Origin of the sequence: Micromonospora humi, from assembly GCF_900090105.1 — a bacterium.
GTDB classification, from domain to species: Bacteria; Actinomycetota; Actinomycetes; order Mycobacteriales; family Micromonosporaceae; genus Micromonospora; species Micromonospora humi.
Genome location: NZ_FMDM01000004.1, coordinates 396,748 through 449,862, shown reverse-complemented (window position 1 = coordinate 449,862; position 53,115 = coordinate 396,748). Strand labels below are relative to the sequence as shown.

Below are 53,115 nucleotides of genomic sequence, written 5' to 3'. Positions count from 1 at the left end.
TGTCGGTGGTACCGCTTGCCAGCCGCAGGCCGGGACTTCTCCACCGTCAACAGCCCCCGGCACGACCACCCGGACACCCTGGGCTCGATCAACAGCCCGGCTGGCGCCTACCAAGCGGTGGGCCGGATCGAGGAGGCGATCAGCCTGTTCGAGCGGGTGCTGCGATGATGCAATGTAGCCGCGTTCGGGACGAAGAGGTCTAGGGCTGTACAGCCATCCGTACAGCCAAGACCGGCGACGGAGCCAGCCCAGGGCCGACGGTAGGCGACAAGACGAGCAGGTCAGCAGCAGTCAGCGACACCGGCCGACAGATGGCTAATCTTTGCAGGGCAGGGGTTAGACGTCGAGAGAAGCAGGTTTGTACGCGAAGTCCTTAGTCGGCTGTCCTGTCGATCTCCTGCGCTACTGCGGTGGCCTCGTCCGTCAGGCGCCGGCGCTCGTCGGGATCGAGGTGCTCTTCCCACTCCTTGAAGCGGTGGAATTGGTCAAGGAACATGGGTCCGTAGGCGTCGGTGACGGCGATCTGACGCAGGTCGGTGTGGCCGGCGAGGACGTCGCGGGCCATTTCCTGGAGGTCGGTGCCGGCCGCTCCGTCGCGGAGCCGTTCGAGGCTGGCGTGGAGGATCTTGGCGAGGCCGTTCTCGCCTTCGGCCAGGTCGAGGAGTTGACGCTCGGGCTCGGTTTCTGGGTCGGTCATGGTGCCACGGGGCTCACGTAGGGCTGCTCGGGTAGCTGGATTTTCGTGAGGTCGCCGCCCTGGTCGGCGAGGGCCTTGAGGAAGCTGAAGAAGCCGAGGATGAGCGTGCCGCCGGCCTGGATCTTGGTGGCCGCGTCGTTGACCTTCTTGACGAGTTCCATGGCTTGCCAGGCGGCGACGCCGTAGCCGACGACTGCTCCGGCGCCGGTTTCGAGCAGGGCCGTCCCGGCCGCGGTGCTGACGCCGATGATGATGGCCTTGTCGATGATCATCTTGATGAGGCCGCCGACCATGTCCGCGAGCAGCCAGATGGCGCGGGCGGCCTCGTGGTACTTCTCCTGGACCTGGGCCAGGACGATGTTCTGCTGGGAGGTGGCCGCGGCGAGCTTGCGGAAGTAGACGAACGCGGCGTCAGCGGCGTGGCCGTCCCACTGGGCGTCGAGCTGGGTCGTGGCCTCGATGAGGTTGCCGCCGAGGGCTTGCAGGCTCTGCCCGAGGTTGCCGTAGGCGTCGCCGGCTTTGTAGAAGCTCTCCCAGTCGCCGACGAACGCTGCGGTGATGGTGCCGATGACGTCGTAGCCGGCGACCTCTTTGATGATCTCGTTGATCCAGTGCGAGATGGAGATGGCGTCGAGGATGCCGATCGGGTTGGCGAAGCCCTTGGACAGGGAGGGGTCCGGGTCGCCGGGTTCCACCAGCAGATCGGTTGGCTCGATCACGGGAAGTACCTCGTGGGCGGCTTCTCGCCGGCCATGGTGTCCTCGCCGCGGTCGACGGAGGGGTAGGTGGCGTCGAGGCGCCCGGCCGATCGGGCGTCGGTGTGCCGGTAGTGGGTCGCGGTGCGGTGCAGGGCGTCGCGTGACTGCTCCAACAACTCGACCAGGTGCCCGAGGCGCTTGTTCATCTCGTCGACGAGCCGCTGATGCGCCGGCCAGGCCTCGTTGAGCAGCCCTTGCCCGTACCAGGGCATGTCGGTGTGCCTGGCGATGTACGCCTTCGCCGCCCGCGCGTCGGTGCTGGCATCGCTGATCCGGCTGGCCGCGCGTTCAAGGGCGCCGGGCTCGACCGAGAAACTCACGACACCGCATCCCCGATCACCCCGGTCACGACCAGCAGCACGGCAGCCGCGAGCAGACCAAAGCCCATGACCCGACCGCGCTTCCTCGCCTCCGCGTTGCTGCCTGCCCGGTAGACACCCAGACCCGCAACCGCAGCCACCCCGAGAGGCAGCGCGGTCGACAGGAAACGGAAGAACGGCCACCCGTCGAAAGGCACGTCACCGTCACGGGTGGCCGCGCCGTAGACGAGGAAGCCCAGAGCCACGACGCAGAAGAAGAACAACACCATCGACAGCAGCGCCACACCTCGCCGGAAGTCGCGCCACTGATCCGGCTTATCCGGCGCACCCGTCACCGGCTCTGTCTGCCCGGTTCCACTCACGGCTGCACCATCCCACAGCGCAACCACCCTCCGCGACCCCGCGCACACGCAAACGATCAAGTGCCAGGGAGTGAGCTGTGCTGTCCCGCGCAAGGCGAGTCTCCGCGCTCGCGGCCCACCCTCCGGCCGTCCTCGGGCAGCCGCAGCGCCAGCGGAGTATGAGCATTGTCTTGGCGGACCCTGAACGGGTCCAGGCGCAGGTCAAGCGGTGGCCTGCCGGTGGTGTCGGAGTTGCGGCACCCGCGGAAGGATGCGGGGCTGACGTGCACAGAGCTTGTAAGCGAGGTATCGCATCGTGCAGCGCAGCTGCGGCGTGGTGCTGCCGCCGCTGATCTAGTTTCCGTATGCGTCGTACCTGTCACTATGACCGCGCGATCGGTCGATGGGGTAGCGCCGGGCGTTGAGGTCCGTCTTGTCGGGCAGGGCTGTCGCCAGGTCGACCTGGAGCACGTCTGCCAGGCGAAGGAGGTAGGCGAGGACATCGGCAAGCTCGTGGCGTACGGCCTCGGCCTGGGTTGCGTTCTTGGGGTCGTGGCGTCTGGAGGACGCCCGGCTACCGGACTCAGTCACACCGACGAGACGGTCACGGCCGTGCACCGCGACCGTCTCGGCCGTCGATAATGATCGACATGTCTCTCCGATACGACGATGTGCTCGGTCCGCTACGCGAGGCGTACGACGCGCGCGCGTCCTGGCGTGACGCGCTCACCAAGGAGCCCTGGAAGCTGGCGGAACGGCAGGCGTTCCGTAACCGGCTGGCACCGGGCGCGCGACTGCTGGAGATCGGCGCCGGCACCGGGCAGGACGGCGTCTACTTCCAGCAGGAGGGCTTCGCCGTCGTTGCGACCGACCTCTCACCCGCGATGGTCGAGCACTGCCGGGCCAAGGGCATCGAGGCCCATGTCATGGACTTCTTGCACCTGGATTTCCCGGCCGACTCGTTCGACGCGGTGTTCGCGATGAACTGCCTCCTGCACGTACCCAACCACGACCTGCCGGCGGTGCTGGCGGCGATCCGGACGGTCCTGCGCCCCGGCGGGCTGTTCTTCGTGGGCGTGTACGGCGGCAACGAGAGCGCCGAAGGCCCCAAGAGCGACGACGAGCACGGGCCGCCGCGCTTCTTCTCCTGGCGGACCGACGAGCAACTGCTCGGCTTCGCCACCGCATGGTTCGACGTCGTGGACTTCCACTCCATCGGTGTTGGTCGCGGCCACCGGTTCCAGTCACTGACGCTGCGCCGCCCGGGCCTCCTCGGGTCTCGTGCAGAGGATGCGCAATGATCTCGCTCGACACTGCAGGTGGCTAGCTCATGTGCGCAGGTCACGCAGGAAGTAACCAGCCTGTCTGAGTCGCCTCCCTCAACCGTGTGTCGCAGGTTCGAATCCTGCCCGGGGGCACCTCGTGCAGTCGCCGCTCGGCAGCGCCGGCGCGTCAGGCCGGGGCGACCAGGTCGCCGTCGTCGTCGCGTACGGTGATCGCTTCGACCGGGCACGACTCCGCGGCGTCGATCACCGTCTCGGTCGGTTCGACGGTCGCCGCGATCGGAGTGGCCGCCCCGGACTCCAACCGGAAATGGGCGGGCGCCATGCCGACACAGCCGCCCGATCCGATGCAGCGCCCCGCGTCGACAGCGATCCGCCAGCCGGCGCTCACCAGGCCACCGGCATCCGGGCCAGGCCTCGAACGATCATGCCGCTCTTCCAGGTGAGTTCCGGCTCGGGCACGGCGATCCGCAGCTCGGGCAGCCGGGCGACCAGCGCGCCGATCCCGACCTGGAGTTCCATCCGGGCGAGCTGGGCCCCCACGCAGTGATGCACGCCGTGCCCGAAACCGATGTGCGGATTGGCCTCGCGCCCGAGGTCGAGCCGGTCGGGCTCGGCGAAGACGGTCTCGTCCCGGTTCGCCGACGAGAGCGAACCGATCACCGGTTCCCCGGCCCGCACCAGCACGCCGCCGACCTCGACGTCCTCGGTGGCGTACCTCGCGAAGGAGGACGCCACCCCGAGCGGGACGTAGCGCATCAGCTCCTCGACCGCGGTGGGCACCCGGGCCGGCTCGGCCCGCAGCCAGGCCAGCTGTTCCGGATGGGTGAGCAGGACGTACGCGAAGTTCGGCAGTTGGGTGACGGTGGTCTCGTGGCCGGCGGCGAGCAGCCCGGCGGCGAGCTGCACGATCTCCTGCTCGGTGAACCGGTCCTGGTTCTCGTCGCGCGCCCGCACCATCGCGCAGATCAGGTCGTCGGTGGGTTCCCGGCGTCGCTGCTGGACCAGCTCGGCGATGTACGCGTACAGGTTGTCGAGGTACTCCTGGATCTGCTCCGGCGGCAGTGAGGTGGTGGAGACGATCGCCTCCGACCAGACGTGGAACAGGTGCCGGTCGGCGAAGGGCACCCCGAGCAGCTCGCAGATCACCTGGATCGGCAGCGGGGTGGCGAAGTGTTCGACCAGGTCGGCCGGAGGACCGGCCGTCACCATGGCGTCGATGAGCCCGTCGGCGATCTGCCGGGTCCGGGGCCGGAGCTGCTCGACGCGCCGGGCGGTGAACGCCTTGGCGACCAGCCGCCGCAGCCGGGTGTGCTCCGGCGGATCCATGGAGAGGATGCCGCCCTCGATCTGTCTCGGTGTGAGCCGCGGTTCGTCCCGGCCGACGCTGGCAGCCCGGCTGAACCTCGGGTCACCGAGGACGGTCCGTACGTCGCCGTGCCGGGTGGCGAGCCACGCCTCCTCGCCGAACGGCAGCCGGACCCGGCTGAGCGGCTCGACGCGCCGCAGTTCGGCGTAGCGGGGGTCGAGGTTGAGCCGGTCGGGCGGGCTGAACGGGTACGGCCGTGCGGTGACCCTGGCGACGTCCGGCATTGGTCGACCCCCAAGAAGCAGACCGGATCACCCATGGTGATCACCCATCGTGACGCATCGATTGCCGATCGTAGCGGAGACCGTGGATCGGTGCCAGTGCCCGGGACGCTGTCGCCGCCGGGGACCGCTCAGGCAGCCTTCGAGACGATCTCCACGAGGTTGCCGTCCGGGTCGCGGAGCAGCGCGGTGCGGTTGCCGTTGCCGGAGTCGTGCGGGGCCTGGACGGCCGGCACGCCGGTGGCGGTCAGCCGCGCGAAGGCCGCGTCGACGTCGTGCGTCCAGACCACCAGCGCCATGGCGGGGCGTCCCGGCTCGGCCGACACGCCGTGCGCCCGGCGGGCCGCCTCGACCGTGCCGAGCCCGACGGTGAACCCGCCGAGCCGGAGCTCGACGTGCTCCGGTGTGCCCTCGGTGGGGGTCCGGAACGTCTCGGTGAAGCCGAGCAGGTCACGGTAGAAGCGGATGCCCGCCTCGATGTCGGTGGTGTAGAGATTGACGAGCGCTGAGTCGAACATGCGTACAGGCTAGGCGTTCGAGATGCCCGACGACCGCCTCGATCGGCGCGGAGGCGTCGATCTCGGCGGTGGCGGTGGCCCGCAGCAGTGGCTCGACCTCGGCCAGGTTCCGCAGGATCTCGGCCCGCTCCTCGGCGCGCTTGCCGTACGGGTTGTCGGCGCGGGCGGCGACGCGCGCCAGCAGCACCTCGGCCGGCGCGCTGAGCAGCACCACCTGGTCGAAGTCGGGATGGAACCGGCCCTGGTTGCTCTTGCAACCCGCCACGAAGAGGTGCCCGCCGCGGTGCCCTTCCAGCAGCGCGGCTACCGCGTCTTCCCGCCACACCCAGTCGCTGGAGCCGTCGGGGAGCGTCACCCACCGGCTCCACCGCTCGGTGTCGGTGTCGACGGCGTGGTGGCCGCGCGCCGCCAGGGCCCGCAGCGCGGTCGACTTGCCGGTCCCGGACATGCCGGTCACCAGGACCTTCGCCATCCGGGAAGCCTAGGCCAGTCGGTAGACCGACACGTGGGAGCGGGACTCCTCGGTGAACTCGGCGCCGGCGAAGTCGGCGTGCCGGCTCTCCAGGGTGAAGCCGGCCAGCTCGCCCATCAGGTCCAGCTCGGACGGCCAGATGTAGCGGTGCGGGGTGCGGAAGACCCGCGCCTCGCGGCCGTCGCCGAAGCGGAAGTGGTGCGACACGACCCGCTGGCGCAGCACGTCGTAGGTGTCCAGGCCGATGTAGCCGGGCTCGGTGTGCCACACGGTCGCCGCCTGGCCCGGGGGCAGCTTGCGCAGCTCCGGCACCCACAGCTCGATCACGAACCGCCCGCCCGGGCCGAGGTGACGTGCCGCGTTGCGGAAGCAGGCCACCTGCTCGGCCTGGTCGAGCAGGTTGGCGATGGTGTTGTAGACGAGGTAGACCAGGCTGAACTCGCCGGGCACGGTGGCGCCGGCCATGTCGCCGACGACCACCGGGATCGTGGCCGCGTCGGCCTTCGTCCGCAGCCGCGCCACCATCGGTACGGAGAGTTCGATGCCGCTGACCCGCACCCCGCGTTCGGTGAGGGGCACGGCCACCCGGCCGGTGCCGACGGCGAACTCCAGGGCGGCCCCGTCGCCGGCGAGCGCGGCGAGCCGGTCGACGGTGGGGTCGAGCACCTCCGGCGCGAACATCCCGCTACCGGGCGTGTCGTAGCGGCGGGCGGCCTCGTCGTCCCAGATCTCGTCCTGGCGCATCCGCCCACCATCGGTGCCGAGGCGGCGGGTGTCGACCGCTTTTCCGGGCCGCCGTCCGCGTTCGGCTTGTTACCCTCCGTCAATGGACCGAGGTTCCGGGCACTCAGAGAGGTGCCAGGCCACACCGGTACCCTGCTAGTCCCGGCCCGTCCGCGACGACACATGAGGTATGCGTGAACGATCTTCGAGTGGTGGCGTTCGACCTGGACGACACCCTGGCGATTTCCAAGTCCCGGATCGATCGTCGGATGGCGGAGCTGCTCGGCCACCTGCTCACCGAGGTGGACGTGCTGATCATCTCCGGTGGCCGGTTCGAGCAGTTCCAGTCGCAGGTGCTGGCCCACCTCGACCTCAGCGAGGAGCAGCGCGACCGGCTGCATCTGATGCCGACCTGCGGCACCCGCTACTACCGCTGGTCCGACGGGGACTGGCGGCTGGTCTACGCGGAGGATCTGAGCGAGGCGGACAAGGCCCGCGTCATCACCGCGCTGACCGAGTCGGCGCAGGCGCTCGGTCTGTGGGAGTCGAAGACCTGGGGCGACATCGTCGAGGACCGGGGCAGCCAGATCACGTTCTCCGCGCTGGGGCAGTCGGCTCCGCCGGCCGAGAAGTACGGCTGGGACCCGGACGGGAGCAAGAAGAAGAGGCTGCGTGACGCGGTCGCCGCGAAGCTGCCCGACCTGGAGGTTCGGGGTGGCGGTTCGACCTCGATCGACGTGACGCGCAAGGGCGTGGACAAGGCGTACGGCATGCGGAAGCTGCTGGAGCACCTCGACCTGAAGATCGACAACGTGCTCTTCGTGGGGGACCGGCTCGACGTGGGCGGCAACGACTACCCGGTGAAGGCCATGGGCATCCGCAGCGTCGCGGTGACCCGCTGGGAGGAGACCGCCGACTACGTCGAGACCCTGGTCGACGACCTGGTGAAGCAGCGCGCCGAGCGCGCCTGACCACCGGGCGGGGCGGTCAGGCGCGGCTCGTCAGAGCGCGGCGCGGATCGCCTCCGCGAGCGTGGTCGGGGCGCGGCCGAGCAGCCCGGCGAGGTCGTCGCCGACCGCCAGCTCACCCCGGGCGAGACCGCTGTCGCTGTCGGCCAGCACGGCGGCGTATCCCTCGGGCAGGCCGGCGGCGACGAGCACCTCGGCGAAGCGGTCGGCCGGCAGGTCGGTGTAGCCGATCGGCTCGCCGGTCTGCCGGGCGACCTCGGCGGCCAGTTCGGTGAGCGTGAACGGCGCGCCGCCCAGCTCGTACACCTGGTTGGTGTGGCCGTCGCCGGTGAGCACCACGGCGGCGGCCTCGGCGTAGTCCGCGCGGGTGGCGGCGCTGACCCGCCCGTCGCCGGCCGCGCCGGTCACCCCCTGCTTCCGGTACGCGTCGAGCTGGCCGGTGTAGTTCTCCAGGTACCAGCTGTTGCGCAGGAACACGTAAGGCAGGCCGGCGTCGCGGACGTACCCCTCGGTGTCCCGGTGTTCGGCGGCGAGCCGCATGCCGGCGGTGTCGGCGTGGGCGATGCTGGTGTAGACCACCAGCCCGACGCCGGCCTCCTTGGCGGCGGTGACCACGTTGGCGTGCTGCGGTCGACGGCGGCCGACCTCGCTGCCGGAGACGAACATGAGCCTGTCGACCCCGGCGAGGGCGGCCCGGAGCGAGTCGGGGTCGTCGTAGTCGGCCGACCGGGTGACGACCCCCCGGCCGGCGAGTTCGGCGAGCCGGTCGGTGTCGCGGCCGATCGCCACGATCTCTCCGGCCGGCACGCCGCGGTCGAGCAGCGCGGTGACGATCAGGCGGCCGAGCTGGCCGGTGGCCCCGGTGACGGCGATGGACATGCGCGCTCCCAGTGGTTGAGCAGTCAACTGTCTCCTGAGGCAACCAGGGTGGTGCCGGGTTGCTTCCCGGTTCCGGAACCCGAAAGTCTGGTGGGATCGACGGTGATGAGGTAGGAACGGCGAGAGAGCGCTCTCCGTCCCATCACCGAACAGGCAGGCAGATGCGATCACCCGACCCCTCCCGCCGCCGTTTCCTCACGCTCACCGCCTCGGCGGCCTCGCTCACCGCCCTCGGCCTCCCGGCCGGCGCCGCCGCCGCGTCCCCGGCCGCGCGCCCCGCCCGACCCACTCACGAGCCCGATTTCGGCCCGAACGTCTTCGTCTACGACCCGAGCACGCCGGTCGCGGAGATCCAGTCCACGCTGGACCGGATCTTCACCGCCCAGGAGCACAACGAGATGGGCCTCGACCGGTACGCCGTGCTGTTCAAGCCCGGCCGCTACGAGGTGGACGCCCGGCTCGGCTACTACACCACCGTCGCCGGCCTCGGCGCGCACCCGGACGACGTGGAGATCCACGGCGCGGTCCGGGTGGTCGGCCAGCCCGACCCGAACTCGCCGGCCGGCATCTCCGCGCTGACCAACTTCTGGCGCTCGGCCGAGAACCTCGCCGTCACCCCCACCGACTGGTCGAACCAGTGGGCCGTCTCCCAGGCGTCGCCGATGCGCCGGGTGCACGTCAAGGGCGTCCTCTGGCTGGAGCCCGGCAACGGCGGCTACTCCAGCGGCGGTTTCATCGCCGACTCCAAGGTGGACGGCATCACCATCAACGGCTCCCAGCAGCAGTGGCTCACCCGGGACAGCGAACTCGGCGGCGACTGGACCAACGGGGTGTGGAACCAGGTCTTCTCCGGCGTGATCGGCGCACCCGCGCAGGGCTTCCCCGACCCGCCGTACACCACGCTGCCGACCAGCCCGGTGGTTCGGGAGAAGCCGTACCTCTTCGTCGACGCCGCGGGCCGCTGGCGGGTCGCGGTGCCCCGACTGCGCCGCGACACCGCGGGCACCACCTGGGCCGCCGGCGGCGCACCCACGCCCTCGCTGCCGCTGACCGACTTCTTCGTCGCCCGCCCCACCGACTCGGCGAAGCGGATCAACGCCGAACTCGCCCGGGGCCGGCACCTGCTGCTCACCCCCGGCGTCTACCGCCTCGACCGGGCGCTGCGGGTCCGCCGGCCGAACACCGTGGTGCTCGGCCTCGGCATGCCCAGCCTCGCGCCGGTCACCGGCGACGCGGCGCTGCGGATCGAGGACGTCGACGGGGTACGGATCGCCGGCGTGCTCGTCGACGCCGGACCGGTCGAGTCCGAGGTGCTGGTCGAGGTCGGCGCGCGGCACTGCCACCGGCCGCACGCCGGCAACCCGATCTCCCTCCAGGACGTCTTCTTCCGCATCGGCGGCCCGTACGCCGGACGCGCCGTCACCAGCCTGGTGATCAACAGCCGGCACACGCTGATCGACAACATCTGGGCCTGGCGGGGCGACCACGGCAACCCGGGCACCATCGGCTGGACCGTCAACACCGCCGCCACCGGCGTGGTGGTCAACGGCGACGACGTGACCGCGTACGGGCTCTTCGTCGAGCATTACCAGCGCTGGCAGACGATCTGGAACGGCGAGCGCGGCCGGACCGTGTTCTACCAGAGCGAGCTGCCCTACGACCCGCCCAGCCAGGCCGCCTGGCGCAGCCCGACCGGCGACGGCTGGGCCTCCTACAAGGTGGCCCCGCACGTCCGCACGCACGAGGCGTGGGGGCTGGGCGTCTACGCCTACTTCAACCAGGGCGTGGACATCCGCTGCGACCGGGCGATCGAGGCGCCGCGCCGGGCCGGGGTGCGGTTCCACGACGCGATCACCGTGTTCCTCGACGGCAGCGGCGGGATCGAGCGCACGATCAACGAGGTCGGCACCCCGGTCGTCGGCTCCTACGGCACCAGCCCGGTGGTCAGCTACCCCTGACCGGCGCGGGCGGCCCGGCCGGCGCCACGCCGGCCGGGCCGCACCCGCTCAGGCCGCGAGCTGGTCGACCCGGGAGAGCACCTGGTCGACCAGGCCGTACTCGCGGGCCTCCTCGGCGGTGAACCAGCGGTCCCGGTCCCAGTCGCGCTGGATCTCCTCCAGCGTGTGCCCGCTGTGCTCGGCGATCAGCTCCTGCATGGTGCGCTTCACGTGCAGCATGTTCTCGGCCTGGATGGTGATGTCGGCGGCGGTGCCGCCCATCCCGCCGGACGGCTGATGCATCATGATCCGCGCGTGTGGCAGCGCGAACCGCTTGCCCGCGGCGCCGGCGCAGAGCAGGAACTGGCCCATCGAGCCGGCCATGCCGAGCGCCAGCGTCGCCACGTCGTTGCGGACGTACCGCATGGTGTCGTAGACGGCCATGCCGGCGCTCACCGAGCCGCCCGGCGAGTTGATGTAGAGAAAGATGTCCCGCTCCGCGTCCTCGGCGGCGAGCAGCAGGATCTGCGCGCAGATCTGGTTGGCCGACTCGTCGGTGACCTCGGTGCCGAGGAAGATGATCCGCTCCTTGAGCAGCCGTTCGAAGACGCGGTCCCCGAAGACCGGCTGCCCCTCGTCCCGCATCCAGACGCTGCCCATGACCGCCCACCTCCGTAGCGCCGGTGGGCGGGGGACCGCCCGGCGAGCCGGCGGTCTCCAGCGTCCGCCGGGCACCGGCCCGCAGCCCAGGCTTTCTGCCCCGGGCAGATCCGCCCTCGGCAGAAGCCGGGTCGAGGCCGTTCCGGCCATGGCCGCGCCCGGCCCCGCGCAGCATCCGGGCGGTGCGGCCCGGTCGGGCCGGGGGTGTCACCGCGCCGTCCGGCGTCCGTCCGGCCCGACCCGGAGCGCTACGCCGCGACCGGGCGCCGTCGGGCCGCCCGGGCCCGTCGCCGGGCCAGCGCCGGTGAGGTACGCGGACGCGGTCGCGCGGCCGGCGTCGGGATCAGCCAGATCCGGGTGCCGGTGCCGAACAGCTCCGGCGCGCCGTGGCCGACCGGCGAGGGGAACGGGTCCGTCGGGCGCAGCGTGCCCCCGAACAGCGGCGTCGGCCCGACCGGACGGGTGGCCTGCGGTGGTGCCGAGGTGATCGGACGACTGAGATGCGGGGCGTTCCGGCCGGCCGGGCGGCGGGTGGCGTGCAACCGGGGCGGACCGACCCGGAGCTGTGGGCCGCTGCGGGCGGCGGGCACCCGGTCGAGCCGGGCCAGCGGAACCGAGGAGCCGACCGGCGTGGGCCGCTCCCGGCGCAGCTCGTCGCGCGCCTCCTCGAGCAGGTCGGCGAGGTGGATGCCGAGCGCCCGGCAGATCGCGGCCAGCACCTCGGAGGAGGCCTCCTTGCGGCCGCGCTCGACCTCGGAGAGATAGGGCAGGGAGACGCCGGCCGCCAGCGCCACCTCGCGCAACGTGCGGCCCTGACGCAGGCGGATCCGCCGCAGCACCCCACCGATCACCCGTCGCAGCAACGACATGCCGGCCTCCTCGCGGTCGCCGTTCGCCGACGCTACCCATCATGCCCCGTCCCGGCGGCGGGGACCGGCCCGGTCGGCCCCCGTGGTACCGACCGGGCCGGTGTCGGTCAACGCCAGACGACCGCTCGGCCGTGAAATCTCGGCGCGAGGTAGTTCGCCTGGCCGACGACCAGACCGGCGTCGTTGACGTTGATCGCGACGCTGTCGACCGCCCCGTCCGGCAGCGGCAGCAGTTGCGAGCCGGCCGTCGGCGTGGGCCAGATCATCGCCCGGCCGCCGGTGCCGTCGGTGCCGATCACGAGACCCGAGTCGTTCACCGCCTGAGCCGTCGGGGAGGCCGAGCCGGTGGCCAACCGGCGCATCGCCGAACCGTCCCAGAAGAAGGCGGCGAACTGACCCTCCGCGGTCCAGCTCGTGCCGACCACCTGACCGAGGTCGTTGATGCCGTTCGCGGTGCTGTTGGGCCCGCCGAGCGTGCCGAGCGACCGGAGGACCCCGTCGCGCCAGACGAACGCCTGCTGCACGAACGGGGGATCGGTCCAGTCCTTGAAGCCGTAGGTGCCGGCGACCGTGCCGGCCTCGTTGACCGCGACGGCGCTCGCCCCCGGCGGCGCGTCGATGGTGATCTCGGTGTTCCCGGTCCGGACGAACGCCCGCCGCCCGGAGAAACTGTCGGTGACGTGGTAGGTGCCCACCACCCGGTCCCCGGCCGTGTCGGACGCGACCGAGAAGATGCCACCGGTCAGCCCGAGATCCTGGATCTTCCCGTTCACCCAGGCCACGGCGTGGGCGCTGCCGTCCGCGGCCTGGGCGAAGCCGACGATGCGACCGCGCTCGTCGATCGCCTCGGCCTGACTGTTGAGGCCGCCGAGCGTGCCCAGGTCCTCGATCCGACCGTCCACCCAGCGCACCGCGTGCCAGTAGCCGCTGGCCAGCTCCGCCGCTCCGACCACCACCCCGGCCGAGTTGACGTCGTACGCGGTGCTGCCCGGGCCGTCCAGCCCCGGCAGCACGACGGCCGCCCGGTCGGCCGTCGGCATCGGTGCCGGCGTGGTGGGAGCCGGGGTGCCGGTCGGTGACGCGGTCGGCGTCGGGCGCACGGTGGGTGTCGGGGAGACGGTCGGCGTCGGGCGCACGGTGGGCGACGGGGACAGCGTCGGTCGCACCGTGGGTGTCGGCGAGGCGGTCGGGCGCGGGGAGACGGTCGGCGACGGGGCGACCGTGGGTTTCGGCCGAGTGGGCCGGGTCGTCTCCGGCGGGCGGTCCCCGGGCCGGCCCGCCACCGCGGGCGGTGCTCCCGACAGGGCCATCCCGAGGACCACGGCCAGCGTGGTCAGTGCCGCACGTGTACGCATCCGACTCCCCCTCGTCACGATCGGTGGGTTCTGAGTCTCGCCCGGCGGGGCGTCGACGGATGTGACGAGATCCTTACCGCTGGTGGCATGCGGGCCGGTCTCCGGCCCGGCCGGCCGGCTCGTGGCGTACCCGCTATCTTGAGGGCGTGCAGGCGACGGTGGCGGAGCGGGACCGACGGTGATCCATTTTCCCGCGCAACGGCGTGGGCCGTTGAGCGCGCTGAGTCTGCGCCTGCTCGCCGCCCTGGGCCTGGTTCTCGCCACCGTCTTCGTGGTGTGGCTCGACCGCGACGGCTACCGCGACACCAACGGGGACGGGCTCACCCTCCTCGACTGCTTCTACTACGTGGTGGTCTCGCTCTCCACCACCGGCTACGGCGACATCGCCCCGGCCAGCCCCTCGGCTCGCCTGGTCAACGTCCTGTTCGTCACCCCCGCCCGGGTGCTCTTCCTGATCATCCTGGTCGGCACCACCCTGGAAGTCCTGACCGAGCAGTACCGGACCGGCCGTCGCCTGTCGCGGTGGAGGAGAACCGTGAAGGACCACGTCATCATCTGCGGCTACGGCACCAAGGGCCGCAGCGCGGTCTCCGCGCTGCTGGAGAACGGCGCCGACAAGGCCAGGATCGTGGTGGTCGAGCGGAGCGCGGCGGCGCTGCGCCAGGCCACCTCGAACGGGCTGGTGACGATCGAGGGCTCGGCGACCCGCTCCTCCGTGCTGGAGGAGGCGCACGTCCGCACCGCCAAGGCGGTCATCATCGCGACCGACAGCGACGACGCGTCGGTGCTGGTGGCGTTGACCGTCCGGCAGCTCACCGCCGGCCAGGTCAGGATCATCGCGGCGGTCCGGGAGGCGGAGAACGCGCCGCTGCTCAAGCAGAGCGGGGCGCACCACGTGATCGTCTCGTCGGCGACCGCCGGCCGGCTGCTCGGCCTCTCCACCTCGGCCCCGCCGCTGATCGACGTGGTGGAGGACCTGCTCACCCCGGGGCAGGGCATGGCGCTGGCGATGCGCTCGGCCGAGCGCAGCGAGGTGGGTCGGTCGCCGCGTGAGCTGGACTCGCTGGTCATCGCGTTGGTCCGCCGGGGCAAGGTGATCACGTTGAGTGACCGGGCGGGCTCGGTGATCGAGACCGGTGACATGCTGGTCCACGTCCGCGACGACCGGCCGCAGGCGACCAGCGCGGTCTGACCCCGTGGTGACGCCCCGCTGAAGGGGCCCTCGGCCTGTCTCGCGGTCAGCAGGCGTCGGGGCTCTCCGCCACCGCCGCCTCGGCGCACGGCGTCGCGCAGCCCTGGCTGGCCCGCCGCAGCAGGTCGTAGAGCTGGTCCCGCTCGCCGGGCGCCAGCGCGCCGAGCACGTCGTCCTCGGCGTCGGCGAGCGCGCACTCCGCCTCGCCCAGCCGCTTCGTGCCCGCCGCGGTCAGGCTCACCACATGCCGGCGGCGGTCCTCGGGGGAGCGGCGCCGCTCGACCAGACCGGCCGCCTCCAGGTCGTTGAGCAGCCCGACCACGTTGGTGCCGTCGATCTGGAGCGTGCCGGCCAGCCCCTGCTGGCTGATGCCGTCCGAGTCGCGTAGCACGGTGAGCGCCACCAGGTGCCGGGGCCGGAGCCCGAGCGGCGTCAGCGCCGACTCCGAGCGCAGCAGCATCCGCCGGGCCAGGTGTTGGAGCAGTGGCCCGGAGCGGCGCTCCGACTCGGCGGGCCCGGCTGACATGTGACCCAGTCTACGCGGACCGCGGAACATCGCCCTGCTATAAATAGTTGGTGCTACACGAACTATCTATGGAGGGGTAAGAAATGGCGCACCTGTTGCACATCGACTCGAGCATCACCGGCGAGCGGTCGGTCAGCCGGCGGCTCACCGCCCGCGCGGTAGCGGCCTGGCGTGCCGCCCACCCGGATGGCACGGTCACCTACCGTGATCTCGGCCAGGACCCGCTGCCGCACCTCGACACCGCCGGCGGCCTCGCCCGGATGGTCCCGCCCGACCAGCACACCCCGGAGCAGAGCGCGTCCTGGCGGCTGACCGAGGAACTGGTCGCCGAGGTGGCGCAGGCCGACACCGTCGTGCTCGGGCTCCCGCTCTACAACTACGGGGCGCCGAGCAGTGTCAAGACCTGGGTGGACCACCTGATCGCGCCCGGCCTCGCGTTCGACCCGGCCACCGGGGCCGGGCTGCTCGGCGGTCGCGAGTTCGTGGTGCTGGGCAGCCGGGGCGGCGGCTACGGCGAGGGCACCCCGCGCGCCGGCTGGGACCACTCCGAGCCCTGGCTGCCGCACGGCCTGTCGCGCACCGGCCTGGAGCCGCGCTTCATCTCGGCCGAGCTGACCCTGGCCCCGGTCAACCCGGCGATGGCCGAGCTGATCCCGCTGCACGAGGCGAGCCTGGCGGCGGCCGAGCGGGCCATCGACGAGCTGTGGACCCCCGTGGCCGCCGGGGTCTGAGACGACAGCGGGCGGGCCGTTCCGACACGGAACGGCCCGCCCTGGCGTACGCGGATCAGGGGTCGGTCAGAGGATGGTCCAGGTGTCGCCGCCGCCGAGCAGCGCGGAGAGCTGCTGCTCCGGGGTCTGGTCGACGCCGGCCCGCGCCGCGGCGACCTGCTCCTGCACCACCGTGTCGTAGGCCGGGCGCTCCACCGCGCGGAACACCCCGAGGGGGGTGTTGCGCAGGTCGAGCCCGGGCAGCCGGGACAGCGCGAACGCGTACGCCGGATCGGCGACCGTCGCGTCGTGCACGACGATCTCCTCCGCCGGGGTGGCCGCGGTCTCGCGGACCTCGAGCCCGAAGCCGCCCGGCGGGTGGACGACGCAGAACTGCCCGTCCGAGCCGAACGTGATCGGCTGCCCGTGCTCCAGCCGGATCAGGAAGTCGTCCCGGGTGGCCGGCTCCTTCAACGGCTCGAACGCGCCGTCGTTGAAGATGTTGCAGTTCTGGTAGATCTCCACGAACGCGGAGCCCTTGTGCTCGGCGGCGGCCCGCAGCACCGACTGGAGGTGCTTGCGGTCCGAGTCGAGCGTCCGGGCCACGAACGTGGCCTCGGCGCCGAGCGCCAGCGACAGCGGGTTGAACGGGGCGTCCGCCGAGCCGGCCGGCGTCGACTTGGTGATCTTGCCGACCTCGGACGTGGGCGAGTACTGCCCCTTGGTCAGCCCGTAGATCCGGTTGTTGAAGAGCAGGATCTTCAGGTTGACGTTGCGGCGCAGCGCGTGGATCAGGTGGTTGCCGCCGATGGACAGCGCGTCGCCGTCACCGGTGACCACCCACACCGACAGGTCCGGCCGGGACACCGCCAGGCCGGTGGCGATCGCCGGCGCCCGGCCGTGGATCGAGTGCATGCCGTACGTGTTCATGTAGTACGGGAAGCGGGACGAACAGCCGATGCCCGAGATGAAGACGGTGTTCTCCCGGGCGATGTTCAGCTCCGGCATGAAGCCCTGCACGGCCGCCAGGATGGCGTAGTCGCCGCAGCCGGGGCACCAGCGCACCTCCTGGTCGGACTTGAAGTCCTTGGCGGTGAGCTTCAGGGCGACGGGCTCAGACATTCTTCAGGACCTCTTCCAGCATCGTCTCCAGCTCGGCGGCGGTGAACGGCAGGCCGCGGACCTGGTTGTAGCCGATCGCGTCGACCAGGTACCGCGCCCGGATCACGTGGGCGAGCTGGCCGAGGTTCATCTCGGGGATGACCACCCGGTCGTAGGAGCGCAGCACCTCGCCGAGGTTGGCCGGCATCGGGGCCAGGTGACGCAGGTGCGCCTGGGCCACCGGGAGCCCGCGCTGGCGCAGCCCTCGGCAGGCGGCGCCGATCGGCCCGTACGTGGAGCCCCAGCCGAGCACCAGCACCCGGGCGTCGCCGTCCGGGTCCTCGACCTCGATGTCCGGCACCGGGATCGTCTCGATCCGGGCCGCCCGGGTGCGGACCATGAAGTCGTGGTTCGTCGGGTCGTACGAGATGTCGCCGGTCTTGTCGGCCTTCTCCAGGCCGCCGATCCGGTGCTCCAGCCCGGGGGTGCCGGGCACCGCCCACGGGCGGGCCAGGGTCTGCGGGTCGCGCAGGTAGGGCAGGAAGGTGGTGCCGTCCTCGCCGTTGGGCCGGGTGGCGAACTCGACCCGCAGGTCGGGTAGGGACTCCACGTCCGGCAGCAGCCACGGCTCGGAGCCGTTCGCCACGTAGTTGTCGGACAGCAGGATGACCGGCGTGCGGTAGGTCAGCGCGATCCGGGCCGCCTCCAGCGCGGCGTGGAAGCAGTCCGACGGCGACTTCGGCGCGACGACCGCGACCGGTGCCTCACCGTGCCGGCCGTACAGGGCCATGTTCAGGTCGGCCTGCTCGGTCTTCGTGGGCATGCCGGTCGACGGCCCGGCCCGCTGCACGTCGACGATGACCAGCGGCAGCTCCAGCGCCACCGCCAGGGAGATCGTCTCGCTCTTCAGCGCCACGCCGGGGCCGCTGGTGGTGGTCACGCCGAGTGAGCCGCCGTACGACGCGCCGAGCGCCGCGCCCACCGCGGCGATCTCGTCCTCGGCCTGCATGGTGACCACGCCGAGCTTCTTGTGCTTGCTCAGCTCGTGCAGGATGTCCGATGCCGGGGTGATCGGGTACGCGCCGAGGAACACCGGCAGCCCGGAGCGGACGCCGGCGGCCACCAGGCCCAGCGACAGCGCCGCGTTGCCGGTGATGTTGCGGTAGGTGCCGGGCAGCATCTTGGCCGGCTTGACCTCGTAGCGTACCGAGAAGTCCTCGGTGGTCTCGCCGAAGTTCCAGCCGGCCCGGAACGCGGCCACGTTCGCCGCCACCAGCTCCGGCCGGGCCGCGAACTTGCGCTCCAGGAACCGCAGCGTCGACTCGTAGGGGCGGGAGTACATCCAGCTCAGCAGCCCGAGCGCGAACATGTTCTTGGCCCGCTCGGCATCCTTCTTGGACACCTCGTGCGCGGCCAGGGCACCGACCGTCATCGAGGTGAGCGCGACCGGGTGCACCGCGTAGCCGGCGAGCGAGTCGTCGTCCAGCGGGCTGCCGGCATAGCCCACCTTGGCCAGGTTGCGCCGGGTGAACTCGTCGGTGTTGACGATGATGTCCGCGCCGCGCGGCAGGTCGGCCAGGTTGGCCTTGAGCGCGGCCGGGTTCATCGCCACCAGCACGTTCGGGGCGTCGCCGGGCGTCAGGATGTCGTAGTCGGCGAAGTGCACCTGGAAGCTCGACACGCCCGGCAACGTGCCGGCGGGCGCCCGGATCTCGGCCGGGAAGTTGGGCAGCGTGGAGATGTCGTTGCCCAACTGCGCCGTCTCCGAGGTGAACCGGTCGCCGGTGAGCTGCATGCCGTCACCGGAGTCGCCGGCGAACCGGATGACCACCCGGTCCAGCTGACGGATCTGCTTGGTCACTCCCGCACCTCGCTTCGCTGAGCGCCGTCACCCCCGCCGGCACGGCCCGCTCCGTTTCTCACGTCAGAGCCTACGTCGGCCGGTTAGGGCCGCCTTGGTGGAGGTCCGACGGGTGAGACGCGATTCGGCCGGTGTATGCCCCGCTTTGCGGGGTTTAGTGCCGCACCCCGTAATCCAGGTCACCACATTTAGGGGGTGGTCAGCCGTCCGCCGTCGGCCCCGTCACGGTGATGTCGCTGCGGCGCCGCAGCGACCGGGTGGCCAACGCCAGCGCGAACACCACGAGCAGTCCCGACATGATGATCAAGGCGATCGCGATGCGCCGCGTCGACGAGTCGTCGTCGCCGGACCGGCCGGACGAGGCCAGCACGCCCTGCGACCCGGTGGGCGTGGGCGCCCCGGCCTCCGGGGTGGACTGCGCCGCCGCCGCGCGGATCCGGAAGCTCATCTGGACCTGTCGTTGGTGCCCGCTGCGCGGATCCAACCGCCCGATCACCGCGCCGGCGAGCGGGGCCATGCGCTGGGCCTCCGCCGACGCGGTCACCGGCAGCCGCAGGGTCGCGGTCCGGCCGGCCGGCAGCGTGCCGATCTCGCACCGGGTCCGGTCGGGAGCCGCCGGGGCGCACCCGTCGCCGCTCACCGTCACCCCGGCGGGCAGGAGAACCTCCACCCGGCCGGTCGCGTCGACCTCGCCGGTGTTGCCCAGCCGTACCGTGAGCGTGCTCGGCGCGCCGCTGATGTCGAAGAGGACCTCGTCGGCGCGCAGCGAGATACCGGGCACCGGCGGGCCGGGCGGGAAGAGCACCGCGAAGCCCTCGTCGTCGTACGCCGCGCCGTCGACCCCGGGCGCGACGGCGGTGACCTGGACCGACCCGCTCAGCGGCATGGTCCGCCAGGCGTCCCCGGCGACCCGGACCCGGATGGTGGCGCTGAACCGCGCGCCCGGCGCGGCGATCCACCCGCCGCAGCGGTGGTTGCCGCTGCCGGCGGCGACGCAGCCGGGCGTGCCGGCGTCGGCCAGGCCGGGCGGCAGCGTGTAGCCGAGGCTGACCTGCTCCTCCCGCGCGCCGGTGTTGGTCACCGTGACCCGCAGCGTGGTCACCGTGCTGTCGGCGTTCCAGTAGTCCGGCGTCAGCACCACGTCGTCCGTGCTGACCTGCACGCCCAACGGTCCGCCGGCCGGCTGGGTGCGCGGCGGCGGTGGGGGCTGCACGGGCGGCAGGATCGGCGGCGGCGCCGGCGCGGTGGTGGTCGGCGCGGTGGTGGTCGGCGCCGGGGGGACCGTGGTGGGTGGCGGCGGGGGCGCCGCGGTGGTGGTGGCCGGCGCCGGTGGGGTGGTGGGCGGCGGGGCCTCCTCCGTCGGCGGCGCGGTGGTCGGCGCCGGCGCGGTGGTCGTCGCGTCGCCGGTGGGCGTCGGCTCGGTCGGGTCGCCGCCGGGATCGCCGCCCGGGTCGCCGGGAGCGGCCGGCTCGGCCAGCCGCACCACCCCGGCCGGGGCGGCCGGGGCCGCCGTGGCCCAGCCCGGTGCCACCGCGACGACGGCTGCGGCCGCGGCGATCAGCGCGGGCGCGAACAGCGCGAGGGTACGGCGGAGCGCGACCCGCGGTGCGGGCCGGACGCGTGGGCGGGTCATCTGTCCTCCGGGGGACGTGGCAACGAGCTCTCATTATTCGGGGACCGTTGCCATCCGGCACTAGTCCCGCCAGGAAACGAATTCGTAACGTGTCCGAGACGTCTCGACGGGACCGGTACGCTCCGGTCGTGACCGGATATCTCGGCTCGTACGCCACGCTCGGTCTGCTGCTGCTCGCCGCCGTGCTCTTCTTTGTCACGGCGTTCTCGGCGAACCGGGTGTTACGTCCCGCCCGTCCGGCCGAGCCGTGGGGCAAGCGGTCCTCGTACGAGTGCGGGCTCGACCCGGTCGGCGGCGACTGGGCCCAGATGCAGATCCGCTACTACGTCTACGCCTACCTCTACGTCCTGTTCGCGGTGGAGGCGGTCTTCCTCTTCCCGTGGGCGCTGGTCTTCGACCGGCCCGGGTTCGGCACGACCACGGTGGTGGAGATGGGCGTCTTCGTGGCGATCGTCGCGCTGGGCATCCTCTACGCCTGGCGGCGTGGCGTCCTGCGCTGGACGTGAAGCCTAGGCGAGGCCCCGCCGGGTCGCCACCGGCGGTCGGTCACCCCGGATCGACGCCACCATGTCGAGCACGCGCCGGGTCTCGCGGACCTGGTGGGCGCGGAACACCCGGGCGCCGAGCCAGGCCGACACCGCGGTGGCGGCCAGCGTCCCCTCCAGCCGTTCCGGCACCGGCAGGTCCAGCGTCTCGCCGATGAAGTCCTTGTTCGACAGCGCCACCAGCAGCGGCCAGCCGGTGTCGGTCAGCTCGGCCAGCCGCCGGGTGATCTCCAGCGAGTGCCGGGTGTTCTTGCCGAAGTCGTGCGCCGGGTCGATCAGGATGCCGTCCCGCCGTACCCCCAGCCCGACCGCCCGTTCCGCCAGCCCGGTGACCGTGCCGAGCACGTCGTCCACCACGTCGTCGAAGGCCGCCCGGTGCGGCCGGGTCCGCGGCGCCAGCCCGCCGGCGTGCGAGCAGACCAGCCCGGCGCCGGCCGCCGCGGCGACCCGGGCCAGCGCCGGATCCGCCCCCGACCAGGTGTCGTTGAGCAGGTCCGCGCCGGCCGCGACCGCCTCCACCGCCACCTCGGCCCGCCAGGTGTCGATCGAGACGACCACGTCGGGAAAGGCGGACCGGACCGCGGCGATCGTGTCCACCGTCCGGCGGATCTCCTCGGCCACGTCCACCTCGTCGCCCGGACCGGCCTTCACCCCGCCGATGTCGACGATCTCCGCGCCCTCGGCGACCGCCCGCTCGACCGCGCGCAATGCGCTGTCCTGCGCGAACGTGGCGCCCCGATCGAAGAACGAGTCCGGCGTGCGGTTCACGATCGCCATCACCACCAGCTCGTCCGGGGCGAAGGTCCGCCCACCGAGCCGCAACGCCCCGCCCATGCCCGTCTCCTCGTCGCCGCGCCCCGCATCGGCCGGGCGCCATCACCGACCCGCTGCCGTGCCGGCCGGCCGCTCGGGCCGCACCGCGTCCGGCCCGCCGCCCGCGCGGGCCGCGCCGGACCTGCCGGGACGTCCTGGCCGGCGGCCGTACCGACGCTATCCCGTCGCCGACCGTCCCGCGCCTGCGCGCCTGCCGCCCGTGGGACGCTCCGAGATCTTGGTACGAAACGGACCCTCCGGGGGCGGATCGCAGTCTGGCGGAACTGTCTCGGCCGACGCCACGGGCGTGTCGCGCCGGAAAGGAGACATCGCTGTTGAGCGGTATACCTCTCGGTCATAATTATGACGCTGAGGTATACCGCATTTTCTCGCGTTCCTTCTGCCGCCGGACGCGGAGAGTGAGCGGGCGCCGTGGCAGGGCAATCGAGCTGCATCGATGTGGCCCGCGACGGCGAAGTGGAGGGGGTGCCGCCCGGCGCGGGGGCGCGTTGTTTCCGGACCGGAGGCCGTGGAGGGCTCGCCCGAACCCGGCCCGCATGCCACGATCTCTGCATGGGTCAGGTTCTGCTCCTCTTGGTCGTCGCGCTGACCGTCGCGGCAGTGGTGTTCGGAGTGACCGTGCTGGTTTCTGGGCGTGACCCGGGCCTGGTTCCGGCCGAGCCGGACGGGCGGTCCGTGCCCCTGCCGGGCGCCCGCCCGCTCGACGAGTCGGACGTGACCGGCGTCCGGTTCGACACCGCGCTGCGCGGCTACCGGATGGCCCAGGTCGACGCCGCGCTCCGGCGCGCCGCCTACGACATCGGCTACAAGTCCGAGCTGATCGGCGTCCTGGAGGCCGAGAACGCCGCGCTGCGGGAGGGGCGGACCGAGGAGGCCGACGCGCTGCGCCGGGCGCGCGAGGAGGCCGCCACGGCCATCCCCGAAGCCGACCAGTCGACCGCCGACCCGGTGACCATCGACCTGTCGGCGCCCGGGCCGTCGGCCGGCGCCCACCACACGGGTGCCGGGGCGGCCGACGAGCGCCCGGCCACCGTGTCCGGCACGGGCGCAGGGGCCGCCGAAGCCGGTGTGGCGGAAGCGCCGGCCGCCGCCGGGGTGGAGGACACCATCTTCCCGACGGGCGCGAGCGGCGCCGGCCCGGTGGGTGCGACCGGTTCCGCGACGGTCGAGGGTGAGCGGGAGCGCGGCCCGGTGGGTGCGACCGGTTCCGCGACGGTCGAGGGTGAGCGGGAGCGCGGTGCGGGGGACGGCAGCGGTTCCCCGGCCGTCGAGAGCGACCGGGAACGCGGGCCGGCGGTCCGCTCGGAGTCGGCGTGACCGGCGCGGAGGGTTCCGCGGGCTTCGCCGAGGCGGCCCAGCCCGGCGCCGCCGAGGTCACCGCCACGGTGATCGTCGAGGCGCCGGCCGAGCGGGTGTTCGCCGCGCTGACCGCGTGGGAACGGCAGTCCGACTGGATCCCGTTCACCACGGTCCGGGTGGTCGAGGGCGACGGCGGCGAGGGAAGCCTGATCGAGGCGGTCACCGCGCTCGGCCCGGCCGCGCTGCGCGACGAGATGCGCGTGGTCCGGGTCGACGCGCCGTACGAGGTCGGGGTGGTGCACTGCGGCCGGCTGCTGCGCGGTCCGGGCGTGCTGCGCTGCACCCCGATGGACCGCGACCGCACCCAGGTGGTCTGGCACGAGTGGTTCCACCTGCCCGGCGGGGCGGCCGGCCGGGTGGCCTGGCCGGTGCTCTGGCCCGGTTCCAAGTTCAGCCTCACCCAGGCGTTGAAGCGGTTCGCCCGGCTGGTCGAACAGGGCCGCCTGCCCTGAGCCGAGCGCCGGGCTGGGCCGAGCGCCGGGCCGGGCGGCGCGCCCGGCCTGTCGGTGCCCTGACCTACCGTGTACGACGTGACTGACCTGGTGACCGGCGCCGACGGGCTGCCCCGCTGCGCCTGGGGAGCGAGCACCCCCGACTACGCCGCCTACCACGACGAGGAGTGGGGCCGGCCGCTGCGCGGCGACGACGCGCTCTACGAGCGGCTGACCCTGGAGGCGTTCCAGTCCGGCCTGTCCTGGCTGACCATCCTGCGCAAGCGGCAGGCGTTCCGGCTCGCCTTCGACGGGTTCCGGATCGAGACGGTGGCCGGCTACGGCGAGGCCGAGGTGGCCCGGCTGCTGGCCGACGTGGGGATCGTGCGCAACCGGGCCAAGATCGAGGCGGCCGTCGCCAACGCCCGGGCCGCGCGGGAGTTGCCCGAGGGGCTCTCCGCGCTGCTCTGGTCGTTCGCACCCCCGCCCCGGCCGGCGCGTCCCCGCTCGTTCGCCGAGGTGCCGGCGCTCACCGGAGAATCGACCGCGATGGCCAAGGCGCTCAAGAAGCGGGGCTTCCGCTTCGTCGGCCCCACCACGGCGTACGCGCTGATGCAGGCCACCGGCATGGTGGACGACCACCTCGCCGACTGCCACGTGAACGGTGACCGGGCCGAGCGGTGACGCGGCGGCGTGATGGGATTGGGGCATGACCGACACCGAGCCCCGGACGAGCGGGGCGACCGACGGTGACACCACGCCGGGCGCCTGGACGGTGCTGCTGCCCGACGAGCGCTACCAGGCCGAGCGGCTGGTGCACCACGACGTGCTGGAGCTGACCGGGCTGCCGGCGGCGGCCCGCCCCCGCCCCGGTGACCGGGTGGCGGTGCTGATCGGGGAGCCGCTGCGGCTGGTGGCGCTCGGCCGGGTCGCCCGGGCCGGCACCGGGGGCCGGGAGGATCCGGACGACCCGCAGTCCGACGCGACGGCCGGGGCGCTCGTGGTGACGTACACCCGACGGGCGCTCGACGAGCCGGTGCCGGTCGACGGCCCGGCCCCCGACGGGCCGGTGGCCGCGCTCGACCCGGCCCGGTGGCGGGCGCTGGCCGACCGGCTCGGGCCGCCGCCGGCGCGCCGCACCTGGCTGGTCAGCCTCGACCTGCCGATCGAGGCGGCCTCGCGGGCCGAGGCGGTGCGGATCTTCTGGTCCTACGTGCAGGAGCTGGGCCCGCGCGAGCTGCCGGCGTTCGTCTCGCCCTCCGGCGACGAGCTGGCCATGCAGGCGTTCGTGCTCGGCGTCGAAGCCAACCAGGACCCGGAGGAGGACGACTGACCGCGCCCCTCAGCGGCCCTCGAAGGCCGGCTTCTGCTTGTTGACGAACGCGATGGTCGCCGCCTTGTGGTCGCTGGTGGCCCCGCAGATCGCCTGGGCCTGCGCCTCGGCGGCCAGCGCGTCGGCGAGCGTGCCGGCGTCGGCGATGGAGAGCTGGCGCTTGATCGCCCCGTAGGCGACGGTCGGGCCGGCGGCGAGCCGGGCGGCCAGCTCCTGCGCGGTCGGGAGCACCTGCTCGTCGTCGTCCACCAGCCGGGTGAGCAGGCCCAGTCGGCAGGCGTCCTCGGCGCCGACCGGCTCGGCGAGCATGAGCAGCTCGACCGCCTTGGCGTGGCCGACCAGGCGGGGCAGCGTCCAGGAGGCGCCGGTGTCGGCGGCGAGCCCCACGCCGGCGAACGCCATCAGGAACCGGGTCTTCGGGCCGCCGATGCGGAAGTCGGCCAGGAACGCCAGCGACGCGCCGGCGCCGGCGGCCATGCCGCGCACCGCGGCGACCACCGGCTTGGGCAGGTTGGCCAGCCGGGCGGCGATCGGGTTGTAGTGCGCCCGCACGGTGTCGAGCGGCTTGGCGTCGCCCGACTCCAGCGTCCGCACGTGCTCCCGCAGGTCCTGCCCGGCGCTGAACGCGCCGCCCGCGCCGGCCAGCACGACCGCCCGGCAGGAGCGGTCGGTCTCCAGCTCGGCCAGGACGTCCCGGAGCGCCTCCTTGAGCGCCACGTCGAGCGAGTTCATCGCCGTCGGACGGTTCAGCGTCAGGGTGACGACGGCGTCGGTGCGGTCGACGAGCAGCGGCTCGGTCACGTTTCTAACGACCCTTCTGTCGGGCGAGGCGGTTGCTGGCGTCGAGACACTGCTCGACGTACCGGTCGGCGGCCGGCCGGAGCCGGGCCGCGTGGCGGTCGAAGAACGCGGCCGCGCTGGTGCCCGGCCAGCGCTCGGGGAGCAGCGCCGGGGGCAGCTGCGGGTCCCGGAAGAGGAAGGTACGCCACGCGTGCACGAGCCGGAACCGGGCCGCGTACGCCTCCTCGTCGCTGCTGCGGACCGTGACGCCGGAGAGCAACGGCTTCTGCTCGGCGACGAAGCGTTCGTACGCCCGGCCGATCTCGGTCAGGTCCCAGGCCCGGCGGACCACGCCCATCGCGCCGGGGGTGCCGGCGGCGTGCGCGGCGGTGAACCGCTCGTAGGGCACGCCCGCCTCGGCGAGCAGCAGGTCGACGTCCTCACCCGGGCGGGTGGCCACCCAGGTGCAGTCGTCGAGGGTGCCGTAGCCGAGGAAGGTGAGGTTGGCGGCGAGCCGCTGCCGGTCCCGCCGGGCGGCGGGGGCCGCGAGGACGAGAAGATCGAACCGTCCGTCCCAACTGTGCCGACCGGTCCGGTAGATCCGGGAGGCCGCCTCGTCGAGTCGACGCCCCGCTTTCGGGGTGATCGAATATCCCGGTCCGGAGGCGAGCCGGAGGGGGTCCAGCCAGCCCTGGCGGACCATCCGGGAGACCGCGGTGCGTACCGCCGGTGGGGCGATCCCGAGTGGCGCCAGCAGCTTGACCAGCGCGGCGACCGGTGCGCGGCCACCCCTGGCGCGGAGGTGGTCGCCGTACAGGTCGAAGAGTGCCGACCGTGCCTGCATGACCGCACATTGTGACAGGCCTATCCAAGATAAGCTAGATGCTGTTACATCAATGCTGCTTCGGTTTGGGTCCGGCGGTGTTCATCAGGGAAAATCGTCAGTCGACGCCTCCGCGACGTTTGCGGGCGGCGATGGCGAAGTGGCTGTGGGGCAACCCACCGACCCTGGCGTAGGTCTGAGGGGAGACAACATGGCGGCGATGAAGCCGCGGACGGGCGACGGTCCGCTGGAGGTCACCAAGGAGGGTCGGGGCATCGTCATGCGGGTCCCGCTGGAGGGTGGTGGCCGGCTCGTCGTCGAGATGACTCCCGACGAGGCCACCGCGCTGGGTGACGCGCTGAAGGCGGCCGCCGGCTGATTCGAGGAGCGGCCCGCGTGGTTTTCCGCCGCGCGGGCGGTTCGTCCTACCCTGAGCCACCGGCCTGGCCGGTGGCTCAGGGCCTTCATCGGCCGGCAAGCGGCAATGTGTCCCGCTCAGAGCGTTTTCGGAGGTACGGTCCAGCGTGCTGGCCATTCGTCTGGTGAGCGGGTCCACCCGGCCCGACACCCTCGTCCTTCCCGTGCGTCCCGTGGGGCTGGACGCCCCGCCCGAGCTGGCGCCGACCGCGTACCGGCCGGGTGACGGCCTTCGGGCCGAGGCGGCGTCGTTGCTGCCTGCCGCCCGCCTCACCGGCGCCCCCGGCGAGGTACGCGAGCACCTGCGACCCGACGGCGAGCCGGCCCGCCTCTGGCTGCTCGGCGTCGGCGACGGCGACGAGTCGGCCTGGCGCTCCGCGGGTGCCGCGCTGGCCCGCGCCGCCGCCGGTGAGACGCAGATCACGATCGCGATTTCCGACGGGGTCGCGGCGCTGCGCGGCCTGGTCGAGGGGCTGCTGCTCGGCTCCTACCGTTTCCGCCTCACCGAGACCGGTCCCCGGCCTGCCCTGGCCCGGGTGGACGTGCTGGTGGCCGATCCGGAAGCGCTGGCCGGCACGCTGGCCGAAGCCCGGACCACCGCCGAGATGACCCGGCTGGCCCGCGACCTCACCAACACCCCGTCCTCGACCAAGCACCCGGAGTGGTTCGCCGACCAGGTCGCCGCGGCCGCGTCCGGCCGGACCGACCTGCACCTGCGCGTGCGTGGACCACGGGAGCTGGCGGCCGAGGGCTTCGGCGGGATCCTGGCCGTCGGGGGCGGCTCCGCCCGCGGGCCGCGCCTGGTCGAGCTGGACTGGCGGCCGGCCGGCGCCCGTACCCACGTGGTGCTGGTCGGCAAGGGCATCACGTTCGACACCGGCGGCATCTCGATCAAGCCGGTGCCGGCCATGAAGCTGATGCGCAAGGACATGGCCGGCGCCGCCGCCGTGGTCGCCGCGACGCTGGGCGCCGCCGCGCTGCGCCTGCCGGTCCGGGTCACCACGTTGGCCCCGCTGGCCGAGAACATGGTCAGCGGCTCCGCCTTCCGCCCCGGCGACGTCATCCGGCACTACGGCGGGCTGACCAGCGAGAGCACCAACTCCGACGCCGAGGGGCGGTTGGTGCTCGCCGACGCGATGGCGTACGCCGTCCGCGAGCTGACGCCCGACCTGCTGGTCGACCTGGCCACCCTGACCGGGGCGAACGCGGTGGCCCTGGGCAAGCGGCACGCGGCGCTCTACAGCGAGAACGACGACCTGGCGGCCGGCCTGCTGGCCGGGATCGGCGCGGCCGGCGAGCGGGCCTGGCGGATGCCGCTCGCCGACGACTACCTGGAATACCTCGCCAGCGACATCGCCGACCTGCACAGCTCCCCGGCCCGGGGCGCCGGCTCGGTGGTGGCCGCGCTCTTCCTCCGCGAGTTCACCGGCGAGCTGCGGGACCGCTGGGCGCACCTGGACATGTCCGCCCCCTCGTGGTCCGACGACGTGCACGGCGAGCTGGTCAAGGGCGCCACCGGATGGGGCGTACGCGGGTTGCTGCGCTGGCTGGCGACGCTGGGCTGACCGGCCCGGCTCAGCTCTTCACGGCGGCGAGCAGGCCGTGGCCGACCGGCAGCAGCGCGGGCACCCAGTGCTCCGACTCGCGGATCGCCTTGATCGTCTCGCGGACGGTGACCGTCTCCACGTCCCGCGCGGCCGGGTCGCCGATCCGGCCGGCGGCCAGCGCGCCGTTGAGCGCGAGCACCCCGCCGGGGCGCAGCAGCCGCAGCGCGGCGTCCACGTACGCCGCGAAGCCGGTCGCCGCCGCGTCCGCGAAGACCAGGTCGTAGACGCCGTCCGCGAGGCGTGGCAGCACGTCGAGGGCCCGGCCGGTGATGATCCGGGTACGCCCCGACGGGAAGCCCGCCTCCTGGAACAGCCGCCGGGCCAGGCGCTGGTATTCGACCTCCACGTCGATCGTGGTGAGCACGCCGTCGGGGCGCATGCCGCGCATCAGCCAGACGCCGCTGACCCCGGTGCCGGTGCCGATCTCGACCACCGCCCGGGCGTTGCCGGCGGCGGCGAGCAGCCGCAGCGCGGCGCCGGCGCCCGGCGTCACCGCCTCCACGCCCACCTCGTGGGCGAGCGCACGGGCCGTGCGCAGCACGATGTCCTCGGTGACGTACGACTCGGCGAACTGCAGCGCCTGGGCCGTCGAACTGCCGTGACCGGCGACCATGGCGATGGGACACCTCCGGGGCGGGTCTGGTGCGAAGGGTCGGTTGGCACTGTGAGCGTAGAGGCGACCCGGTAGCGGCGCAGCCGCGAGTCGCCCGCCGGACGATCACCGGCGGCAACCCCTGACTCCACCCGGGTCATCCGTGCAATCCTGGATGTGTCCCGCGCGCCACGGTCGTCCGGCTCCGCCGGCGCCCGGCGCGGGGCGTGCGGGACGAAAGTGGGAGGCACGGACGTGACCGACGGCTGGGACTGGCGCCGGCCCGGCGGAGCCGGGGCACCCGTGGGAGGGCCGGCCCCCGGGCAGCCGCCGCAGGGTGCCGGGGGTGCGACGACGTCGCCCTGGTGGACCGACGCGCTGGCCGACCCCTGGCGGGATCCGTACGCGCCCGCGGCCGTGGTGGTGCCGGCCGCCGCGCCGGACGGGTCCGCCGACCCGGAGCCGGTCACCGACCCGGACCTGCCGACCCGGCCGGGCCTGCGTCAGGTGGTGCTCGTCTCACTGATCACCGCGCTGCTGGCCGGCTCGCTCGGCAGCGCGCTGACCTACGCGGTCCTGCGCGGCGGGGACGTGCCGACGCTGGGCGCCCAGGCCGGTCAGGCTCCGGCGCTCGCCCAGCGCAAGCCCGAGTCGCTGGCCGGGGTGGCCGAGCGGGTGCTGCCCAGCGTGGTGACCATCCGGGTGGCGAGTCTCGGCGGCACCAGCGAGGGCTCCGGCTTCGTGGTGAGCGCCGAGGGGCACATCGTCACCAACGACCACGTGGTCGCGGACGGCCCGGGCAGGGCCACGGTCCTGTTCAACGACGGCAGCACCGCGGCCGGCACGGTGGTCGGGCAGGACCCGGAGTCGGACATCGCGGTCATCAAGGTGAGCCGCAGCGGGCTGACCCCGGTGCAGTTCGGCGACTCGGACGCGCTCGCGGTGGGTGACCCGGTGCTGGCCATGGGCTCACCGCTGTCGCTGACCAACACCGTCACCGCCGGCATCGTCAGCGCACTCGACCGCACCATGCAGGCGGGGGAGCCGGGCGGGCCGACCCGCTACTACGCGGCCATCCAGACCGACGCGGCGGTCAACCACGGCAACTCCGGCGGCCCGCTGGTGGACGGCGGCGGCCGGGTGGTCGGGGTGAACTCGACCATCAAGTCGCTGGTGGCCGACGGGCAGGAGGCGGGGAACATCGGCTTGGCCTTCGCCATCCCGATCAACCAGGCCAAGCGGGTCACCGAGGAGATCATCGGCACCGGCAAGGCCCGGCGTACGGTGATCGGCGCCTCGGTGGGCGGCACCGGCGCCACCGGCGGCGGGGTCCGCCTCAACGCGGTCGAGCCGGCCGGCCCGGCGGCGGCGGCCGGGATGCGCACGGGCGACGTGGTGCTCCGGCTGGACGGCCATCCGATGACCGACCCGACCGACCTGGTGGCGCTGGTGCGCAAGTACGCGCCGGGTTCGGTGGTGACGGTGGAGTACCGGCGCGGGTCGGCCCGGCAGAACACTTCGGTGACGCTCGCCGCGGACGCGAAGTGAGGTCCGGTCACCCCCTCCCCGATGGTCCCCGCACGTGCGTAGGCTTGCGCTGACACGGACGAGGAGGCCGGAGTGTTCGAGAACCTGAACTGGTGGGAGATCGGCGTCCTGCTGCTCCTGGCGTTGTTGATCTTCGGGGACCGGCTGCCCAACGTGATCAACGACGGCCTCCGGATGGTCCGCAACCTGCGGAACATGGCGCGGAACGCCACCGGGGACCTGAGCCGCGAGCTGGGCACGGACATCCAGCTGGAGGATCTGCACCCCAAGGCGTTCATTCGCAAGCACCTGCTCAGCGAGGACGACGAACAGGCGATCCGCAAGCCGCTGCAGAGCATGTACGACAACCTGCGCTCCGACGTCACCGGCGTGCACGACGAGCTGAAAGACGTGGCCAAGGCGGCCGACCTGCGTAACGGCGCCTCCCGGCCGGCGGTGGCCACCCCGATGGCCCCGACCACGCCGGCGCCCCGCCCCTCCTACGACGACGCGACCTGAGCCCGTCGGGGCCGGATGCGGACCGCCCCTCCCCGATGGGACCGGGAAGGGGCGGCGGGGGAGCGGTGGATCGCGTCTAGCGGCCCGCGGGCTTGAGGCCGAGCGGCTTGCCGAGCAGGGACTCACGGCGCACCGCGAGCCGGTCGGCGACCTCGAACATGGCCTTGGCGGCCGGGGCGTCCGGCTCGGAGAGCACGATGGGTCGGCCCGCGTCGCCGCCCTCGCGGACCCGGGTGTCCATCGGGATCTGCCCCAGCACCGGCACCTGAGCGCCGATGGTGCGGGTCAGCGACTCGGCGACCGCCGCGCCGCCGCCGGCGCCGAAGACCTCCATCCGGGTGCCGTCCGGCAGCTCCAGCCAGGACATGTTCTCGATCACGCCGACCACCCGCTGGTGGGTCTGCAGCGAGATGGCGCCGGCCCGCTCGGCCACCTCGGCGGCGGCGGCCTGCGGGGTGGTGACGACCAGGATCTCCGCGTTCGGCAGCAGTTGGGCCACCGAGATCGCGATGTCGCCGGTGCCCGGCGGCAGGTCGAGCAGGAGGACGTCCAGGTCACCCCAGTAGACGTCGGCGAGGAACTGCTGCAGCGCCCGGTGCAGCATCGGGCCGCGCCAGACGACGGCCGCGTTGCCCGGGGTGAACATGCCGATCGAGATGACCTTCACGCCGTGCGACTGCGGCGGCATGATCATGTCCTCGACGCGGGTCGGCGCGCCGTCGGCACCGAGCATGCGGGGCACCGAGTGGCCGTAGATGTCGGCATCCACCACGCCGACCGACAGGCCGCGCGCGGCCAGCGCGGCGGCCAGGTTGACCGTGACGCTGGACTTGCCGACGCCGCCCTTGCCGCTGGCGACCGCGTAGACGCGGGTCCGCGAGCCGGGCTGGGCGAACGGGATCACCGGCTCGGCGGTGCCGCCGCCGCGCAGCTTCGACTGCAGCTCCTGGCGCTGCTCCTGGCTCATCACGCCGAAGATGATCTCGACGCCGCTCACCCCGGGCACCGCGCCCACGGCTGCGGTGATGTCGGTCCGCAGCTTGTCCTTCAGCGGGCAGCCGGCCACGGTGAGCAGCAGCTCGACCCGGACCACGCCGTCGTCGTCCCGCTCGGCGGAGCGAACCATGCCGAGTTCGGTGATCGGCCGGCGGATCTCCGGGTCGTTGACGGTGGCCAGCGCGGCCTGGATCGCGTCGGAGACGGTGCTGACGGGTGCTGACATGCCCGCAATGTTACGTCGGGCTCTCCTGCCGGCCGTCGTGGGCGTAGTCACCGTCGAGCTCGTCGCGCGGCTCGTCGAGCGGGTCGCCGCCGGTGCGCGGCCGGGCCTTCTGTTCCCGCTGCCGCCGCTCCAGCCTGCGCCGCCGCTCGGCCGCCTCGTCCAGCTCCTCGGCCAGCCGGGCCAGCTCGGAACGGAGGAAGTCCCGCGTCGCCACGTCCCCCATCGCGATCCGCAGGGCGGCGATCTCCCGGGCCAGGTACTCCGTGTCCGCCTTCTGCATCGTCGCCCGCCGCCGGTCCTCGTCCAGCGAGACCCGGTCCCGGTCCGCCTGCCGGTTCTGCGCGAGCAGGATCAGCGGGGCCGCGTACGAGGCCTGGAGGGAGAGCACCAGGGTCAGGAACGTGAACGTGTACGGGTCGAAGCGCAGGTGCGCCGGGGCCAGCGTGTTCCACAGGAACCAGGCGGCGAGGATCAGCGTCATGTAGACGAGGAAGTTCGCCGTGCCCATGCCCCGGGCGATGCCCTCGGCCCAGCGGCCGAACGAGTCCGCGTCGATCCGGGGCAGGTGCAGGCCCCGGGGGGCGCGCGGCTGGTCCAGCCGTTCCCCGCGTCGCTGCTCAGTCATCGTCCCCGGTCCCGTCGTCGGTGGCGGACGGGGTCGGCGCCGCGTCCCGGTCCCGCCAGTCGCGCGGCAGGGAGTGGTCCAGCACGTCGTCCACGGTCACCGCGCCGACCAGCCGGTTGTTCCGGTCCACCACCGGCATGCCCACCATGTCGTAGGTGGCCATCCGGCGGGTGATCTCGGTCAGCGGGGTCGAGGTGCGGAGCGGGTCGATGTCGTTGACCACGATCCCGCCGAGCAGGTCGGCCGGGGGTTCGCGGAGCAACCGCTGGAAGTGCACCATACCCAGGTAGCGCCCGGTCGGCGTGGTCAACGGGGCACGGGCCACGAAGACCTGCGCGGCCACGGCGGGCGAGAGCTGCACCTCGCGGATCCGGGCCAGCGCCTCCGCCACGGTGGCGTCCGGCGGCAGGATCACCGGCTCCGAGGTCATCACGCTGCCGGCGGTGCCCGACGCGTAGCGCAGCAGTTGACGCACCGGATCGGCCTCGTCCGGCTCCATCAGGTCGAGCAGCACGTCCTGTTCCGGCGGCGGCAACTCGTTGAGCAGGTCGGCGGCGTCGTCCGGGTCCATCTCCTCGAGCACGTCGGCGGCGCGTTCCCGGTCCAGCGCGGCCAGGATCTCCACCTGGTCGCGTTCGGGCAGCTCGCTCAGCACGTCGGCCAGGCGCTCGTCGTCCAGCGCCGCGGCCACCTCGTTGCGCCTGGCGTCGGGCAGGTCCTGCAGGGCGTTGGCCAGGTCGGCGGGGCGCATGTCCTCCAGCACGGCGAGCAGGTTCGCCGTGCCCCGGTTGTCGCCCACGACGCCGAGGCCCCGGACCCGGTCCCACTCGACCTGGTGCAGGTGGCCGCGGCGGGTGAGCCGGCTGGTCTGCTCGCGCACGGCGACCCGGGTCAGCGCCCACTCGCCGCCGCGGCTGCACTCCATGGCCACGTCGACCACCGAGCCGGCCTGCCCGGTGTCGAGCTGGACCCGCCGGTCGAGCAGTTCCTGGAGCACCAGCAACTCGTTCGGGCGCTTCTCGAAGCGGCGCAGGTTGAGGGTGCCGCTGCCGAGCACCACGGCGTCCGGGTCGATCGAGGTGATCCGGTTGATGGAGAGGAAGATGCGCCGGCGCATCGGCATCTCGGCCACCAGTCCCACGATCTCCGGCGGACGCTGGGTCGGGCGCATCCGGGCGACCGCGTCCCGGACGCGGCCCACCTGGTCGCCGTTCGGGTCGAAGACGGCGACTCCGGCGAGTCGAGCGATGTAGACCCGGTTCGGCGTGCTCACGGGCACCAGCCTAAGGGCCTACTCTCTAACAACATGTCGACCTTGGCCTACGAGATCGTGGACGTCTTCACCGACCGCCCGTTCGCCGGCAACCCGCTGGCCGTGGTGTTCGGCGCGGAGGGTCTGGCCACCGAACAGATGCAGGCGCTCGCGCTGGAGTTCAACCTGTCCGAGACGGTCTTCGTGCTGGCACCCACGCAGGCCGGCGCGACCTACCGGGCACGGATCTTCACCCCGACCGACGAACTGCCGTTCGCCGGGCACCCGAGCGTGGGTGCGGCGGTGACCGCCGGCCGACGCGGCGTCTTCGATGTGGGCAGGGTCACCCAGGAGTGCGGCGCCGGCGTGCTGCCGATCGAGGTGACCGCGACCGGAGCGACGCTGACCGGGGGCACGCCGACGCTCGGCCCGGAACTCGATCCGGAGCCGCTGCTGGAGATCGCCGGCCTCACCGCGGCCGACCACGCCGGCCCACCGCCCCGGGTCGCCGGGTGCGGGTTGGAGTTCCCCTACCTCCCGGTCCGCCCCGACGCGGTGGCCCGGGCGCGGTTGAACACGGCGGCGGCGGAACGGTACGGCGTCGAGCACGTCAGCCTCTTCTCCTGGGACCCCGAGTCGCAAACCGCGCACGCCCGGGTCTTCGTGCCCGGGATCGGCGTACCCGAGGACCCGGCCACCGGCTCGGCCGCCCTGGGCCTGGGTGTCTGGCTGGTCGCCAGCGGCCTGCTGCCCGGTGAGGGCCGGACCCCCTACGCGGTGCGTCAGGGCATCGAGATCAACCGGCCCTCGTCGCTGTCCTGCACGGTGACCGCCTCGGGCGGCACGGCGGTCGGCGCGACCGTCTCCGGCCAGGTGATGCCGGTGGCGCGCGGCGAGATCGCCGTCCCACCCTTCATCGGCTGAGCCGCCCTCGCCGGTCGCTGTCCGATCCGCCCGCGGGCGCGGCGCCCCGCCCCCGCCCCGCGCCGGCCAGCGGTGGCCGTCCGATGGTCCCGCCGACTCGGCCCGTCGGACCCGAGCGGCATCCGGTCGTCCGGCGCTCCGGAGCGCGTCGGGATGCGGGAGGATGGTCGGGTGAGCGACAAGGTGGACGAGCGGGTGACTCCGCCGCTGGTGGACGAGGCGGTGAAGAAGGCGGCCGTGTGTTGGGTCGGCGTCGACGACGGCCCGGCGTACGCGTTGTGGTGCCTGCCGTTGGACGGCGCGCTGCTGGTGGTGACCGGTCCCGGCGAGCAGGCCGCGCCCGGGCTGGCCGACTGCGACGCGGCCGAGGTGACGTTGCGCGGCGACCACGGCGGCCGGATCGTGACCTGGCCGGCGCGGGTGACCCGGCTGCGGCCCGGCACCGACGAGTGGGACGCCGCCGCGCCGCTGGTCGCGGCGAAGCGGCTCAACGCCTCCGGTTCCGCCACCGACCTGGTCGCGCGCTGGGCGGCCGAGGGCTGCGCGGTCAACCGGCTCACCCCGGCGGGCACGGCGGTCACCGGCGCCGACCTGCCGGCCGGTGCGCTGACCGAGCAGCCCCGGCCGGCGTCGGCGGTCCGGGTCGTGCGTAAGCCGTTCCGCCTGCACCGGGTCCGCCGCCGCTGACACCCGAGGTCCGCCCGACCGCGCGGCGTCCGCCGTTCGCCCGGCGCCCGGTCAGCCGCCGGGGGGTGCGGCGTCGGCGGGCACGGCGGGCGGCGCGGCACGGCGTCCGGCCCGGGCGCCACCGAGCACGACCACGGCGACGCCGGCCAGCAGCAGCGCCAGCCCGGGCAGGGCGAGTGGCCGGGGCAGCTGCCCCAGCCAGGCCCAGCCGATCAGGGCCGCGCCGGGCGCCTCGAGCAGGATCAGCACGCTGATCGTGGTCGCGGAGACCCGGTGCAGGGCGTAGTTGAACATCGAGTGGCCGAGCAGTTGGGCACCCGCCACCAGGCCGAGGATCGCCAGCCACGTCCCGCCGTCCCAACCGTGCAGGCGCACCCCGCCGAGCAGGCAGACCACCAGCAGGATCACCGCGCAGACGCCGTAGCAGACGGTGGTGTAGGTGGTCGTGCTGATGCTGGCCCGGGCACGCTCGCCCAGGGCGGTGTAGACGGCCGCGAACATGCCGCCGGCCACGGCCAGCAGGTCACCGGCGAAGGCGCGGCCGGAGACGGCGAAGTCGGCGCCGGTGGCGAGCGCCGCGCCCAGCACCGCGACCGCGATGCCGGCCCAGGCCGCCGCCGGCAGCCGCCGCCCCTGCCAGCGGGCGATCAGCCCCTGCCACACCGGCTGCGTCGCGCCCAGCGCGGTCGCGGCCGCGACCGAGGTGAGCTTCGCGCTCGGCATCCAGGTGGCGAAGTGGGCGGCCAGCGCGACCCCGGAGAGTACGCAGAAGAGCCCCTCCCGGCGGCCCGGCCCGACGGTGAGCGCGCGGAGTTCGGCCCGCCGCCGGGTCACCGCGACCGGGCCGAGCACCGCCGCCGACAGCAGGTTGCGCCAGAACGCGACGGCCAGGGCCGGCGCGGCGGCGAACGCGATCAGCGGGGCGGAGGACGAGACGGCGGCGACGGCCAGCCCGAGCGCGCCCAGGGTCAGCGCGTCGGGCGGCGGGCGGTGGGGAGCGGTGGACACGGGGAGCAATCCTCACACGGCGACCGGCGACACGGAACGTCAGCGCTCCGTTACGATCATGCGCGACCCGGCGACCCTCCCCTCGACGTCCGGAGCATCTCCCCATGCCCAGGTTCCACGCGGTGCTGTTCGACTTCTTCGGCACGCTGACCCAGAGCGTCCGGCGCGGAGCCGCCCACGACGTCATCGCCGACCTGCTCGGCTGCTCCACCGAGGCTCTGGTCGAGGTGCTCGACGGCAGTTACTACGAGCGTGCCAGCGGGTTCTTCGGTGACGCCGAGTCGACCATGCGGTGGGTCTGCGCCCAGGTCGGCGTGCGCCCCTCCGACGCGGCGGTACGCGCCGCCGTCGCCTCCCGGCACCGGGCGGTCCGGGCCGACACCCGGCTGCGCGCGGAGGCGGTGCCGGTGCTGGCCGCGTTGCGCCGCCGGGGCGTACGCACCGGGCTGGTCAGCGACTGCACCCACGAACTCCCGGCGTTCCTGCCCCAGCTCGCGGTCGCGCCGCTGCTCGACACCGTCGTCTTCTCGGTGCGGCTCGGCCGCTGCAAGCCGGATCCGGCGCTCTACCTGGCCGCCTGCCACCGGCTCGGCCGTGCCCCGGCCGACTGCCTCTACGTGGGCGACGGCGGCAGCCAGGAACTCACCGGCGCGCAACGGGTGGGCCTGCGCCCGGTTCGGCTGGCCGCCCCCGACCTTGCCCGCCACATGGTGTTCAACGCCGACCACGACTGGGACGGGCCGGTGCTCGCCTCACTCACCGAGGTGCTCGACCTGCTCGACCCGGTCACCGTCGGCTGATGCCGGTCGGCCGAACTGTGGCCGAACCGGTCACCGGTCCCGCCGCCGTGCGCGAAAGTGCGGGGGGTGGAGCGAGACCGGGACGACGCGGCGGAGCAGGGCACCGTCGTCACGCCCTCGGCCGAGTTCCCGCCGCTCGGCGCCGAGGAGCGGGCCGCGCTCGGCCGCCTCGGCGCGCGCTGGCACGGCCCGCGTCGCGCCGACGACCTGCCGGTCGACCCGACGTTGGGCCGGCGCGACCACCACCCGCGGCCGACCCGGTTCGGCCGGCTCACCCCGATCGACCTGTTCACCGTGGCGCAGCCGGACGAACTGGTCGCCACCGGTCCGGCGCACCTGCCCGGGGACCGGTCCGGCCGGGTGCTCGGCCGGCTGCGCCGGACCCTGGTCGGCCCGCCGCTGGCCAGCAGCTCCGTGCTCTACGAGCGGATGCGCAAGCTGGTCGCGCTGCCGGTGCTCTCGTCGGACCTGCTCAGCTCCGTGGCGTACGGGCCGGAGGCGATGCTCGCCGTGCTGGTGCTGGCCGGCGGTACTGCGCTCGGGCTCGCCCTGCCGCTGGCCGCGCTGCTGGTGGTGCTGATGATCGCGGTGGGCCTGTCCTACCGGCAGACCATCCCGGCCTACCCGCACGGCGCCGGGTCGTACCTCGTCGCCGGGGACAACCTGGGGCGTACGCCGGGGCTGGCCGCCGCGGCCGGGCTGATGCTCGACTACGTGCTGACCGTGTCGGTCTCGGTGGCGGCCGGCGTGCACGCGGTCACCTCGGCGCTGCCCGGGCTCACCCGGTGGACAGTGCCGTTCGGGGTGCTGGTGATCGTCGTGCTGCTCGCCGGCAACCTGCGCGGCGTCCGCACCGCCGGCAACATCTTCGTGCTGCCCACGTACGCCTTCGTGGTGGTGGTCCTCGCGGTGCTGGCGGTCGGCTACGCGAAGGCCGCGGGGCGGGGTTTCACGCCGGTGCCGCCGCCGGCGGTGCCGGCCGCCGAAGGGCTCGGCCTGCTGCTGGTGCTGCGCGCGTTCTCCTCCGGCGCGGTGTCGATGACCGGCATCGAGGCGGTGTCCAACGCGGTGCCGGCGTTCCGCCCGACCGAGTGGCGCAACGCCCGCACCACGCTGGGCTGGATGGTCGCCATGCTGGTCACCCTCTTCGCCGGCCTGGTCGGGCTGATCCACCTCGACGGCCTGGCCCCCCGGGCGGACGAGACCGTGCTGTCCCAGCTCGGCCGGGTCACCTTCCCGACCGGCCCCTGGTACCCGATCCTCCAGGCCACCACCGCGCTGATCCTGCTGCTGGCGGCGAACACCGCGTTCAACGACTTTCCCCGGCTGCTGTTCTTCATGGCCCGTGACGGCCACGCGCCGCGCCGTTTCCTGCACATGGGTGACCGGCTGGCGTTCAGCAACGGCCTGGTCGCGCTGGCGCTCGCCGCCGGGGTGGTCTTCGTGGCCTTCGGCGGGCACACCGAGCGGCTGATCCCGCTCTACGCGGTCGGCGTCTTCCTCGCCTTCACGCTGTCGCAGACCGGGATGGTGGTGCACTGGCGGCGCCGGCGGGGGCGGGGCTGGCGTCGCCGGCTCGCGCTCAACGCGGTCGGCGCCACACTGTCCGGGCTGGTGCTGCTGACCGCCGCGGTCGCCAAGTTCACCGAGGGCGCCTGGGTGGTGGTGGTCGCGGTGCCGCTGCTGGTGCTGCTCTTCCGGCGGATCCACCGGCACTACTCCTCACTGCACCGGGCGCTCGCGCTGCACCCGCCGCCCCCGCACGCGCCGCCCGGCCCGGCCGGGTCCGCCGAGGGTGAGGAACTGCCCCAGCAGGTACGCCACCTGGTGGTGGTGCCGGTGGCCCGGCTGAACCGGGCGTCGCTGCGGGCCCTGGCGTACGCGGCGTCGCTGGGCCGGCCGACGCTGGCGGTGCACATCGCACCCGAGGAGGCCGAGGCGGACCGGTTCCGGGAGCAGTGGCGGGCCTGGGGCGACCATCTGCGGTTGGAGACGATCGTGTCGCCGTACCGGTCGGTGATCGGGCCGCTGGCGCACTATCTGGAGGCGCTGCACACCGCCCGCCCGGAGTTGACGCTCACCGTGATCGTGCCGGAGGTGGTGCTGCGCCGGCGCCGGCACCGGTTGCTGCACAGCCGCGCCGAGCAGCGGCTGCGGGCGGCGTTGCGGCCGCTGCCCGGCGTGGTGGTCACCAGCGTCCCGGTGCACGTGTCGCACTGAGACGCCTCAGACGTCGTGGACCTCCAGGACGCGGGTGGTCGGTGCGGCGTCGCCCAGTTCGGCGCGGAGGGCGGCACGGTCCGGGTCGATCAGGAACCCGTCGTAGCCGGCCCGCGCGGCGAACCGGATCACGTGCACCTCCGTCTCGCCGTCCCCGGTGCGCAGTCGTCGTTCCAGTCGCCCGCCGTGCCGGTCGAGCAGCGCCAGCACCGCGTCCTCGTACCGCCGGCCGGCCTCCGCGTCGGCGCTCAGGTCGACCAACGCGACCAGCAGCACCTCGTTCCCCGTCGTCATGGCGTCGAGTGTGGCACTGCGCCGGCGGGCGCGGTGACCGCCTCAGGCGTCCAGGCCGACGGCCTTCGCGCTGGCCGTCCAGAGTCGGGCGGCGAGCGCCGGATCGGCCGCCTTCGGGCGTGGCCGGTGCGGCTTGCGGTCGGCGTAGTAGCCGCCGTCGGTCAGCCGGGACGGGTCCTGGCAGGCCAGCCAGACCAGCGTCTCGGCGCCCTTCTCCGGGGTGCGGAACGGCAGCAGCCGCATGCCGAGCGCCACGATCCGGCTCTCGTTGCCGAACCGGGTGCTCACCACGCCGGGGTGGAACGCGTACGCCGGCACCTCCGGCCAGCGCCGGGCCGCCTCGGCGGCGAACAGGATGTTCGCCTGCTTGCTGGTGCCGTAGGCGCGGAACGGCCGGTAGTGGCGCAGCGCGGCGTTGAGGTCGTCCGGGTCGAGCACGCCGCTGCGGTGCGCGTCGGAGCCGGTGACCACCATCCGCCGGACCCGGTCGCGCAGCAGGTTGCTGAGCAGGAACGGGGCCAGGTGGTTGGCCTGCATGCTCAGCTCGAAGCCGTCGACAGTGGTGATCGGTTCCAGCACGATCGCGCCGGCGTTGTTGGCCAGCACGTCGATCCGGTCGTAGCCGGCGCGCAACCGCTCGGCGAGCCCGCGGACGTCGTCGAGCACGGCGAAGTCGGCGCGGAACAGCTCCGGCTGCTCGCCGCAGGACTCGCGTACCCGTTCCCCGGCGGCGCGCAGCCGGGCCGGGTCGCGACCGACCAGCACCACCTGGTCGCCGCGGCGCGCCAGCTCCACGGCGGCGGCCAGCCCGATGCCGGAGCTGGCGCCGGTGAGCACCACGATCCGACGCTCAGTGAGATCTTCCACAGGTCCATTCACCCCGGTCACGGCACGAGGTTACCGTGGCGTAGCCCCGTCCTTTGGGATCGTTAAGTTCTCGACATCCACCGCCGCGTCGGCGTGCTGCCGCCGGACGCGGGAAGGAGCGCATCCATGGCCGCTGTCGGTCGCCCCCGCCGGTCCTGCCTCGCGGTACCCGGCTCCAGCGTCAAGATGCTCGGCAAGGCCCAGGGCCTCCCCGCCGACCAGGTCTTCCTCGACCTGGAGGACGCGGTCGCCCCGCTCGCCAAGCCGGACGCGCGCAAGAACATCGTGGCCGCGCTGAACGAGGGGGACTGGACCGGCAAGACCCGGGTGGTCCGGGTGAACGACCTGACCACGCCGTGGACCTACCGGGACGTCATCGAGGTGGTCGAGGGCGCCGGGGCGAACCTGGACTGCATCATGCTGCCGAAGGCGCAGAACGCCGAGCAGGTGCACTGGCTGGACCTGCTGCTCACCCAGATCGAGCGGACGCTGGGCCTGGAGGTGGGCCGGATCGGCATCGAGGCGCAGATCGAGAACGCGGCCGGGCTGGTCAACGTGGACGCCATCGCGGCGGCCTCGCCCCGGGTGGAGACGATCATCTTCGGCCCGGCCGACTTCATGGCCTCGATCAACATGAAGTCGCTGGTGGTCGGCGCGCTGATCCCGGACTACCCGGGCGACCCCTACCACTACATCCTGATGCGGATCCTGATGGCCGCCCGGATGCACGACAAGCAGGCCATCGACGGCCCGTTCCTGCAGATCCGCGACGTGGACGCGTTCCGCGAGGTGGCGAAGCGCTCGGCGGCGCTGGGCTTCGACGGCAAGTGGGTGCTGCACCCCGGGCAGATCGACGCGGCCAACGAGGTCTACTCGCCGGCGCAGGCCGACTACGACCACGCCGAGTTGATCCTCGACGCCTACGACTACTACACCTCGGAGGCGGGCGGGAAGCTCGGCGCGGTGATGCTCGGCGACGAGATGATCGACGAGGCGTCCCGCAAGATGGCGCTGGTGATCGCGGCCAAGGGTCGGGCCGCCGGGATGGCGCGTACCTCCTCGTTCACCCCGCCGGCGGAGTGACCGCGCGCCGGGCCGCCCCTCGTCGGGGGCGGCCCGATCGCGTCAGTAGCTGCTGGACGAGCTGTCCGAGTTGATCGCGATCACGATCATCACGACGTAGAAGATGATCAGCGCGACCAGCAGGGCGGTCAGGATCCAGCCCACGATGATGGCCGCCTTCGCCATGCCCTCGCCCTGTTCGCCGGTCTCCCGGATCTGCTTGCGGGCCACGTGCCCCATGATCGCGCCGATCGGCGCGGTGATGCAGGAGGTGAAGCCGACCAGGGAGAGCACCAGCGCCACGATCGCCAGCGTGTTCGTCCGGCTGGCCGGCGCGTAACCGGGGTACGGGGGCGGGTAGGCGCCCGGCGGCGGGTAGCCGGCCGGCGCGGCGTAACCGGCCGGCGCCGCGTACGGGTCACCGGCGGGCGGCGGGTAGGGCGACTTCGCCCCGGCGTACGGGTCGACCGGCGCGTAGGGGTCGACCGGCGGGGCCGACTGCGGGTCCTGCCAACCACCGGGGGGTGGGGGATAGCTCATCTGATCATCTCCAGGTACGTGGTCGGGGTCAGGGTAGCCACCCGGGAACAACCCGGAGGACCCCCTTTCCGGGTGCCGCATTGCCCGGAAGGTCCACAGCGGGCAGGATCCTCGGCATGGCACTTGACGCGCGTGGGGGTCGGTCGCGACGGGACATGAGCCGGCCGGGGTCGGTGCGCCGCCCGCGCGCCGGCGAGCCGGCGGGCGCCGCCGACCAGGACCGGGCCGAGCCGCTCCCGGAGACCGTCACCATGCGGCTGGACGGCCGGGTCGCGCTGGTCACCGGTGCGGGCAGCGCGGGCGGCATCGGGTACGCGACCGCCCGCCGGCTGGCCGAGCTGGGCGCCCGGGTGGCGATCGTGTCGACCACCCGGCGGATCCACGACCGCGCCGGCGAGCTGGGGGTCACCGGCTTCGTCGCCGACCTCACCGACGAGTCCGAGGTGGGCGCGCTGGCCGACGCGGTGGCCGAGCAGCTCGGCGACGTCGAGGTGCTGGTCAACAACGCGGGCCTGGCCAGCCGGGCCAGCCCGGAGGTGCTGCGACCGGTGGCCCAGCTGACCTACGACGAGTGGCGCGGCGAGATCGACCGCAACCTGACCACCGCGTTCCTGTGCAGCCGCGCGTTCATCAACGGCATGTCCGAGCGCGGTTGGGGGCGGATCGTCAACCTCGCGGCCACCGCCGGCCCGGTCAACGCGTTGCCCACCGAGGCCGCCTACGCGGCGGCGAAGGCCGGCGTGGTGGGGCTGACCCGGGCACTGGCGATGGAGATGATCGCCGACGGGGTGACCGTGAACGCGGTGGCGCCGGGCATCATCCACACTGCGGCGTCCACCCTGGCCGAGATCAAGCAGGGGCACGGCACCCCGGTGGGGCGGCCCGGCACGCCGGACGAGGTGGCCGCGGCGATCGCGTTCCTCTGCTCGCCGGCCGCGTCGTACATCACCGGGCAGATGCTGGTGGTCGACGGCGGCAACAGCGTGCGGGAGGCACAGTTCCGCTGAGGCGTCAGTAGCCGTTGTTGTCCGCGTTGGCCCAGATGGCCAGGCCGATCCAGCCGCAGCAGGCCAGCAGTCCGAGCGCGGTGAACACGTAGCTGAGGATCAGCCCCCAGGTGGCGAGCTGGTCGCCCTCCTCACCGGTCTGCCGGATCTGCCGCTTGGCCAGGTGGCCGCAGACGATGCCGGCCGGGGCGAAGACGAACGCGAGGACCAGCGACAGGATGGCGAGCACGTTCGTGCCGCGCGGTCGTGGTTGCTCGCCGGGCGGCCCGTACTGGCCGTAGGGCGGCTGCGGGGCGTACGGCGGCTGCTGGCCCCACTGGGGGTGCTGCTGCCCGTACTGCGGTTGCCCGTAGGGCTGGCCGTGCGACGGCGGCTCGTACGGCGACGGTGGCTGCTCGTCGGTCACGCTCGCCCCCTCGATCGCAGGTCAACCGCCTTCTCTCTTGCGGACGCTACCCGCAGCGGTGAACCTTTTCACAGCGGTTGTGTGGACTGGTCACCTTGGCGCGGCCGGTCCCGGGGCCGATACTGACCGAGCGTTCAGTTACCCATGAGTAATGCGCCGAACCCCGGAGGCTGAGATGGCTCGACTCGCCCAGACGCCCGGCCTGACCGACGTGCAGCGGTCGATCCTGGAAACCGTTCGGGAGTTCGCCGACAAGGAGATCATCCCGCACGCCCAGCGGCTGGAGCACGCCGACGAGTACCCCGCCGACATCCTCGACGGGATGCGCGAGATGGGGCTGTTCGGCCTCACCATCGACGAGGAGTTCGGTGGCCTCGGCGAGTCGCTGCTGACCTACGCGTTGGTGGTCGAGGAGCTGTCCCGGGGCTGGATGTCGATCTCCGGCATCGTCAACACGCACTTCATCGTGGCGTACCTGATCTCCCAGCACGGCTCGGCGGACCAGAAGGCCCGGCTGCTGCCCCGGATGGCCACCGGTGAGGTGCGCGGCGCGTTCTCCATGTCGGAGCCCGAGTGCGGCTCGGACGTGTCGGCGATCAAGTCGAAGGCGGTCCGCGACGGCGACTCCTACGTCCTGAACGGGCAGAAGATGTGGCTGACCAACGGGGCGTACTCGTCGGTGGTGGCCACCCTGGTCAAGACCGACACCGGGGCCGACTCTGTCTACGGCAACATGAGCACGTTCCTGCTGGAGAAGGAGCCCGGCTTCGGCGAGACCGCGCCCGGGCTGACCATCCCCGGCAAGATCGACAAGATGGGTTACAAGGGCGTCGAGACCACCGAGATGGTGCTCGACGGCGTCACGGTCCCCGCCTCCGCGGTGCTCGGTGGCGAGGAGAAGGTGGGCCGCGGCTTCTACCAGATGATGGACGGCATCGAGGTGGGCCGGGTGAACGTGGCCGCCCGCGCCTGCGGCATCTCGATCCGCGCGTTCGAGCTGGCCGTCGCGTACGCCCAGCAGCGCAAGACGTTCGGCCAGCCGCTCGCCCGGCACCAGGCGATCGCGTTCAAGCTCGCCGAGATGGGCACGAAGATCGAGGCGGCGCACTCGTTGATGGTCAACGCGGCCCGGCTCAAGGATGCCGGCCAGCGCAACGACGTCGAGGCCGGCATGGCCAAGTTGCTCGCCTCGGAATACTGCGCCGAGGTGGTCCAGGAGGCGTTCCGCATCCACGGCGGTTACGGCTACTCCAAGGAGTACGAGATCGAGCGCCTGATGCGCGAGGCGCCGTTCCTGCTGATCGGCGAGGGCACCTCGGAGATCCAGAAGACCATCATCTCCCGCGGCCTCCTCAAGGAGTACAAGCTGTAAGGCGGGGCCCCTTCTTAACGTTTCCGGTAGAGAAGGGGCACCCTCTCACCGCTTCGGCTGAGTGGTGGGCAGGTGCCGGCGGGCGCGGTCGACGAGCGCGGCCGGGTCGTCGGCGTACATCCGGATCTCCCGGACCGGTGTGCTCGGCCCGCTCGGCAGGGGCACCGACAGCGGTTCCCGCAGCGTCACGTCGATCGCGGTCTGGCTGCCGACGCCGAGGTTCAGCACCTCCGGGTCGTCCTCGTCGTAGCGCGCGGCGCGGCTGGACGACAGGGACCGACGGCGGACCGCGACGTCGGCCACGGCGGCCCACGGGACGGTGACGTCGATCGAGACGCCGTTGCGCACCCGCAGGCCGGTGTCGTCGACGACGTGCGGGTGGATCCGGAGGCTGGCCAGCAGCCCGACCATCCACAGCACACCCCAGACGCCGACCCCGATCGCCGCGTGCCGGATCGTCGTCGAGTCGACGGTGCGCCGCAGGATCACGTCCAGGATCGGGATCTCGATCGTGGACAGGGCGAGGAAGGCCAGCAGGATCGGTTGCACGCCGCCGACATAGGCGAACGTGGCCGCGCCCGGCGCCACCGGGTAGGGGCGGCGCAGCGTCCACCGGGTGAGGCTGCGCCACATGCCCCATTCGTACGCCACGACTCGCCGCGCCAGCCGGATCGTCCGTCTCATCGCCGCACCTCCCTTTTGCAATACAGTCGCAATGTAAAGGGGGCAGGGTGCCCATGTCAATGCAGTCGTATTGTGAAAGCATGGAGTCATGCCGAGACGGGTCGACCACCGGGAGCGCCGGGCGCTGATCGCCGACGCGTTGATGCGGGTCGCCGCCGAGCAGGGGCTGGAAGCGGTCAGCCTGCGGCACGTGGCCGCCGCCGCCGAGGTCAGCGCCGGGATGGTGCAGCACTACTTCCGCACCCGGGACGAGATGATGACCTTCGCCCTCGCCGTGGTGAGCGAGCGCAACGAGGCCCGGGTCCGCCGGGCGGTCGAGGCGCTCGGCGCGACACCGGCACCCCGCGCGCTGCTCCGCGCCATGCTGGCCGCGCTGCTGCCGCTGGACGAGGAGCGGCGGGCGGACGGGCGGGTGGCTCTCGCCTTCCTGGCGTACACCGCTGTCCGGCCCGCCGTCGCCGCGGCGCTGCACGGCGAGACGACCGCGCTGCTCGCGTTCGTCGCCGGCCAGATCGCCGCCGGGTCACCGCTCGTCGCGGACGGCCGGGTGGACCCGGAGCGGGCCGCGGTCGGCCTGCTCGCCGTGATGGAAGGGCTCGGGGTGCACGTGCTCGGCGGGCACTATCCGCCGGAGACCGCGCTGGCCGCGCTCGACGCCCAACTCGACCTGCTCTTCGCCCCCGGCTAGGTGCCCGGCGTGGTCAGCCGCGCCGGGAGAGGCCGCCGGCGGCCCGCTCGACGATGAGGCACCGGTCCTCCACGTAGTCGACGCCCGCCTCCTCGGCGATCCGCCGCGCCTCGGCGGAGACGATCCCGAGCTGGAGCCAGACCGCCGGCGCGCCGATCGCCACCGCCTGCCGGACCACGTCGACCGCGTCCCGGGCCGGCCGGAACACGTCCACCAGATCGACCGGGTGCGGGATGTCGGCCAGCGTCGGGTACGCCTTCTCGCCGAACAACTCGTCCACGGTCGGGTTCACCGGGATGATCCGCCAGCCGTGCCGCTGCATCTCCAGCGGTACGCGGTGCGCGGCCTTGCCCGGGTCACGGGAGGCCCCGACCACGGCGATCACGGCGGAGTCGGCGAGCAACTGCTGGGCGGAACGCATCAACCGAGCCTAACGCGGCATCGCGGCGACGACGGGCGAGGAGCCTCCTCGACTCAGGACGGCCGCTCGCCGGTCAGCTCGCGCCGCAGCCGTGCGTGTTCGGCGGCGGTGCCGATGGCGGCCCGATGCTCGGGACGGGCGGCGTAGTGCCCGATCGCGGCCGCCAGCAGGGCCGGGGCGACCGTGAGGTCCCGAACGGGCAGGTCGACCGGGAACCGGCCCCGCCAGCGGGGCCGGACCAGTTCCGGCCGGGCGACGGCCAGCCGCGTCCGCGCGGCGCCCTCCGCCACCGCCCCGGTCGGCCCGAGCGCCGCCCACGGGACGACGACGGCAGGTGCGGTGCCGACGCCGATCTCCTCGGCGGTGAGCACCACCAGCGGGGCGCTGCGCCAGTGCGCGACCAGCAGCCACCCGAGAACCACCACCAGCAGCACCGTCAGCAGCGGTGGGCCGGCACCGTCGACGGCCACGTAGCCCAGCCAGCCCATCAGGACCGGCGCGAATGCGATCCTGGCCCGGGGCGGCGCGAAGAAGGCCCGACCGGCCTCGTCGACCCGGAGGTCACCGGTGGGCGGTCGGTGGGTGAACTCCCGGATCCCGAAGGCGATCATGACCAGCGGCGCCACCAGGCCCAGCAGGGACAGCGGCGTGTCGACCGAGCCGGCCCAGCGGGAGAACAGCCCGACGACCAGGCCCGCCGCCACCGCGACCAGCACGACGCGGCGCTGCCGGCGGAGCGCCGCACCGATGATCTCCCGCATGTGCCGCAGCCTACGAGAGCCTGGCGACCCTCGCTCTCCCTAGAGCAGGGAGAGCTGTTCGGCGGCCGGAGCGGCCGGCGGGGGATCGGACAGCCGGCGGTTGTCGCCGACCTCGCCCCGGTGCAGCCCGTGCCGGCGCGCCGCCATCCGGACCCGGGCGGTCACCTCCCGCTGGTAGACCTGCGGCGCGTACGCGCCGGACCGGTAGAGCCGCCGGTAGCGGGGCACCAGGTGGGGGAACTCGCGGGCCAGCCACCGGGCGTACCACTCCCGGGCACCGGGACGCAGGTGCAGCGCCAACGGGGTCACGTCGGCGGCCCCGGAGGCGGCGATCGCGGCCACCGTGGTGTCGATCGACTCCTCGTCGTCGCTGAGACCGGGCAGGATCGGGGCCATCAGCACCCCGACCGGGAAGCCGGCGTCGGCCAGCCGGCGGACCGCGTCCAGCCGGCGACGTGGGCTCGGCGTGCCCGGCTCGGCCAGCCGCCAGAGCGTCTCGTCCACGAAACCGACCGAATAGGACAGCCCGACCGCTGTCACCTCGGCGGCCTGCCTCAGCAGGGGCAGGTCGCGCAGCAGCAGGGTGCCCTTGGTCAGGATGGAGAACGGGTTGGCGAAGTCACGCAGCGCCTCGAGGATCGGCGGCATCAGCCGGTAACGCCCCTCGGCGCGCTGGTAGCAGTCCACGTTGGTGCCCATCGCGACGTGCGCGCCGCGCCACCGCGGGGCGGCCAGCTCACGCCGGACCAACTCACCGGCGTTGACCTTGACGATCACCTTGCGGTCGAAGTCCGCCCCGGCGTCGAGGTCGAGGTAGGTGTGGGTGTTGCGGGCGAAGCAGTTGTGGCTGACCACCCCGTTGGCGATGAAGTCGCCGGTGCCGGTGGTGATGTCCCACAGCGGCAGCTCCAGGCCCAGATCCTCCACGGCGGTCACCTGGAGCCGGGCCGCGCACTTGAGCGCGGCGCCCTCGATCGAGCGCTTCCGGGTGACGGCCGGGTCGGTCAGGTGGAAGAAGCGCAGCCGTGCCGGCAGGCCACCGGTCAGCCGGAACTGGCGGGGCGCGCTGCCGTTGCCGGCCTCGTCGAGCACCCACCGGAAGTCGAACCGGTCGAGGGCGGCGGCCGCCCGTCGCCGGCTGCCGTCGTCGGCGACACCGATCCGGAACACGCCCCGGCTGCAGTTGCCGCCGGCGTCGAACGAGCCGGCCAGGAAACCGAGCAGCCAGTCGTCGGTCGGCGCGTCCGGCGGGCGGACCAGCGCCGCGACGATCTCGGCGTCGGCCCGCCGCGCCACGCGGACCGCCGTGGACCGGCGCGTCACCCGGCCGGCGACCCGCTCGACGGCGACGCCGGTCTCGGCGAGAAACCGCTCGGCGCGCTCCACCGCCTCCGCCTCGGTGGTGGCCAGGCGGAAGCTTCGGCGCACGCCGGCGGCTGCCGCCTGGCCGTGCGCGGGCTGCCGGTGGTGGAGGACGTCGGGAGTTGCCATGCCGTCGTGCGCAGGCTGTTGCCGGCGGGGGTGCTCGGGCCACCGAACCAACGCGTGCAGGTAGCCCCGGTGGTAGTCGGCGGAGCGCTTCGGCGCGACGGCGAAGCGGCCGGTGCCGAGCAGGCGGTTGCGGGTGGTCAGGTAGGGGCGACGTGCGCCGCCCCGCATGCTCCCGGTGACGTGCTTCCAGCCGCGTTCGGTCAGGAAGCGGTGGTCACCGCTGGCCACCAGCGTGGTGCCGTCGGCCAGGATGACCCGGTGGGCCCGCTTCACCGTCGACCACTTGTCGAGCACGGTGGTGACGACGTAGTGGCGGTAGGCGCCGCGCCGCTGGGTGCCGTAGATCCGGTCGCCGGGCTCCAACTCGCTGATCGGCCGGGTGCGCCCGTCGGCCATCAGGATCGGCGTGTCGCCGGCCAGGCAGTAGGTGCACGCGTGGGAGCAACCGCGGTAGGGGTTGACGGTCCACTCGAACGGCACGCGCGACCGGCCCGGCACCCGGTTGATGATCGACTTGGCCTGCACCTCGTAGAAGGTCATGCCGGCGAAGTCGGGGGTGTCGAACGTGCGGGCGACCGCGCCGGGCAACGCCAGCGGCAGGGGTGGAGCCGCCGGCGTCGCCCGATCGGGAGTCCCCTCGTCCGGGGGAGCGGAGAGGTTGTCCCAGCGCATGGACCTCATTCGAACACGTGTACGAACGAAGTGCAAGTGACGCGCCGGACACCGCGCACCGCCGCGCCCCGCGTGGGTGCAGGATGGTGACATGGAGACGTCGACCTTCGTCTACGACGGCGACTGCGCCTTCTGCACCCGGTGCGCGCAGTTCATCGAGCGTCGTATCCCCACCGGCGCCCGGGTCGTCCCGTGGCAGTTCGCCGACCTGGCGGCGCTGGGTCTGACCGAGGCCGAGTGCGAGGAGGCGGTCCAGTGGGTGGGCGCCGACGGCTCCCGGGCCGCCGGGCCGGACGCGATCGCCCGGCTGCTCGGCGACAGCGGGCCGCTCTGGCGCGTCGCCGGGGGCGGCCTACGCCTCCCGCCGGTGCGTGCCGCGGCGTGGCCCGCGTACCGCTGGGTGGCCCGCAACCGGCACCGCCTGCCCGGCGGCACCGCGGCGTGCGCGCTGCCGCAGGAGGCCCGGGAACGGTTGTACGGTCCGTCGGGCCGCCCCGACCCCACCACCTGACCGACCCGCTGCCACCTTTGGGCGCTGGGCGTGGGCGGTTGCTCGGCACGGGACTCGACGGTGGTGGGCAGCGGTGGCGGATGGTCGGTGGTCCGCCGGCTGCCGGGCGGTGAGCGGTGGGCGTGTCGCGCCGGAAACAAGGCGTAGCTGTTGAGAGGCATACCGCGCTTCTGGTGTCTAGGCGGTCGCGTCAGCGCCGGCCACCTCGCCGGACGCAGCCGAACCGGGTGACGCGGCCGAACCGGGTGACGTCACGGCCCGGGGGTCGTCGGCAATGGAAGCGGACGGGCCGACCGGCTCGACGGCCAGCGTCGGCCCGGCAGACGCCGGCGGTGCGGTCGCGGCCGGGGCGGTGCGGCGACCGATCAGGCGGCGGGCCAGCATCACCGGGCGGACCTTCTCCAGCGGCAGGAACGCGGTCATCGCCACCAGGTGCGGCGCGAACGAGATGGTGATGGTCGCGATGGTCGCCAGGTGGAACGAGTAGAAGAAACCGACGACGGCCGTCCGCCACCGGGCCGGCACCACGAACACCAGCGGGCTGAGCAGCTCGAACGCCAGGATGCCGAACTGAGCCACGATCAGCAGGTGGGGCACCTGCGCGATCACGTCGGCGAGGTCGGTGCCGCGCCGGATGATCGCCCGGGCCAGCACCGAGCCGGTCGCCCAGTCGAGGCCGCCGAAGCGGAACTTGGCCCAGGCGGCGAGGAAGTAGGTGCAGATCACCGCGATCTGGGTGACCCGCAGCGCCCAGCCGCCCGCCTCGGTGCGGGTCGGATCGCCGTGCCGGGCCCGGCCTGCGGTCGGCAGCGCGGCCAGCGCCACCAGGAGGCCGAACCGGTCGTGGTCGACCTTGCCGTAGCTCATCGCCACGATCATCCACTCGAAGTAGAGCGCGAAGACCGTCCAGCCGAGCAGCCGCGGCGCCCGGCCGGTCGCGGCGAGCAGTGCGGCCACCAGCAGCACCCAGAAGACCACGCCGACCAGCGCCGGGTCGGGTGTGGGCAGCGGGAGCAACCGGCCGATGAGCAGCGGCTGGTAGAGGTCGCCGGGCACGTCGACGCGGGTGCGCACCCAGGGGGTGAAGACGACCAGGTCGGCGGCGACGAAGAGGTAGACGAGGGTGCGGAAGGCGGCCACCCGGCCGCGCGGCACCGCCTCGGTGAGCCAGCCGGTCATCCGCCGGCCTGCCAGCGTACGGCGGTGCGATCGGTCCACTCGCCGGTCGGGCGGCCGCCCTGGATGTCGTACCAGCGGACCACGATGCGCACCTCCACCAGCGCCGGGGCGGCGGGGTGGCGTTCCGCGTACGCCTCGGCGACGGTGCGCAGCAGGCCGGGCTCGGCGGCGTACCGGTCCTGCTGACCCTCGATCTCGGCGCGACGGATGCCGGTGGCGTCCTGGCCGAGGGGGACCACCGCGCCGGTGCGGTCGACGCCCTCCACCCGGGTGTCGGGTGCGGGCGCGTCCGGCGGGTCGGAGGTGGAGTACATCCGGAACGGACCGAACGGGAAGTCGTCGTCGGTGCCGTGCACGGTGCCGAGGAGGAGCAGGGCCAGCCCGAGCAGGGTGGCGGCCAGCCGGACGGCACGCCCGCGCGCGGTCAAGGTCTCCATCAGGTCGTGACGATACGCCGAGTGAACCGTCCGCAACTGTCCCTCGGTCGGCCATTTCTTCCTGTCCGTCCGCCGTCAACCAGGCACGCGGACGCCGCCGGCCGGGCCCCTGGTGGGGTCCGGCCGGCGGCGGGGACGTGCTCAGTGCTTGTGCTCGGCCAGCTTCTTGCGGACGTCGTCCATGTCCAGCTGCTCGACCTGCTCGATGAGGTTCTCCAGCGCCGACTCGGGCAGCGCGCCCGGCTGGGCGTACACGATGACGCCGTCACGGATCGCCATCACGGTCGGGATGGAGCTGATGTTGAACTTGGCCGCCAGTTCCTGCTGCGCCTCGGTGTCGACCTTGCCGAAGGCGATCTCCGGGTGCTTCTCCGAGGAGCGCTCGTAGACGGGGGCGAAGCGCTTGCACGGGCCGCACCAGTCGGCCCAGAAGTCGAGCAGGACGATCCCGTCGCGCCCGGTCACCTCGTCGAAGTTGGCCGTGGTCAGCTCAACCGTTGACATTGCTCTCTCCGATCACCGCGGATTGCCGTACGTCCGGTGGAACCAAGCTCGATCCAGGGGAATTCCCGTGACCTGCGCGGCGAAACACCGGGCCGGCCTGGGGTGATCCTCAGCACATCGAACTCTATCTGTCCCCGGCGGTCGTGCGGATCGCAAGTGCAGGACGCATTTGCGTGACGGGATGTGATGGGAGCGTTTCCAGGGAGATCACGCAGGGTTCGGGCTACGAATCGGTAACTTGCGGGCTGACGAGGGGGGATCCGGCCTGCGGAGATCGCTTACTGGGGGGTCCCCTATAACTCTCAGTAGTGTTACGAAAAG

Annotated in this window: 60 protein-coding genes; 24 read left to right on the top strand and 36 right to left on the bottom strand. The window is 73.1% G+C overall.

Translation table 11 applies throughout. The features are described 5' to 3' along the window. Positions 1–15 precede the first annotated feature (15 nt). On the top strand, positions 16–168 hold the full coding sequence (locus GA0070213_RS31475; protein ID WP_175441268.1) for a tetratricopeptide repeat protein: 153 nt from the start codon (positions 16–18) through the stop codon (positions 166–168). 205 nt (positions 169–373) lie between these two features. Here GA0070213_RS31475 and GA0070213_RS10480 read toward each other — a convergent pair whose 3' ends face one another. The 4 genes from GA0070213_RS10480 to GA0070213_RS10465 are packed head-to-tail and all read right to left on the bottom strand — an operon-like array spanning position 374 to position 2,137. Then, entirely contained in the window at positions 374–697 is a 324-nt protein-coding gene (locus tag GA0070213_RS10480) for a hypothetical protein (protein ID WP_091061383.1), read from the bottom strand. Further along, entirely contained in the window at positions 694–1,416 is a 723-nt protein-coding gene (locus GA0070213_RS10475) for a WXG100 family type VII secretion target (RefSeq protein ID WP_091061381.1), read from the bottom strand. The genes GA0070213_RS10480 and GA0070213_RS10475 overlap by 4 nt, the downstream gene beginning before the upstream one ends. Next, complete coding sequence (locus GA0070213_RS10470; protein ID WP_091061379.1) at positions 1,413–1,775, bottom strand: WXG100 family type VII secretion target; 363 nt, start codon at positions 1,773–1,775, stop codon at positions 1,413–1,415. The genes GA0070213_RS10475 and GA0070213_RS10470 overlap by 4 nt, the downstream gene beginning before the upstream one ends. Next, complete coding sequence (locus GA0070213_RS10465) at positions 1,772–2,137, bottom strand: hypothetical protein (protein ID WP_245716330.1); 366 nt, start codon at positions 2,135–2,137, stop codon at positions 1,772–1,774. The genes GA0070213_RS10470 and GA0070213_RS10465 overlap by 4 nt, the downstream gene beginning before the upstream one ends. Before the next feature lie 620 nt (positions 2,138–2,757). Here GA0070213_RS10465 and GA0070213_RS10455 point away from each other — a divergent pair. Beyond that, entirely contained in the window at positions 2,758–3,417 is a 660-nt protein-coding gene (locus GA0070213_RS10455; RefSeq protein ID WP_091061377.1) for a class I SAM-dependent methyltransferase, read from the top strand. A gap of 151 nt (positions 3,418–3,568) precedes the next feature. On the opposite strand, the gene GA0070213_RS10450 is transcribed toward GA0070213_RS10455, so the two are convergent. The 5 genes from GA0070213_RS10450 to GA0070213_RS10430 all read right to left on the bottom strand — a co-directional run bounded on the left by GA0070213_RS10450 (position 3,569) and on the right by GA0070213_RS10430 (position 6,723). After that, complete coding sequence (locus GA0070213_RS10450) at positions 3,569–3,790, bottom strand: ferredoxin (protein WP_091061375.1); 222 nt, start codon at positions 3,788–3,790, stop codon at positions 3,569–3,571. Next, the gene (locus tag GA0070213_RS10445) at positions 3,787–4,992 is read right to left on the bottom strand and encodes a cytochrome P450 (protein ID WP_091061373.1); all 1,206 of its coding nucleotides are present in this window, start codon (positions 4,990–4,992) and stop codon (positions 3,787–3,789) included. Before GA0070213_RS10445 ends, GA0070213_RS10450 begins: the two co-directional genes overlap by 4 nt. Before the next feature lie 128 nt (positions 4,993–5,120). Next, on the bottom strand, positions 5,121–5,507 hold the full coding sequence (locus GA0070213_RS10440; protein ID WP_091061371.1) for a VOC family protein: 387 nt from the start codon (positions 5,505–5,507) through the stop codon (positions 5,121–5,123). Further along, complete coding sequence (locus tag GA0070213_RS10435; RefSeq protein ID WP_091061369.1) at positions 5,440–5,979, bottom strand: AAA family ATPase; 540 nt, start codon at positions 5,977–5,979, stop codon at positions 5,440–5,442. The genes GA0070213_RS10440 and GA0070213_RS10435 overlap by 68 nt, the downstream gene beginning before the upstream one ends. Before the next feature lie 9 nt (positions 5,980–5,988). Further along, positions 5,989–6,723, bottom strand: coding sequence for a class I SAM-dependent methyltransferase (locus GA0070213_RS10430; protein WP_091061367.1), 735 nt, complete (start codon positions 6,721–6,723; stop codon positions 5,989–5,991). Positions 6,724–6,896: 173 nt separating this feature from the next. On the opposite strand from GA0070213_RS10430, the gene GA0070213_RS10425 reads away from it, so the two are divergent. Continuing rightward, the gene (locus tag GA0070213_RS10425; RefSeq protein WP_091061365.1) at positions 6,897–7,673 is read left to right on the top strand and encodes an HAD-IIB family hydrolase; all 777 of its coding nucleotides are present in this window, start codon (positions 6,897–6,899) and stop codon (positions 7,671–7,673) included. A 30-nt stretch (positions 7,674–7,703) separates the two neighbouring features. Here GA0070213_RS10425 and GA0070213_RS10420 read toward each other — a convergent pair whose 3' ends face one another. Beyond that, positions 7,704–8,549, bottom strand: a complete 846-nt coding sequence (locus GA0070213_RS10420) for an SDR family oxidoreductase (RefSeq protein WP_091061363.1) — start codon at positions 8,547–8,549, stop codon at positions 7,704–7,706. A 161-nt stretch (positions 8,550–8,710) separates the two neighbouring features. On the opposite strand from GA0070213_RS10420, the gene GA0070213_RS10415 reads away from it, so the two are divergent. Then, the gene (locus GA0070213_RS10415; RefSeq protein ID WP_091061361.1) at positions 8,711–10,507 is read left to right on the top strand and encodes an adenylyl cyclase; all 1,797 of its coding nucleotides are present in this window, start codon (positions 8,711–8,713) and stop codon (positions 10,505–10,507) included. 48 nt (positions 10,508–10,555) lie between these two features. Here GA0070213_RS10415 and GA0070213_RS10410 read toward each other — a convergent pair whose 3' ends face one another. The 3 genes from GA0070213_RS10410 to GA0070213_RS10400 form a co-directional block, all read right to left on the bottom strand. After that, on the bottom strand, positions 10,556–11,146 hold the full coding sequence (locus tag GA0070213_RS10410; RefSeq protein WP_091061359.1) for a ClpP family protease: 591 nt from the start codon (positions 11,144–11,146) through the stop codon (positions 10,556–10,558). A 248-nt stretch (positions 11,147–11,394) separates the two neighbouring features. Then, a complete protein-coding gene (locus tag GA0070213_RS10405; RefSeq protein WP_091061357.1) occupies positions 11,395–12,015 on the bottom strand; it encodes a helix-turn-helix domain-containing protein in 621 nt (206 codons plus the stop codon). 107 nt (positions 12,016–12,122) lie between these two features. Further along, positions 12,123–13,370 carry a hypothetical protein gene (locus GA0070213_RS10400; protein WP_139128652.1) on the bottom strand — a complete coding sequence of 416 codons (1,248 nt, stop codon included), beginning with the start codon at positions 13,368–13,370 and terminating at the stop codon, positions 12,123–12,125. Positions 13,371–13,548: 178 nt separating this feature from the next. On the opposite strand from GA0070213_RS10400, the gene GA0070213_RS10390 reads away from it, so the two are divergent. After that, positions 13,549–14,562, top strand: coding sequence for a potassium channel family protein (locus GA0070213_RS10390; RefSeq protein ID WP_091061352.1), 1,014 nt, complete (start codon positions 13,549–13,551; stop codon positions 14,560–14,562). 46 nt (positions 14,563–14,608) lie between these two features. On the opposite strand, the gene GA0070213_RS10385 is transcribed toward GA0070213_RS10390, so the two are convergent. Next, positions 14,609–15,088 carry a MarR family winged helix-turn-helix transcriptional regulator gene (locus tag GA0070213_RS10385; protein ID WP_175441282.1) on the bottom strand — a complete coding sequence of 160 codons (480 nt, stop codon included), beginning with the start codon at positions 15,086–15,088 and terminating at the stop codon, positions 14,609–14,611. 83 nt (positions 15,089–15,171) lie between these two features. Between GA0070213_RS10385 and GA0070213_RS10380 the strand changes: the two genes are divergently transcribed. Further along, positions 15,172–15,819: an FMN-dependent NADH-azoreductase gene (locus tag GA0070213_RS10380; protein ID WP_091061348.1), complete on the top strand. Its 648-nt coding sequence runs from the start codon at positions 15,172–15,174 to the stop codon at positions 15,817–15,819. Between the two features lie 66 nt (positions 15,820–15,885). Here GA0070213_RS10380 and GA0070213_RS10375 read toward each other — a convergent pair whose 3' ends face one another. The 3 genes from GA0070213_RS10375 to GA0070213_RS10365 all read right to left on the bottom strand — a co-directional run bounded on the left by GA0070213_RS10375 (position 15,886) and on the right by GA0070213_RS10365 (position 20,393). Beyond that, positions 15,886–16,920, bottom strand: coding sequence for a 2-oxoacid:ferredoxin oxidoreductase subunit beta (locus tag GA0070213_RS10375; protein ID WP_091061346.1), 1,035 nt, complete (start codon positions 16,918–16,920; stop codon positions 15,886–15,888). Beyond that, positions 16,913–18,760: a 2-oxoacid:acceptor oxidoreductase subunit alpha gene (locus GA0070213_RS10370; protein ID WP_091061345.1), complete on the bottom strand. Its 1,848-nt coding sequence runs from the start codon at positions 18,758–18,760 to the stop codon at positions 16,913–16,915. The genes GA0070213_RS10375 and GA0070213_RS10370 overlap by 8 nt, the downstream gene beginning before the upstream one ends. Positions 18,761–18,959: 199 nt before the next feature. After that, on the bottom strand, positions 18,960–20,393 hold the full coding sequence (locus tag GA0070213_RS10365; RefSeq protein ID WP_091061343.1) for a hypothetical protein: 1,434 nt from the start codon (positions 20,391–20,393) through the stop codon (positions 18,960–18,962). 128 nt (positions 20,394–20,521) lie between these two features. On the opposite strand from GA0070213_RS10365, the gene GA0070213_RS10360 reads away from it, so the two are divergent. Continuing rightward, positions 20,522–20,899 carry an NADH-quinone oxidoreductase subunit A gene (locus GA0070213_RS10360; RefSeq protein ID WP_091061341.1) on the top strand — a complete coding sequence of 126 codons (378 nt, stop codon included), beginning with the start codon at positions 20,522–20,524 and terminating at the stop codon, positions 20,897–20,899. A gap of 3 nt (positions 20,900–20,902) precedes the next feature. Here GA0070213_RS10360 and folP read toward each other — a convergent pair whose 3' ends face one another. Then, a complete protein-coding gene (folP, locus tag GA0070213_RS10355; protein WP_091061340.1) occupies positions 20,903–21,772 on the bottom strand; it encodes a dihydropteroate synthase in 870 nt (289 codons plus the stop codon). 552 nt (positions 21,773–22,324) lie between these two features. On the opposite strand from folP, the gene GA0070213_RS10350 reads away from it, so the two are divergent. From GA0070213_RS10350 to GA0070213_RS10335, 4 genes are all read left to right on the top strand, one after another. Then, entirely contained in the window at positions 22,325–23,089 is a 765-nt protein-coding gene (locus GA0070213_RS10350; protein ID WP_091061337.1) for a DivIVA domain-containing protein, read from the top strand. Beyond that, the gene (locus tag GA0070213_RS10345; protein WP_091061336.1) at positions 23,086–23,583 is read left to right on the top strand and encodes an SRPBCC family protein; all 498 of its coding nucleotides are present in this window, start codon (positions 23,086–23,088) and stop codon (positions 23,581–23,583) included. Before GA0070213_RS10350 ends, GA0070213_RS10345 begins: the two co-directional genes overlap by 4 nt. Before the next feature lie 78 nt (positions 23,584–23,661). Beyond that, on the top strand, positions 23,662–24,246 hold the full coding sequence (locus GA0070213_RS10340; RefSeq protein ID WP_091061524.1) for a DNA-3-methyladenine glycosylase I: 585 nt from the start codon (positions 23,662–23,664) through the stop codon (positions 24,244–24,246). Positions 24,247–24,271: 25 nt separating this feature from the next. Further along, a complete protein-coding gene (locus tag GA0070213_RS10335; protein WP_091061334.1) occupies positions 24,272–24,895 on the top strand; it encodes a hypothetical protein in 624 nt (207 codons plus the stop codon). Positions 24,896–24,904: 9 nt separating this feature from the next. On the opposite strand, the gene GA0070213_RS10330 is transcribed toward GA0070213_RS10335, so the two are convergent. Then, positions 24,905–25,696 (bottom strand): enoyl-CoA hydratase-related protein, encoded by a 792-nt coding sequence (locus GA0070213_RS10330; RefSeq protein ID WP_091061332.1) that lies wholly within the window; start codon positions 25,694–25,696, stop codon positions 24,905–24,907. Positions 25,697–25,700: 4 nt separating this feature from the next. Then, a complete protein-coding gene (locus GA0070213_RS10325) occupies positions 25,701–26,519 on the bottom strand; it encodes a PaaX family transcriptional regulator (protein ID WP_091061330.1) in 819 nt (272 codons plus the stop codon). Positions 26,520–26,709: 190 nt separating this feature from the next. Here GA0070213_RS10325 and GA0070213_RS10320 point away from each other — a divergent pair, with 190 nt between their 5' ends. Together GA0070213_RS10320 and GA0070213_RS10315 are read left to right on the top strand one after the other, a co-directional pair. Continuing rightward, complete coding sequence (locus GA0070213_RS10320) at positions 26,710–26,877, top strand: DUF3117 domain-containing protein (RefSeq protein WP_013283866.1); 168 nt, start codon at positions 26,710–26,712, stop codon at positions 26,875–26,877. Positions 26,878–27,022: 145 nt separating this feature from the next. Further along, positions 27,023–28,480, top strand: coding sequence for a leucyl aminopeptidase family protein (locus GA0070213_RS10315; protein ID WP_091061327.1), 1,458 nt, complete (start codon positions 27,023–27,025; stop codon positions 28,478–28,480). Between the two features lie 10 nt (positions 28,481–28,490). Here GA0070213_RS10315 and GA0070213_RS10310 read toward each other — a convergent pair whose 3' ends face one another. After that, a complete protein-coding gene (locus GA0070213_RS10310) occupies positions 28,491–29,135 on the bottom strand; it encodes an O-methyltransferase (RefSeq protein ID WP_175441281.1) in 645 nt (214 codons plus the stop codon). A 219-nt stretch (positions 29,136–29,354) separates the two neighbouring features. Here GA0070213_RS10310 and GA0070213_RS10305 point away from each other — a divergent pair, with 219 nt between their 5' ends. Next, complete coding sequence (locus GA0070213_RS10305; protein WP_175441280.1) at positions 29,355–30,662, top strand: S1C family serine protease; 1,308 nt, start codon at positions 29,355–29,357, stop codon at positions 30,660–30,662. A 72-nt stretch (positions 30,663–30,734) separates the two neighbouring features. Beyond that, positions 30,735–31,160 (top strand): twin-arginine translocase TatA/TatE family subunit, encoded by a 426-nt coding sequence (locus GA0070213_RS10300; protein ID WP_091061323.1) that lies wholly within the window; start codon positions 30,735–30,737, stop codon positions 31,158–31,160. A 76-nt stretch (positions 31,161–31,236) separates the two neighbouring features. Here GA0070213_RS10300 and GA0070213_RS10295 read toward each other — a convergent pair whose 3' ends face one another. The 3 genes from GA0070213_RS10295 to GA0070213_RS10285 are packed head-to-tail and all read right to left on the bottom strand — an operon-like array spanning position 31,237 to position 34,280. Then, positions 31,237–32,382, bottom strand: a complete 1,146-nt coding sequence (locus GA0070213_RS10295) for a P-loop NTPase (RefSeq protein ID WP_091061321.1) — start codon at positions 32,380–32,382, stop codon at positions 31,237–31,239. Positions 32,383–32,392: 10 nt separating this feature from the next. Beyond that, positions 32,393–33,007, bottom strand: a complete 615-nt coding sequence (locus GA0070213_RS10290; protein ID WP_091061319.1) for a DUF1003 domain-containing protein — start codon at positions 33,005–33,007, stop codon at positions 32,393–32,395. Next, positions 33,000–34,280, bottom strand: coding sequence for a magnesium transporter MgtE N-terminal domain-containing protein (locus GA0070213_RS10285; protein ID WP_091061520.1), 1,281 nt, complete (start codon positions 34,278–34,280; stop codon positions 33,000–33,002). The genes GA0070213_RS10290 and GA0070213_RS10285 overlap by 8 nt, the downstream gene beginning before the upstream one ends. Before the next feature lie 33 nt (positions 34,281–34,313). On the opposite strand from GA0070213_RS10285, the gene GA0070213_RS10280 reads away from it, so the two are divergent. After that, positions 34,314–35,183: a PhzF family phenazine biosynthesis protein gene (locus GA0070213_RS10280; protein WP_091061316.1), complete on the top strand. Its 870-nt coding sequence runs from the start codon at positions 34,314–34,316 to the stop codon at positions 35,181–35,183. A 153-nt stretch (positions 35,184–35,336) separates the two neighbouring features. Beyond that, positions 35,337–35,870 carry a hypothetical protein gene (locus tag GA0070213_RS10275; RefSeq protein WP_175441279.1) on the top strand — a complete coding sequence of 178 codons (534 nt, stop codon included), beginning with the start codon at positions 35,337–35,339 and terminating at the stop codon, positions 35,868–35,870. 51 nt (positions 35,871–35,921) lie between these two features. Here GA0070213_RS10275 and GA0070213_RS10270 read toward each other — a convergent pair whose 3' ends face one another. Continuing rightward, positions 35,922–36,878, bottom strand: a complete 957-nt coding sequence (locus GA0070213_RS10270) for a DMT family transporter (protein WP_091061312.1) — start codon at positions 36,876–36,878, stop codon at positions 35,922–35,924. A 104-nt stretch (positions 36,879–36,982) separates the two neighbouring features. On the opposite strand from GA0070213_RS10270, the gene GA0070213_RS10265 reads away from it, so the two are divergent. After that, on the top strand, positions 36,983–37,678 hold the full coding sequence (locus tag GA0070213_RS10265; RefSeq protein WP_091061310.1) for an HAD family hydrolase: 696 nt from the start codon (positions 36,983–36,985) through the stop codon (positions 37,676–37,678). Between the two features lie 66 nt (positions 37,679–37,744). Beyond that, positions 37,745–39,898 (top strand): APC family permease, encoded by a 2,154-nt coding sequence (locus tag GA0070213_RS32515; protein ID WP_281182276.1) that lies wholly within the window; start codon positions 37,745–37,747, stop codon positions 39,896–39,898. Positions 39,899–39,904: 6 nt separating this feature from the next. Here the strand turns inward: GA0070213_RS32515 and GA0070213_RS10255 are convergent, their stop codons facing one another. After that, positions 39,905–40,192, bottom strand: a complete 288-nt coding sequence (locus GA0070213_RS10255; protein WP_091061306.1) for a hypothetical protein — start codon at positions 40,190–40,192, stop codon at positions 39,905–39,907. Positions 40,193–40,234: 42 nt separating this feature from the next. Further along, positions 40,235–41,059 (bottom strand): SDR family NAD(P)-dependent oxidoreductase, encoded by an 825-nt coding sequence (locus GA0070213_RS10250; protein ID WP_175441278.1) that lies wholly within the window; start codon positions 41,057–41,059, stop codon positions 40,235–40,237. A 126-nt stretch (positions 41,060–41,185) separates the two neighbouring features. Here GA0070213_RS10250 and GA0070213_RS10245 point away from each other — a divergent pair, with 126 nt between their 5' ends. Then, positions 41,186–42,142 carry an HpcH/HpaI aldolase/citrate lyase family protein gene (locus GA0070213_RS10245; RefSeq protein WP_091061302.1) on the top strand — a complete coding sequence of 319 codons (957 nt, stop codon included), beginning with the start codon at positions 41,186–41,188 and terminating at the stop codon, positions 42,140–42,142. 42 nt (positions 42,143–42,184) lie between these two features. Here GA0070213_RS10245 and GA0070213_RS10240 read toward each other — a convergent pair whose 3' ends face one another. Next, a complete protein-coding gene (locus GA0070213_RS10240; protein ID WP_091061300.1) occupies positions 42,185–42,661 on the bottom strand; it encodes a DUF4190 domain-containing protein in 477 nt (158 codons plus the stop codon). Positions 42,662–42,777: 116 nt separating this feature from the next. On the opposite strand from GA0070213_RS10240, the gene GA0070213_RS10235 reads away from it, so the two are divergent. Continuing rightward, a complete protein-coding gene (locus GA0070213_RS10235; protein ID WP_091061298.1) occupies positions 42,778–43,668 on the top strand; it encodes an SDR family NAD(P)-dependent oxidoreductase in 891 nt (296 codons plus the stop codon). Positions 43,669–43,672: 4 nt separating this feature from the next. On the opposite strand, the gene GA0070213_RS10230 is transcribed toward GA0070213_RS10235, so the two are convergent. After that, on the bottom strand, positions 43,673–44,074 hold the full coding sequence (locus GA0070213_RS10230) for a DUF4190 domain-containing protein (protein ID WP_091061296.1): 402 nt from the start codon (positions 44,072–44,074) through the stop codon (positions 43,673–43,675). Positions 44,075–44,249: 175 nt separating this feature from the next. Here GA0070213_RS10230 and GA0070213_RS10225 point away from each other — a divergent pair, with 175 nt between their 5' ends. Further along, on the top strand, positions 44,250–45,446 hold the full coding sequence (locus tag GA0070213_RS10225; RefSeq protein ID WP_091061294.1) for an acyl-CoA dehydrogenase family protein: 1,197 nt from the start codon (positions 44,250–44,252) through the stop codon (positions 45,444–45,446). A gap of 45 nt (positions 45,447–45,491) precedes the next feature. On the opposite strand, the gene GA0070213_RS10220 is transcribed toward GA0070213_RS10225, so the two are convergent. After that, positions 45,492–46,130 carry a PH domain-containing protein gene (locus GA0070213_RS10220; RefSeq protein WP_091061292.1) on the bottom strand — a complete coding sequence of 213 codons (639 nt, stop codon included), beginning with the start codon at positions 46,128–46,130 and terminating at the stop codon, positions 45,492–45,494. An 88-nt stretch (positions 46,131–46,218) separates the two neighbouring features. On the opposite strand from GA0070213_RS10220, the gene GA0070213_RS10215 reads away from it, so the two are divergent. After that, positions 46,219–46,818, top strand: coding sequence for a TetR/AcrR family transcriptional regulator (locus GA0070213_RS10215; RefSeq protein WP_091061290.1), 600 nt, complete (start codon positions 46,219–46,221; stop codon positions 46,816–46,818). A 13-nt stretch (positions 46,819–46,831) separates the two neighbouring features. On the opposite strand, the gene GA0070213_RS10210 is transcribed toward GA0070213_RS10215, so the two are convergent. Genes GA0070213_RS10210 through GA0070213_RS10200 form a run of 3 tightly spaced genes read right to left on the bottom strand, consistent with a single transcriptional unit; the run spans position 46,832 to position 50,163 of the window. Next, positions 46,832–47,239 carry a CoA-binding protein gene (locus GA0070213_RS10210; protein WP_091061288.1) on the bottom strand — a complete coding sequence of 136 codons (408 nt, stop codon included), beginning with the start codon at positions 47,237–47,239 and terminating at the stop codon, positions 46,832–46,834. A 53-nt stretch (positions 47,240–47,292) separates the two neighbouring features. After that, complete coding sequence (locus tag GA0070213_RS10205; protein ID WP_091061286.1) at positions 47,293–48,000, bottom strand: hypothetical protein; 708 nt, start codon at positions 47,998–48,000, stop codon at positions 47,293–47,295. A 39-nt stretch (positions 48,001–48,039) separates the two neighbouring features. After that, the gene (locus GA0070213_RS10200) at positions 48,040–50,163 is read right to left on the bottom strand and encodes an intein-containing Rv2578c family radical SAM protein (protein WP_091061284.1); all 2,124 of its coding nucleotides are present in this window, start codon (positions 50,161–50,163) and stop codon (positions 48,040–48,042) included. A 91-nt stretch (positions 50,164–50,254) separates the two neighbouring features. On the opposite strand from GA0070213_RS10200, the gene GA0070213_RS10195 reads away from it, so the two are divergent. Next, positions 50,255–50,674 carry a thiol-disulfide oxidoreductase DCC family protein gene (locus tag GA0070213_RS10195; RefSeq protein WP_091061282.1) on the top strand — a complete coding sequence of 140 codons (420 nt, stop codon included), beginning with the start codon at positions 50,255–50,257 and terminating at the stop codon, positions 50,672–50,674. Positions 50,675–50,851: 177 nt separating this feature from the next. On the opposite strand, the gene GA0070213_RS10190 is transcribed toward GA0070213_RS10195, so the two are convergent. The 3 genes from GA0070213_RS10190 to trxA all read right to left on the bottom strand — a co-directional run bounded on the left by GA0070213_RS10190 (position 50,852) and on the right by trxA (position 52,794). Then, positions 50,852–51,853 (bottom strand): HTTM domain-containing protein, encoded by a 1,002-nt coding sequence (locus GA0070213_RS10190; protein WP_139128651.1) that lies wholly within the window; start codon positions 51,851–51,853, stop codon positions 50,852–50,854. After that, entirely contained in the window at positions 51,850–52,290 is a 441-nt protein-coding gene (locus tag GA0070213_RS10185) for a hypothetical protein (RefSeq protein WP_091061280.1), read from the bottom strand. Before GA0070213_RS10185 ends, GA0070213_RS10190 begins: the two co-directional genes overlap by 4 nt. Before the next feature lie 141 nt (positions 52,291–52,431). Continuing rightward, on the bottom strand, positions 52,432–52,794 hold the full coding sequence (gene trxA, locus GA0070213_RS10180; protein WP_091061277.1) for a thioredoxin: 363 nt from the start codon (positions 52,792–52,794) through the stop codon (positions 52,432–52,434). Positions 52,795–53,115 lie beyond the last annotated feature (321 nt).

Excerpts from the sequence above, each read along its gene's own strand:
- GA0070213_RS10280 (WP_091061316.1), top strand. The coding sequence starts at position 34,314 with ATGTCGACCTTGGCCTACGAGATCGTGGACGTCTTCACCGACCGCCCG.
- GA0070213_RS10265 (WP_091061310.1), top strand. The coding sequence starts at position 36,983 with ATGCCCAGGTTCCACGCGGTGCTGTTCGACTTCTTCGGCACGCTGACC.
- GA0070213_RS10190 (WP_139128651.1), bottom strand. The coding sequence starts at position 51,853 with ATGACCGGCTGGCTCACCGAGGCGGTGCCGCGCGGCCGGGTGGCCGCC.
- GA0070213_RS10455 (WP_091061377.1), top strand. The coding sequence starts at position 2,758 with ATGATCGACATGTCTCTCCGATACGACGATGTGCTCGGTCCGCTACGC.
- trxA (WP_091061277.1), bottom strand. The coding sequence starts at position 52,794 with ATGTCAACGGTTGAGCTGACCACGGCCAACTTCGACGAGGTGACCGGG.
- GA0070213_RS10320 (WP_013283866.1), top strand. The coding sequence starts at position 26,710 with ATGGCGGCGATGAAGCCGCGGACGGGCGACGGTCCGCTGGAGGTCACC.
- GA0070213_RS10405 (WP_091061357.1), bottom strand. The coding sequence starts at position 12,015 with ATGTCGTTGCTGCGACGGGTGATCGGTGGGGTGCTGCGGCGGATCCGC.
- GA0070213_RS10195 (WP_091061282.1), top strand. The coding sequence starts at position 50,255 with ATGGAGACGTCGACCTTCGTCTACGACGGCGACTGCGCCTTCTGCACC.
- GA0070213_RS10255 (WP_091061306.1), bottom strand. The coding sequence starts at position 40,192 with ATGACGACGGGGAACGAGGTGCTGCTGGTCGCGTTGGTCGACCTGAGC.
- GA0070213_RS10245 (WP_091061302.1), top strand. The coding sequence starts at position 41,186 with ATGGCCGCTGTCGGTCGCCCCCGCCGGTCCTGCCTCGCGGTACCCGGC.
- GA0070213_RS10215 (WP_091061290.1), top strand. The coding sequence starts at position 46,219 with ATGCCGAGACGGGTCGACCACCGGGAGCGCCGGGCGCTGATCGCCGAC.
- GA0070213_RS10365 (WP_091061343.1), bottom strand. The coding sequence starts at position 20,393 with ATGACCCGCCCACGCGTCCGGCCCGCACCGCGGGTCGCGCTCCGCCGT.
- GA0070213_RS10385 (WP_175441282.1), bottom strand. The coding sequence starts at position 15,088 with ATGTCAGCCGGGCCCGCCGAGTCGGAGCGCCGCTCCGGGCCACTGCTC.
- GA0070213_RS10445 (WP_091061373.1), bottom strand. The coding sequence starts at position 4,992 with ATGCCGGACGTCGCCAGGGTCACCGCACGGCCGTACCCGTTCAGCCCG.
- GA0070213_RS10410 (WP_091061359.1), bottom strand. The coding sequence starts at position 11,146 with ATGGGCAGCGTCTGGATGCGGGACGAGGGGCAGCCGGTCTTCGGGGAC.
- GA0070213_RS10420 (WP_091061363.1), bottom strand. The coding sequence starts at position 8,549 with ATGTCCATCGCCGTCACCGGGGCCACCGGCCAGCTCGGCCGCCTGATC.
- GA0070213_RS10185 (WP_091061280.1), bottom strand. The coding sequence starts at position 52,290 with ATGGAGACCTTGACCGCGCGCGGGCGTGCCGTCCGGCTGGCCGCCACC.
- GA0070213_RS10375 (WP_091061346.1), bottom strand. The coding sequence starts at position 16,920 with ATGTCTGAGCCCGTCGCCCTGAAGCTCACCGCCAAGGACTTCAAGTCC.
- GA0070213_RS10295 (WP_091061321.1), bottom strand. The coding sequence starts at position 32,382 with ATGTCAGCACCCGTCAGCACCGTCTCCGACGCGATCCAGGCCGCGCTG.
- GA0070213_RS10480 (WP_091061383.1), bottom strand. The coding sequence starts at position 697 with ATGACCGACCCAGAAACCGAGCCCGAGCGTCAACTCCTCGACCTGGCC.
- GA0070213_RS10325 (WP_091061330.1), bottom strand. The coding sequence starts at position 26,519 with ATGCAGGCACGGTCGGCACTCTTCGACCTGTACGGCGACCACCTCCGC.
- GA0070213_RS10435 (WP_091061369.1), bottom strand. The coding sequence starts at position 5,979 with ATGGCGAAGGTCCTGGTGACCGGCATGTCCGGGACCGGCAAGTCGACC.
- folP (WP_091061340.1), bottom strand. The coding sequence starts at position 21,772 with ATGGGCGGGGCGTTGCGGCTCGGTGGGCGGACCTTCGCCCCGGACGAG.
- GA0070213_RS10205 (WP_091061286.1), bottom strand. The coding sequence starts at position 48,000 with ATGCGGGAGATCATCGGTGCGGCGCTCCGCCGGCAGCGCCGCGTCGTG.
- GA0070213_RS10220 (WP_091061292.1), bottom strand. The coding sequence starts at position 46,130 with ATGAGACGGACGATCCGGCTGGCGCGGCGAGTCGTGGCGTACGAATGG.
- GA0070213_RS10400 (WP_139128652.1), bottom strand. The coding sequence starts at position 13,370 with ATGCGTACACGTGCGGCACTGACCACGCTGGCCGTGGTCCTCGGGATG.
- GA0070213_RS10210 (WP_091061288.1), bottom strand. The coding sequence starts at position 47,239 with ATGCGTTCCGCCCAGCAGTTGCTCGCCGACTCCGCCGTGATCGCCGTG.
- GA0070213_RS10350 (WP_091061337.1), top strand. The coding sequence starts at position 22,325 with ATGGGTCAGGTTCTGCTCCTCTTGGTCGTCGCGCTGACCGTCGCGGCA.
- GA0070213_RS10415 (WP_091061361.1), top strand. The coding sequence starts at position 8,711 with ATGCGATCACCCGACCCCTCCCGCCGCCGTTTCCTCACGCTCACCGCC.
- GA0070213_RS10275 (WP_175441279.1), top strand. The coding sequence starts at position 35,337 with ATGCGGGAGGATGGTCGGGTGAGCGACAAGGTGGACGAGCGGGTGACT.
- GA0070213_RS10200 (WP_091061284.1), bottom strand. The coding sequence starts at position 50,163 with ATGCGCTGGGACAACCTCTCCGCTCCCCCGGACGAGGGGACTCCCGAT.
- GA0070213_RS10290 (WP_091061319.1), bottom strand. The coding sequence starts at position 33,007 with ATGACTGAGCAGCGACGCGGGGAACGGCTGGACCAGCCGCGCGCCCCC.
- GA0070213_RS10380 (WP_091061348.1), top strand. The coding sequence starts at position 15,172 with ATGGCGCACCTGTTGCACATCGACTCGAGCATCACCGGCGAGCGGTCG.
- GA0070213_RS10310 (WP_175441281.1), bottom strand. The coding sequence starts at position 29,135 with ATGGTCGCCGGTCACGGCAGTTCGACGGCCCAGGCGCTGCAGTTCGCC.
- GA0070213_RS10240 (WP_091061300.1), bottom strand. The coding sequence starts at position 42,661 with ATGAGCTATCCCCCACCCCCCGGTGGTTGGCAGGACCCGCAGTCGGCC.
- GA0070213_RS10225 (WP_091061294.1), top strand. The coding sequence starts at position 44,250 with ATGGCTCGACTCGCCCAGACGCCCGGCCTGACCGACGTGCAGCGGTCG.
- GA0070213_RS10335 (WP_091061334.1), top strand. The coding sequence starts at position 24,272 with ATGACCGACACCGAGCCCCGGACGAGCGGGGCGACCGACGGTGACACC.
- GA0070213_RS10430 (WP_091061367.1), bottom strand. The coding sequence starts at position 6,723 with ATGCGCCAGGACGAGATCTGGGACGACGAGGCCGCCCGCCGCTACGAC.
- GA0070213_RS10440 (WP_091061371.1), bottom strand. The coding sequence starts at position 5,507 with ATGTTCGACTCAGCGCTCGTCAATCTCTACACCACCGACATCGAGGCG.
- GA0070213_RS10235 (WP_091061298.1), top strand. The coding sequence starts at position 42,778 with ATGGCACTTGACGCGCGTGGGGGTCGGTCGCGACGGGACATGAGCCGG.